Annotated in this window: 59 protein-coding genes and 2 tRNA genes; 38 read left to right on the forward strand and 23 right to left on the reverse strand. The window is 53.0% G+C overall.

All coding sequences use genetic code 11. The features are described from left to right. Nucleotides 1–188: 188 nt before the first annotated feature. Together WC598_RS10160 and WC598_RS10165 are read right to left on the reverse strand one after the other, a co-directional pair. Complete coding sequence (locus WC598_RS10160) at nucleotides 189–380, reverse strand: hypothetical protein (protein ID WP_372961385.1); 192 nt, start codon at nucleotides 378–380, stop codon at nucleotides 189–191. A 789-nt stretch (nucleotides 381–1,169) separates the two neighbouring features. Further along, the gene (locus WC598_RS10165; RefSeq protein WP_372961386.1) at nucleotides 1,170–2,168 is read right to left on the reverse strand and encodes a methyltransferase; all 999 of its coding nucleotides are present in this window, start codon (nucleotides 2,166–2,168) and stop codon (nucleotides 1,170–1,172) included. Nucleotides 2,169–2,322: 154 nt separating this feature from the next. On the opposite strand from WC598_RS10165, the gene WC598_RS10170 reads away from it, so the two are divergent. The 3 genes from WC598_RS10170 to WC598_RS10180 all read left to right on the forward strand — a co-directional run bounded on the left by WC598_RS10170 (nucleotide 2,323) and on the right by WC598_RS10180 (nucleotide 4,875). After that, nucleotides 2,323–2,694 (forward strand): hypothetical protein, encoded by a 372-nt coding sequence (locus WC598_RS10170; RefSeq protein ID WP_372961387.1) that lies wholly within the window; start codon nucleotides 2,323–2,325, stop codon nucleotides 2,692–2,694. Nucleotides 2,695–3,416: 722 nt separating this feature from the next. Next, complete coding sequence (locus WC598_RS10175; RefSeq protein WP_372961388.1) at nucleotides 3,417–3,908, forward strand: hypothetical protein; 492 nt, start codon at nucleotides 3,417–3,419, stop codon at nucleotides 3,906–3,908. Between the two features lie 37 nt (nucleotides 3,909–3,945). Then, nucleotides 3,946–4,875: an IS5 family transposase gene (locus tag WC598_RS10180; protein WP_372961389.1), complete on the forward strand. Its 930-nt coding sequence runs from the start codon at nucleotides 3,946–3,948 to the stop codon at nucleotides 4,873–4,875. Between the two features lie 53 nt (nucleotides 4,876–4,928). Here the strand turns inward: WC598_RS10180 and WC598_RS10185 are convergent, their stop codons facing one another. Then, nucleotides 4,929–5,591, reverse strand: coding sequence for a hypothetical protein (locus WC598_RS10185; protein WP_372961390.1), 663 nt, complete (start codon nucleotides 5,589–5,591; stop codon nucleotides 4,929–4,931). A 54-nt stretch (nucleotides 5,592–5,645) separates the two neighbouring features. Here WC598_RS10185 and WC598_RS10190 point away from each other — a divergent pair, with 54 nt between their 5' ends. After that, nucleotides 5,646–6,230, forward strand: a complete 585-nt coding sequence (locus tag WC598_RS10190) for an HNH endonuclease (protein ID WP_372961391.1) — start codon at nucleotides 5,646–5,648, stop codon at nucleotides 6,228–6,230. A gap of 97 nt (nucleotides 6,231–6,327) precedes the next feature. Here the strand turns inward: WC598_RS10190 and WC598_RS10195 are convergent. Continuing rightward, nucleotides 6,328–6,399: transfer RNA gene (locus tag WC598_RS10195), tRNA-Gly, on the reverse strand. 214 nt (nucleotides 6,400–6,613) lie between these two features. On the opposite strand from WC598_RS10195, the gene WC598_RS10200 reads away from it, so the two are divergent. Continuing rightward, nucleotides 6,614–7,240: a bifunctional precorrin-2 dehydrogenase/sirohydrochlorin ferrochelatase gene (locus WC598_RS10200; RefSeq protein WP_372961392.1), complete on the forward strand. Its 627-nt coding sequence runs from the start codon at nucleotides 6,614–6,616 to the stop codon at nucleotides 7,238–7,240. Beyond that, a complete protein-coding gene (gene hemA / locus WC598_RS10205) occupies nucleotides 7,233–8,516 on the forward strand; it encodes a glutamyl-tRNA reductase (protein WP_372961393.1) in 1,284 nt (427 codons plus the stop codon). The genes WC598_RS10200 and hemA overlap by 8 nt, the downstream gene beginning before the upstream one ends. 230 nt (nucleotides 8,517–8,746) lie before the next feature. Here hemA and WC598_RS10210 read toward each other — a convergent pair whose 3' ends face one another. Both WC598_RS10210 and WC598_RS10215 read right to left on the reverse strand, forming a co-directional pair. Then, the gene (locus WC598_RS10210; RefSeq protein ID WP_372961394.1) at nucleotides 8,747–9,409 is read right to left on the reverse strand and encodes a hypothetical protein; all 663 of its coding nucleotides are present in this window, start codon (nucleotides 9,407–9,409) and stop codon (nucleotides 8,747–8,749) included. 85 nt (nucleotides 9,410–9,494) lie between these two features. Then, nucleotides 9,495–9,731 (reverse strand): DUF2769 domain-containing protein, encoded by a 237-nt coding sequence (locus WC598_RS10215; protein ID WP_372961395.1) that lies wholly within the window; start codon nucleotides 9,729–9,731, stop codon nucleotides 9,495–9,497. A gap of 241 nt (nucleotides 9,732–9,972) precedes the next feature. Between WC598_RS10215 and hemB the strand changes: the two genes are divergently transcribed. The 5 genes from hemB to WC598_RS10240 are packed head-to-tail and all read left to right on the forward strand — an operon-like array spanning nucleotide 9,973 to nucleotide 14,257. Further along, nucleotides 9,973–10,935 carry a porphobilinogen synthase gene (gene hemB, locus WC598_RS10220; protein ID WP_372961396.1) on the forward strand — a complete coding sequence of 321 codons (963 nt, stop codon included), beginning with the start codon at nucleotides 9,973–9,975 and terminating at the stop codon, nucleotides 10,933–10,935. Further along, on the forward strand, nucleotides 10,925–12,175 hold the full coding sequence (locus WC598_RS10225) for a glutamate-1-semialdehyde 2,1-aminomutase (RefSeq protein ID WP_372961397.1): 1,251 nt from the start codon (nucleotides 10,925–10,927) through the stop codon (nucleotides 12,173–12,175). The genes hemB and WC598_RS10225 overlap by 11 nt, the downstream gene beginning before the upstream one ends. Further along, nucleotides 12,166–13,056 carry a hydroxymethylbilane synthase gene (gene hemC / locus WC598_RS10230; RefSeq protein WP_372961398.1) on the forward strand — a complete coding sequence of 297 codons (891 nt, stop codon included), beginning with the start codon at nucleotides 12,166–12,168 and terminating at the stop codon, nucleotides 13,054–13,056. The genes WC598_RS10225 and hemC overlap by 10 nt, the downstream gene beginning before the upstream one ends. Continuing rightward, on the forward strand, nucleotides 13,046–13,804 hold the full coding sequence (cobA, locus tag WC598_RS10235) for a uroporphyrinogen-III C-methyltransferase (RefSeq protein WP_372961399.1): 759 nt from the start codon (nucleotides 13,046–13,048) through the stop codon (nucleotides 13,802–13,804). Before hemC ends, cobA begins: the two co-directional genes overlap by 11 nt. A 6-nt stretch (nucleotides 13,805–13,810) precedes the next feature. After that, on the forward strand, nucleotides 13,811–14,257 hold the full coding sequence (locus tag WC598_RS10240; protein ID WP_372961400.1) for a phosphate-starvation-inducible PsiE family protein: 447 nt from the start codon (nucleotides 13,811–13,813) through the stop codon (nucleotides 14,255–14,257). A gap of 199 nt (nucleotides 14,258–14,456) precedes the next feature. Here the strand turns inward: WC598_RS10240 and WC598_RS10245 are convergent, their stop codons facing one another. The 5 genes from WC598_RS10245 to WC598_RS10265 all read right to left on the reverse strand — a co-directional run bounded on the left by WC598_RS10245 (nucleotide 14,457) and on the right by WC598_RS10265 (nucleotide 21,402). Further along, nucleotides 14,457–15,746 (reverse strand): response regulator, encoded by a 1,290-nt coding sequence (locus WC598_RS10245; protein ID WP_372961401.1) that lies wholly within the window; start codon nucleotides 15,744–15,746, stop codon nucleotides 14,457–14,459. Continuing rightward, nucleotides 15,743–16,873: a hypothetical protein gene (locus tag WC598_RS10250; protein WP_372961402.1), complete on the reverse strand. Its 1,131-nt coding sequence runs from the start codon at nucleotides 16,871–16,873 to the stop codon at nucleotides 15,743–15,745. Before WC598_RS10250 ends, WC598_RS10245 begins: the two co-directional genes overlap by 4 nt. Before the next feature lie 500 nt (nucleotides 16,874–17,373). Beyond that, nucleotides 17,374–18,174, reverse strand: coding sequence for a hypothetical protein (locus WC598_RS10255; protein WP_372961403.1), 801 nt, complete (start codon nucleotides 18,172–18,174; stop codon nucleotides 17,374–17,376). 167 nt (nucleotides 18,175–18,341) lie between these two features. After that, a complete protein-coding gene (locus WC598_RS10260; protein WP_372961404.1) occupies nucleotides 18,342–20,030 on the reverse strand; it encodes a PAS domain S-box protein in 1,689 nt (562 codons plus the stop codon). A gap of 118 nt (nucleotides 20,031–20,148) precedes the next feature. After that, a complete protein-coding gene (locus tag WC598_RS10265) occupies nucleotides 20,149–21,402 on the reverse strand; it encodes an NAD(P)/FAD-dependent oxidoreductase (RefSeq protein WP_372961405.1) in 1,254 nt (417 codons plus the stop codon). Nucleotides 21,403–21,556: 154 nt separating this feature from the next. Here WC598_RS10265 and WC598_RS10270 point away from each other — a divergent pair, with 154 nt between their 5' ends. Beyond that, nucleotides 21,557–22,729 (forward strand): ATP-binding protein, encoded by a 1,173-nt coding sequence (locus tag WC598_RS10270; RefSeq protein ID WP_372961406.1) that lies wholly within the window; start codon nucleotides 21,557–21,559, stop codon nucleotides 22,727–22,729. 186 nt (nucleotides 22,730–22,915) lie between these two features. On the opposite strand, the gene WC598_RS10275 is transcribed toward WC598_RS10270, so the two are convergent. Next, a complete protein-coding gene (locus tag WC598_RS10275) occupies nucleotides 22,916–23,197 on the reverse strand; it encodes a DUF1922 domain-containing protein (RefSeq protein WP_372961407.1) in 282 nt (93 codons plus the stop codon). Between the two features lie 127 nt (nucleotides 23,198–23,324). Between WC598_RS10275 and WC598_RS10280 the strand changes: the two genes are divergently transcribed. After that, entirely contained in the window at nucleotides 23,325–24,095 is a 771-nt protein-coding gene (locus WC598_RS10280; RefSeq protein ID WP_372961408.1) for a coenzyme F420-0:L-glutamate ligase, read from the forward strand. Nucleotides 24,096–24,124: 29 nt separating this feature from the next. Here WC598_RS10280 and WC598_RS10285 read toward each other — a convergent pair whose 3' ends face one another. Continuing rightward, on the reverse strand, nucleotides 24,125–24,295 hold the full coding sequence (locus WC598_RS10285) for a preprotein translocase subunit Sec61beta (RefSeq protein ID WP_372961409.1): 171 nt from the start codon (nucleotides 24,293–24,295) through the stop codon (nucleotides 24,125–24,127). A 45-nt stretch (nucleotides 24,296–24,340) separates the two neighbouring features. On the opposite strand from WC598_RS10285, the gene WC598_RS10290 reads away from it, so the two are divergent. The 7 genes from WC598_RS10290 to WC598_RS10320 all read left to right on the forward strand — a co-directional run bounded on the left by WC598_RS10290 (nucleotide 24,341) and on the right by WC598_RS10320 (nucleotide 31,700). Continuing rightward, nucleotides 24,341–25,390: an amidohydrolase family protein gene (locus WC598_RS10290; RefSeq protein WP_372961410.1), complete on the forward strand. Its 1,050-nt coding sequence runs from the start codon at nucleotides 24,341–24,343 to the stop codon at nucleotides 25,388–25,390. 29 nt (nucleotides 25,391–25,419) lie between these two features. Beyond that, nucleotides 25,420–25,848 carry a universal stress protein gene (locus WC598_RS10295; protein WP_372961411.1) on the forward strand — a complete coding sequence of 143 codons (429 nt, stop codon included), beginning with the start codon at nucleotides 25,420–25,422 and terminating at the stop codon, nucleotides 25,846–25,848. A 23-nt stretch (nucleotides 25,849–25,871) separates the two neighbouring features. Beyond that, nucleotides 25,872–26,702, forward strand: coding sequence for a CBS domain-containing protein (locus WC598_RS10300; RefSeq protein WP_372961412.1), 831 nt, complete (start codon nucleotides 25,872–25,874; stop codon nucleotides 26,700–26,702). A gap of 151 nt (nucleotides 26,703–26,853) precedes the next feature. Next, nucleotides 26,854–27,495: an archaeal proteasome endopeptidase complex subunit beta gene (gene psmB / locus WC598_RS10305; RefSeq protein ID WP_372961413.1), complete on the forward strand. Its 642-nt coding sequence runs from the start codon at nucleotides 26,854–26,856 to the stop codon at nucleotides 27,493–27,495. A 22-nt stretch (nucleotides 27,496–27,517) separates the two neighbouring features. Further along, nucleotides 27,518–29,434, forward strand: coding sequence for a beta-CASP ribonuclease aCPSF1 (locus WC598_RS10310; RefSeq protein WP_372961414.1), 1,917 nt, complete (start codon nucleotides 27,518–27,520; stop codon nucleotides 29,432–29,434). Between the two features lie 10 nt (nucleotides 29,435–29,444). Beyond that, complete coding sequence (locus WC598_RS10315; RefSeq protein WP_372961415.1) at nucleotides 29,445–30,527, forward strand: MFS transporter; 1,083 nt, start codon at nucleotides 29,445–29,447, stop codon at nucleotides 30,525–30,527. A gap of 168 nt (nucleotides 30,528–30,695) precedes the next feature. Then, a complete protein-coding gene (locus WC598_RS10320) occupies nucleotides 30,696–31,700 on the forward strand; it encodes a tetratricopeptide repeat protein (RefSeq protein ID WP_372961416.1) in 1,005 nt (334 codons plus the stop codon). Nucleotides 31,701–31,715: 15 nt separating this feature from the next. Here the strand turns inward: WC598_RS10320 and WC598_RS10325 are convergent, their stop codons facing one another. The 4 genes from WC598_RS10325 to WC598_RS10340 form a co-directional block, all read right to left on the reverse strand. After that, nucleotides 31,716–32,888: a M20/M25/M40 family metallo-hydrolase gene (locus WC598_RS10325; protein ID WP_372961417.1), complete on the reverse strand. Its 1,173-nt coding sequence runs from the start codon at nucleotides 32,886–32,888 to the stop codon at nucleotides 31,716–31,718. A 12-nt stretch (nucleotides 32,889–32,900) separates the two neighbouring features. After that, entirely contained in the window at nucleotides 32,901–33,413 is a 513-nt protein-coding gene (locus WC598_RS10330) for a hypothetical protein (protein WP_372961418.1), read from the reverse strand. Between the two features lie 89 nt (nucleotides 33,414–33,502). Beyond that, nucleotides 33,503–34,381, reverse strand: a complete 879-nt coding sequence (gene moaA, locus WC598_RS10335; RefSeq protein ID WP_372961419.1) for a GTP 3',8-cyclase MoaA — start codon at nucleotides 34,379–34,381, stop codon at nucleotides 33,503–33,505. Between the two features lie 8 nt (nucleotides 34,382–34,389). Continuing rightward, nucleotides 34,390–34,971, reverse strand: a complete 582-nt coding sequence (locus tag WC598_RS10340; RefSeq protein ID WP_372961420.1) for an RlmE family RNA methyltransferase — start codon at nucleotides 34,969–34,971, stop codon at nucleotides 34,390–34,392. Nucleotides 34,972–35,071: 100 nt separating this feature from the next. On the opposite strand from WC598_RS10340, the gene WC598_RS10345 reads away from it, so the two are divergent. Further along, nucleotides 35,072–35,815: a DNA polymerase sliding clamp gene (locus tag WC598_RS10345; protein WP_372961421.1), complete on the forward strand. Its 744-nt coding sequence runs from the start codon at nucleotides 35,072–35,074 to the stop codon at nucleotides 35,813–35,815. Next, nucleotides 35,815–36,912, forward strand: coding sequence for a DNA primase regulatory subunit PriL (priL, locus tag WC598_RS10350; protein WP_372961422.1), 1,098 nt, complete (start codon nucleotides 35,815–35,817; stop codon nucleotides 36,910–36,912). Before WC598_RS10345 ends, priL begins: the two co-directional genes overlap by 1 nt. Here priL and WC598_RS10355 read toward each other — a convergent pair. After that, nucleotides 36,905–37,081, reverse strand: a complete 177-nt coding sequence (locus WC598_RS10355; RefSeq protein ID WP_372961423.1) for a hypothetical protein — start codon at nucleotides 37,079–37,081, stop codon at nucleotides 36,905–36,907. The two genes, priL and WC598_RS10355, sit on opposite strands and share 8 nt — an antisense overlap. 123 nt (nucleotides 37,082–37,204) lie before the next feature. Here WC598_RS10355 and WC598_RS10360 point away from each other — a divergent pair, with 123 nt between their 5' ends. From WC598_RS10360 to WC598_RS10395, 8 genes are all read left to right on the forward strand, one after another. Next, nucleotides 37,205–37,747, forward strand: a complete 543-nt coding sequence (locus WC598_RS10360; protein ID WP_372961424.1) for a thiamine-phosphate synthase family protein — start codon at nucleotides 37,205–37,207, stop codon at nucleotides 37,745–37,747. Between the two features lie 25 nt (nucleotides 37,748–37,772). Beyond that, nucleotides 37,773–37,964, forward strand: coding sequence for a 30S ribosomal protein S17e (locus WC598_RS10365; RefSeq protein WP_372961425.1), 192 nt, complete (start codon nucleotides 37,773–37,775; stop codon nucleotides 37,962–37,964). Between the two features lie 8 nt (nucleotides 37,965–37,972). Then, nucleotides 37,973–38,974, forward strand: coding sequence for a 4-hydroxy-tetrahydrodipicolinate synthase (dapA, locus tag WC598_RS10370; RefSeq protein ID WP_372961426.1), 1,002 nt, complete (start codon nucleotides 37,973–37,975; stop codon nucleotides 38,972–38,974). Between the two features lie 7 nt (nucleotides 38,975–38,981). Then, the gene (gene dapB / locus WC598_RS10375) at nucleotides 38,982–39,749 is read left to right on the forward strand and encodes a 4-hydroxy-tetrahydrodipicolinate reductase (RefSeq protein ID WP_372961427.1); all 768 of its coding nucleotides are present in this window, start codon (nucleotides 38,982–38,984) and stop codon (nucleotides 39,747–39,749) included. Between the two features lie 388 nt (nucleotides 39,750–40,137). Beyond that, complete coding sequence (locus WC598_RS10380) at nucleotides 40,138–40,311, forward strand: 4Fe-4S binding protein (protein ID WP_320162771.1); 174 nt, start codon at nucleotides 40,138–40,140, stop codon at nucleotides 40,309–40,311. 629 nt (nucleotides 40,312–40,940) lie between these two features. After that, nucleotides 40,941–41,960, forward strand: a complete 1,020-nt coding sequence (gene asd, locus WC598_RS10385) for an aspartate-semialdehyde dehydrogenase (protein WP_372961428.1) — start codon at nucleotides 40,941–40,943, stop codon at nucleotides 41,958–41,960. A 12-nt stretch (nucleotides 41,961–41,972) separates the two neighbouring features. Beyond that, nucleotides 41,973–42,254, forward strand: a complete 282-nt coding sequence (gene albA / locus WC598_RS10390; RefSeq protein ID WP_372961429.1) for a DNA-binding protein Alba — start codon at nucleotides 41,973–41,975, stop codon at nucleotides 42,252–42,254. Nucleotides 42,255–42,353: 99 nt separating this feature from the next. Continuing rightward, nucleotides 42,354–42,854, forward strand: a complete 501-nt coding sequence (locus tag WC598_RS10395; protein WP_372961430.1) for a hypothetical protein — start codon at nucleotides 42,354–42,356, stop codon at nucleotides 42,852–42,854. A gap of 622 nt (nucleotides 42,855–43,476) precedes the next feature. Here WC598_RS10395 and WC598_RS10400 read toward each other — a convergent pair. The 4 genes from WC598_RS10400 to WC598_RS10415 form a co-directional block, all read right to left on the reverse strand. Next, entirely contained in the window at nucleotides 43,477–44,610 is a 1,134-nt protein-coding gene (locus WC598_RS10400; protein WP_372961431.1) for a DUF373 family protein, read from the reverse strand. A gap of 129 nt (nucleotides 44,611–44,739) precedes the next feature. Continuing rightward, a complete protein-coding gene (locus tag WC598_RS10405; RefSeq protein ID WP_372961432.1) occupies nucleotides 44,740–45,600 on the reverse strand; it encodes a coiled-coil protein in 861 nt (286 codons plus the stop codon). A gap of 490 nt (nucleotides 45,601–46,090) precedes the next feature. Beyond that, entirely contained in the window at nucleotides 46,091–47,260 is a 1,170-nt protein-coding gene (gene ftsZ, locus WC598_RS10410) for a cell division protein FtsZ (protein WP_372961433.1), read from the reverse strand. 11 nt (nucleotides 47,261–47,271) lie between these two features. Continuing rightward, nucleotides 47,272–47,451 carry a type II toxin-antitoxin system ParD family antitoxin gene (locus tag WC598_RS10415; RefSeq protein ID WP_015285751.1) on the reverse strand — a complete coding sequence of 60 codons (180 nt, stop codon included), beginning with the start codon at nucleotides 47,449–47,451 and terminating at the stop codon, nucleotides 47,272–47,274. A 194-nt stretch (nucleotides 47,452–47,645) separates the two neighbouring features. On the opposite strand from WC598_RS10415, the gene WC598_RS10420 reads away from it, so the two are divergent. The 3 genes from WC598_RS10420 (at nucleotide 47,646) to WC598_RS10430 (ending at nucleotide 50,602) form a co-directional block, all read left to right on the forward strand. Continuing rightward, nucleotides 47,646–48,653: a histidinol-phosphate transaminase gene (locus WC598_RS10420; protein WP_372961434.1), complete on the forward strand. Its 1,008-nt coding sequence runs from the start codon at nucleotides 47,646–47,648 to the stop codon at nucleotides 48,651–48,653. Next, entirely contained in the window at nucleotides 48,641–49,234 is a 594-nt protein-coding gene (locus tag WC598_RS10425) for an NTP transferase domain-containing protein (protein ID WP_372961435.1), read from the forward strand. The genes WC598_RS10420 and WC598_RS10425 overlap by 13 nt, the downstream gene beginning before the upstream one ends. 126 nt (nucleotides 49,235–49,360) lie before the next feature. Next, on the forward strand, nucleotides 49,361–50,602 hold the full coding sequence (locus WC598_RS10430) for a TIGR00300 family protein (protein ID WP_372961477.1): 1,242 nt from the start codon (nucleotides 49,361–49,363) through the stop codon (nucleotides 50,600–50,602). Nucleotides 50,603–50,891: 289 nt separating this feature from the next. Here WC598_RS10430 and WC598_RS10435 read toward each other — a convergent pair whose 3' ends face one another. Next, nucleotides 50,892–51,878 (reverse strand): archaeosine biosynthesis radical SAM protein RaSEA, encoded by a 987-nt coding sequence (locus WC598_RS10435; RefSeq protein WP_372961436.1) that lies wholly within the window; start codon nucleotides 51,876–51,878, stop codon nucleotides 50,892–50,894. A 24-nt stretch (nucleotides 51,879–51,902) separates the two neighbouring features. Between WC598_RS10435 and WC598_RS10440 the strand changes: the two genes are divergently transcribed. The 5 genes from WC598_RS10440 (at nucleotide 51,903) to hypE (ending at nucleotide 54,939) form a co-directional block, all read left to right on the forward strand. Further along, entirely contained in the window at nucleotides 51,903–52,997 is a 1,095-nt protein-coding gene (locus WC598_RS10440) for a hypothetical protein (protein WP_372961437.1), read from the forward strand. Between the two features lie 70 nt (nucleotides 52,998–53,067). Continuing rightward, nucleotides 53,068–53,152 (forward strand) — tRNA-Ser (locus tag WC598_RS10445). 228 nt (nucleotides 53,153–53,380) lie between these two features. After that, nucleotides 53,381–53,605, forward strand: a complete 225-nt coding sequence (locus WC598_RS10450) for a HypC/HybG/HupF family hydrogenase formation chaperone (RefSeq protein WP_320160664.1) — start codon at nucleotides 53,381–53,383, stop codon at nucleotides 53,603–53,605. Further along, nucleotides 53,605–53,943, forward strand: coding sequence for a hydrogenase maturation nickel metallochaperone HypA (locus WC598_RS10455; protein ID WP_372961438.1), 339 nt, complete (start codon nucleotides 53,605–53,607; stop codon nucleotides 53,941–53,943). The genes WC598_RS10450 and WC598_RS10455 overlap by 1 nt, the downstream gene beginning before the upstream one ends. Next, nucleotides 53,944–54,939, forward strand: a complete 996-nt coding sequence (gene hypE, locus WC598_RS10460; RefSeq protein WP_372961439.1) for a hydrogenase expression/formation protein HypE — start codon at nucleotides 53,944–53,946, stop codon at nucleotides 54,937–54,939. It begins immediately after the preceding gene. Nucleotides 54,940–55,702: the final 763 nt, after the last annotated feature.

Consider the following 55,702-nt stretch of genomic DNA (forward strand, 5'->3'; position numbering starts at 1 on the left):
GGAAGGGATTCGGAAAAAACTCAAATTTGTTTCGTTTGTTTCGGTTCTTCGATCACTCGGTTGATCGGAGGTTGAGAGAATTGATGACTATCCAAAATTCATGGAGGAAAATTTAGAGAAGTACTGGGTCCAATGAAGATCCTGCCTGGTGAGATCCCGGTGAAGCGGCTTTGCACCTCCCGGAAAAATTATTGTATCCGGCTCCGGACAACCAGGTACACAACGATGATGATGAGGGAAATTACGAGAATGTATTCGTCATAGAGGAATTGGTTGTGCTGTGCCAGGATCTGTCCCAGGTTGACCAGGCTGATAACCGCAACACCGGACCAGAACCCGAGCCCGAGCTGGCTCCCGTCCAGTTCTCTGGTATATTTCATGAACTCAATCGGAATTTTTTTTTATTTAGCCGTTGCGATGTGAGTGGCACCGGATTGCCGTGGATTTTTTTTTCAAACCGCTTCTTCGTGAGCGATGCTCCCATTCTTCCGGGAGCGATGAATATCTGCAATCCCGACTGATGGGAACCCCCTGCCGCAGAATCCCGGGGTGAACCCCGGATTTATCTCTGATATGTGCGTCTTAGAAACCCCCCAAACCGAGGCCCAAAACAGGGGTTCTTTTCGATATGAGCCTACCACCCCCAGTTTTCACTGAGAACTGCCAACCAAAAGGGTCTGTAACGGTTTTTCAATTGGCACCAAAATACCCGGATTAGTCTGAATCGCTTGTATATTCGTTTTTCTGAAAAAGTGTGCTGAAATGCACGGTTTTTTGCGATGTACCTTTGGGACCGACCCTCCGGAATGGCAATCCGGGCTCGTACAGAGCCCGGATTTGGGGGTGGGGGATGAGGGGTATCCGGGTGGATTGTTACGACGGAGATGTGGGGGAAATACCCCTTTTACGATTGCTTTGGTGCCATCATTCAGCCGGGATCCCGGGTGTGGCCCGGGGCGGTGAATTTTTTCCGGATTATACGGAAAAGATTTCTGGCCGGATTTTTTTAAAAAGAAAGTTTCCGTAATTGATTCCCCATTATTTATCCGGGCTTCTGACTCTGAAACGTGTCCTGGCAAGATGGTGGTGCGTTGACCGATGTCTGGGGTATCTGGACAACGTGTAATATTGGATTCCAACCTTCAATGCAACCGCACCTCATCGTATACTTAAACGGGCTTGTGCGCAGTGATGAGGCTTTCTCCGCCCGGGAGGATGACCCGCTCGATACGGGTGAAGCCGGCTTCCGCAAGCCAGCACCGGTACTCATGTTCGGTGTAAGCCCGGCCCTCATCATAGACGTTGATGAAAACCAGGTTGAATGCCACGGTTGCCGTGGGAGAAAGGCGTGAATCATCAAGGACCTGGCCAACAATCAGGATCGGACTGCCCGGCTTGAGAACCCGGAAGAGGTTCCGGAGGGCCTGCCGTGCCTCGTCCACCGATAAGACCTGGAAGAATGCACGCAGGACCGCCACATCATAGACTCCCGTCAGCGGGCCCTGCACTGCGTTGCCCGTGACTACATCGGCCCGCCCGGCCATGCCCTCTTCTTCAATGAAGCGTTGCGTGACTGGCGCAACGGATGGCATTTCCAGTACCGTGACGTGGAGCTGAGGGCAAACCGCGGAGATAGCGATTGCAAGGCCCCCCGACCCCCCGCCAACATCGAGGAGGTGACGGCAGGTTGAGAAATCCATACGGTTTGCCAGGAAGTGCCCGACAGCCTTGGTTCCCGGATGCAGACCCCGCAGGTACGTCTCCATTGCTTCTGGTGACATTGCGGCGAAATCGAGTTTTGCCTGGGGATGACCGGTGCGGATGGACATGGCGGTCTGCTGGAGTTCCTTATAGCGGGCGGTGTAGAATGCGTGCCGTCCTCCGAGATACGCCGGCTTGCCTTTTACCAGGAAGTGATCCGCTTCGGGTGTGTTGGCGAAGCGCCCCTCGCTTACGGTCAGCAGATCTGCCGCAACCAGGGCATACAGCAGCGGGGTCAGCCTCGCGGGTTCTACGCCAAGTTCCCCCGCAAGCTGCAGGGCGTCCATCGGGCGAGTGCCAAGCGGTGTGAACAGGTCGAGCTGCATGCCCGCGATCATAGCGAATGCAGGATACGCAGCAGAACCAAGTTTCTGAATGGTTTCCGGCTGCAATTCGGTTTTTGTCATGGTGTCCTTCCACTCTCCCTCATAATATCTCACACCCATTCTTACAATCTTATGGTCACGATTGACTATGCATACGGTGAATGAACCAGAACCGGCAACCAACCTATTTTATCCGGGCCGGGTACTTTAATATCAACGCGAATAATGGAGAACCATGACTTCAGAGCCACCAGATTATACAGCCGGAACAATTGCCTTTGAGGAAAAATATCCCCAGATATCCGGTATCTCAATTTCCATCATGGAAACAAAATCCGGCCTCCGGAAAGAATATTGTAAGGCTGGCTATTCCGACATAAAAAAAGTTCCCGCCATCCATCCCTGCAGCAATCCCCGGTGCAAAGAGGGAGGGCTGGATCTTGGCCGGGCTATTGCCGATATGGTTGCCAAAGACCAGTCCAATCACAAGATCAATCTCCGGTCCTGCATAGGCTATACCACGGTCCCGAGGGGCAATTCACCGGGCACCCGGTGTACGAATGATTTTGCCGCCGTCATCAAACTCACCTACCGGGATAGTGTTTAACCGCCGTCATCTGCAAAAAAAAATATCCGGCACAGCTTTTTTTTAAGATTACCGGAACATGCAGATTTCTCATGAACACTCATCAACAAAAATAATTTTCATGGAAGAGCCGGCGTCTCCCGCGAAAGAATTCCCCTCGTCCGGAATGGCCCGGATTTTTTTTACATCCCCCTCATCGCATGCGAAATTCGTTTGCGTGAAGGGCTGCAAAAAAAAACAGCACAGGATCCCGTTTTTTCGTCGCATCCGGCGTCCAAAAGGGCTTTCGGAACCCCTAAAACAGGGGTCCAAAACAGGTGTTCTTTTCGATCTGAGCCTACATCCCCCAATTCTCACTGAGAACCGCCAACCAAAAGGGTCTGTAAGGGTCTTTCCAATTGGCACCAAAATGCCCCGATTGGCACAAATCGCGTGTATAATCGTTTTTCAGAAAAAGTGTGCTGAAATGCACGGTTTTTTGCGATGTACCTTTGGGATCGACCCTCCGGAATGGCAATCCGGGCTCGTATCGGGCCCGGATTGGGGGGTGGGGGATGAGGTACATTTGGGGGGATTGTTACGACGGATGGGGTGGGAAATGTCGTCCTTTTTGATTGCTTCGGTGCTGTTCTCTATCCGGGATTTTTGTGGGGACCGGGGCTGTGAAAATTTTTACGGATTGGCCGGAAAATTTTTTGGCCGGCTCTTTATGAAAAATATTTTTTTCTTTTCCGGAATTATTTTTGAAATTTTTTGTAAAACTTTTCCGGGAATTTTTTCCAGAACGATGCGATGCCTTCGCGAGAAAATATTTCGTCGGGCTCTGCCCCACGCACTTACCTGACTCCGGTGCGAAACGGAAATTTGGTGTTGGGGAGGATCCTTGGACTGATGGGGAACTTCTGTTTAATGCAATGGTCTGGGCAACAAATACCCGTATGTGGGGTACATCCAAAGAATTGACCTTCATTATGAAAAGACCTGAAAAAAATACTGACGTCATCTGGAATACTGTTGATTTGCTTATACCAGGGGTGGAATTTAATGTCTGGTCACTGAAAGATGAATTGACAAAACCTGCTATCAATACTGGTATGTGCATTTACGATCTTGCCCCTGAACAATCAGTAACAAAACACCTCTGGAAAAACAAGTTTAATCGGATTAATCAATGGCGGAGGGAATTGAAATATTTGCTCTGTAGAAATCCTATCCAAAACAGACGGTGCCGATGACCGAAAGATCTAAGGTACAGCGTCTCCTTACTTTGATGTGTCGTCATGTAAGGAGACAACTAAAAGATTAGCGAGACGGAATATCAGGTTTATCCGAGCTGCGATTTCGATCGTGAAAGCAATACGAATTACTCCGTATTCCAGTAAATATTCGAAGAAGATCTATACCCAGTACCAACTTCTTATCCTGATTCTCTTCAAAGACTACCTGAACCAATACTATCGGGATTTCATTGAAGACGTTGAGGACATGGAATCGATCCAAGAGGAATTGGATCTTTCTGTCGTGCCACATTTTACAACGCTTCAGAAATTTTTCTGCCGAATAAAAACCCTGTACCTCCGCTATGCGTTCAGGAAAACTCTGAACCTGTTCTATTGTGATGATAATCCAATCCCAATCACAGCTATCGATTCATCTGGATTCACCAGCGGATATTCGAGTCACTATTACTCAGCCAGAACCGGCAAGATTCGAAAACATTTCCTGAAAACTTCGATCTCGGTTGATACCGAACGACAAGTCATCACCGGATTTGTCGCTTCGAAAAGCCGGGTTCACGATACCCGGCACGCAACCAAATTGCTCCGACAATGTCACAAGATACGACGGTCGGAGTGCTATGTTATGGACCGGGGATACGACTCCGAAGCGATTCATCGTCTGATCCGAGAGGATCTGCACGCTGACTCAATCATTCCAATCCGGTCCTGGAATAACGTGGTTGTTGGAGGAATTTATCGTCAGGAAATGGCTCAACAGTTCGATGTGGTCAGATACAGGAGAAGACAACTTGTTGAAAACAAGTTCTCCGTCCTGAAAAGAAAGTTCTGTGGGGATCTAAAAGCTCGCAGATTCGCAATTCTGATGAAGGAGATCGCAGGGAAAATGATTGTCTGCAACATTCACAGGTTCTTACAATTTCTCGTCATTGAGGTTTTCTACAGAGCAGAAATATTAAAATAAACTAATAATGATTATAAATTATAATGTATTTTTTTAGAACTAGCTAGACTTGGCTAACGTATTCGAATTCTTGAGTTTGGTCCTATACGCTTGTCCTCAAAATAGATTAGATTATCTTCTTTCATCCTCTGAAGCTCTTGAACGGTTCTACCAGCAGAACTTTGAATTGTATCAACTAAATCTGCAGCAGTTGTCTCCTTTTTTTCGCTTAGTATTCGTAAGATATGACCTCTAATAGTCTCTTCCCGAGCTTCGACATGTGCATTTCGTGACACTGAAATAGCCCGATTAATTAGATCACCCATTTCATCACGAAGAGAACCAACATTAGCTTCCGTCACACTTTGTTTTTCTAATAAACGGCGAAGTTCACGATCTATTTCTTCCTTAAACTTCGAGACCTTTTCATCGGCTTTTTTATCTATTTCCACTGTAAGGTCTGTGTCACGGGAATTTTCATCAGGCCACATATGTTTTCGCATATCTGTTACCGTTTCCCGCATCATTGAAAACGTGTCAGAATATAATTTATCAAACAATTTTTCTAAACGTTCAACACTTGAACCAATATCCTTTGATGCTTCGGTTGCATTAGTGGAAAACTCTGAAGACATTCTAAAAAAAACAATTGATAACCAAATTGCAATAATTGCTAGAACAAGTGAAGCAATAGATGCTATTAGTCCAATTATCATAAAGGCACTTGCTTCGTCCATAATAAGTTTTCTCTCCCTTGATATTAAATAGCATGATAAGATAAAATTCATTTAATGCTGGAACCTTATTACAAGAAAATATTGGGGTATTCTCCTGACGCCGATGATAAAGAAATTTTGAAAGACTGGAAGCATAATGTATCTATAACCTGTAAGCCCTGTTGGGAACTCAAATATTGTCCCTACGGCCCATTGGTAGAAAAATTCCCTGCATATCCAGTAACACGATCAGAAATGGAAGGTTGTTTGGATGAAGGATGTAAAAATGTTCTTGACGATATGCCTGAAGATCTACCGCCAAAAATTATTTTAGAGTGCTATTGTACGATTTTTGGTCATATGTGTCCAGTCTTTTTTACTAGGGAACCATTCACCGAAACTCACGATGGTCGAAGAATATCTCGTCATATTCCTCGCGATATTATGTTAAAAGTTGTTCGACGAGATGGTAACATCTGTCAAGAATGTCATGAGCATGTGAAAGATGATGAAATTGAATTTGATCATATTATCCCATTTTCAAAGGGTGGCCCGACTGATGTTCACAATCTTCGATTGGTATGTCGAAAATGCAACCGTAAAAAATCAAATAAAAAACCCACAATCTATACGGAGTTGGGTGAAATTTTTAAAACCTAATGCATTGAGAAGAGATTTGGACTTGAATAATTTTACTCCCCGGCCGGGGCTTAAACTAATCCGTAAAAACGCATCGCCTTGAACCTTCAAGGCAGTATGCGCCGACCGGGACTCGAACCCGGGTTTAGGCGTTGGCAACGCCTAGTGATAACCACTACACTATCGGCGCAGTGTGCTCTACAATGTGAGCATTCAAACGATTTAAGCATATCGAACCGCCGGGCCCCCCATTCGGCAATCCTCCGGGGTGAACCCGGTTTTTTCCCGGTCGTAAGGATGCTCGCACGCAGGAAAGGAATTCCCGTTCGCGGCGTTTTCTCTTTTCCGCATCGCGACAGCAAATGCAACATCTTAATGTAACGCAATCGCCCTAAATAGTACCAATGATCCCTCTCTTCGTGGATTGTTCGGGCCGGCGCGTTCTCATCTTCGGAGGGGGAGATGTGGCAGCACGGAAATGCGCCTACTTTTCCGGAACCGCCGATGTCACGGTCGTGAGCCGGTCGTTCTCCCCGCAGCTCGCGGCCCTGCCCGTTCGCCGCGAGGAACTCGACACCCGCACTCTTTCCGATGAGGCCCTCTCCGCGAAGCTCGACGATGTATTTCTCGTCATCGCGGCGCTCTCGGACCCGGCCGAGAACAACCGCATTGGCGTCATCTGTGCCGAAAAGAAGATCCTCTTCAACAATGCGGATGGCGAGACCGGCGATGTTATCCTCCCGTCCGTTACCCGGGGAGAAAAGTATACGATTGCCATCAGCACCGGGGGCGCGGGCCCGGCCGTGTCCCGTTATCTCCGGGAGCGCATAGAGCACGATTACCCGGCGCTGGATGCCATGATCGGGCTGCAGGAGCAGCTCCGCGAGCGGCTCAAAGAGACGGAACCCGACCAGAAGAAACGGTCCGCCATCCTCCGGGCCGTGCTGGAAGACCGGGCCGTCTGGGACTCCCTGGCAAAGGACCCGGCCCGGGCTGCTGAGGAGTGCATTGCGAGGAATGTCCATGGATGAACCTGTTGTGGTGCCGGTTGCAATTGCCGGCGTCAGCCATCACACCGCGAACGTGACCGCACTCGAAGCCTTCCGCTTCTCAGGCGAGTCCGAATTCCTGGAAGCCGCCCGCGGACAATTCCCGGGCGTTCTCCTTCTCCAGACCTGCAACCGGGTGGAAGTGCTGGTCGAAGGCACCGCAGACGAGCTCCGCACGTTCCTTGCCGGCCAGGGGCGTGAAGGCTTCTTCGTTCACGAAGGAACCGGGGCGCTCCGCCACCTCTTCAGTCTTGCCTCCGGCATAGACTCGATGATTGTCGGGGAAGACCAGATCATCGGGCAGCTGAAAAAAGCGCTCTCGGATGCGCAGGAAGCTGGGACCGCCTCGACCCTGCTCGAACTCTGCATCAACAAGGCCATCCATGTTGGCATCGAAGTGCGCAGGCGGACCTCGATCAACCGGGGCTCGGTCTCGGTCGGGTCCGCAGCAGTGCAGCTCGCGGAAGCCGAGATAGGCAGCCTTGAAGGAAAGCACATCCTTGTTGTCGGGAGCGGCGAGATGGGGCTTCTGGTGGCCCAGGCGCTTGCCGCCAAACGCTTGACTGCGATGTATGTCGCGAACCGGACCTATGGCCGGGCCGTCATCCTCGCGGACAAGATCGGCGGAAAAGCCGTGCGGATGTCCGAGCTCTACCACTACATCACGCTCTCGGACGTTGTGATCTCCTGCACCTCCGCCCCCCACCCGGTCATCCGCCGGCAGGAACTTGCGCACGCCATGAAAGACCGGTGCTGGCCGGTGGAAGGCCATCCCCGCCCGCTCATCCTTGTCGATATAGCCCAGCCCCGGGATGTCGAGGAAGGATCCGAGACCGTTGACGGGATCCACCTCTTCACCATCGACAACCTCCGCTCGGTCAACGAGCAGACCATGAGCACCCGGAAGGCCGAGGCGGAACGGGCCCATGCCTTTGTTGAAGAGGAACTCCTCCTCTTCCTCCGGCACATGAACCGGAAACAGGCCGACGAGGCGTTAGCCGCCCTCCACACCTGGGCCGAAAGTGTCCGTATCCGCGAGCGGGACCGGGCAATGTCCCGGCTCGGGAACGCTGATTCGCGGACCCTTGAGATCCTCGACGACCTGACCCGGGTCCTGTCCCGGAAACTGCTCACCGACGCCACGTTCTCGATCCGCTCCAGCGCCGAGGAAGGCGATCTCGCCGGGGCCGAAGCCCTGCTTTGTGCGCTCACGAAAGGAGAGCGGATCAGGAAAGAGTACGTGCCGCGGAACGAATGAACCGCAGGAACGCACGCCGCCTTTTTTAATGGTCGTGGATATCCGATCCTTTCCCGGAATAATCCCCCTGAACGGGTCTTCACAGGGGGCCCTGAAAATTGTTTATCCGGGACTCTGCACATGCCGTTGGCCACGTAATCCGATCGCACGCACCGGCGCCCCCGGTTTCTGGTCCGGGTATGGGGGCATCAGCCTCCCTCAAAACCGTTGTCCAAAAAATCAAAAAAAGATCAGGGAATCTTCGCATAGGCCTTTTGAGCCAGCGAGGTTACCGTCTCCATGGTCGCATCCGGCCCGGTCACACGGATGATCTCGATGATAGTTCCCTTCGAGAAGATGATCTCGGCAACGTCCGATTTCAGCTCTGCCGAGACATCGTGGTTCTCGGAACCGCCAACGAGCGGGTTGATATTGGTCGGCTTGATGTACAGGCCGGCCGGGGCTTTTCCGGTAAATCCACTTGCCGTAAAGGTGGCAGTTCCCATGGTGATGTTGGAGTATTCCAGATCGGTATCGGCCCGGTCCTGTTTGTCAGCCATTGCGATCACGCCCGGGATGCTTGCCACCGGATAGACTGCAATGGACTGGAGGATCTCGCCCGGGACGCCGTTGGCCCCGGCAGGGCCGGTGTACCGGACCGTGTAACCGCCCTGCCAGCCGAGATCGCGGGCGATATTGCTGATCTCTGCCGGGTTCTTTGCCGACTGGTACGCAAGCGTGAAATTCGGCGGAACATCTGCCGGCATCAGGGCGAGTGCGGAAAGGTTGGTGGTCGATACTGCCGGGGTTGCCGCAGGGGATGTCCCCGGGGAGGTGCCGGTTCCCGTGCAGCCAGCAGCCAGCAGAACGGCACACACCGCAAGGGAGAGAAGAATGGAGGAAAGAACCTTCATATGTATCACTCATGCAATAGCGGTTAAAATGATTTTTGTTTTTCCCCCGGTGTGAAATGTTTGCGGTGAGGCCAGGCTCACCGTATCAACGGCTGTGGGGCCCGGTTCCCGATGAACAGTAATACACTTCCCGCCGGTCTGCCGGCTGTTCGGGGCATGACGGGCACAGGCAGCCTTTCCTGTCGAACATGCAGTCCTTTGTCTTTCCCTTCACGCAGAACAAAATGCTCTCCCCTGCCCGCATGCATTCCGTGTAACTGGGGCACGGCTCGCAGATACAGCCGCTCCCGTTTTTCAACGCAGTCTTTTTCCGGTAAGGCATATGCACTCTCCTCCCGGCTGGCCGGGATCACCAACCAGTGTATCGCATTCCCCGGATAATGAATCCATTCCTCACACCCGGTCCCGCGGAAAATCCCGGCCTTGTGCAATCTGCATCAATGGCTGCCCGATCAGAACCGGTAAAGGCTATCCGGGTACTGTAGAACTAAATACCTCAATTTTCAAAATGTAATTATCCAGACAGCAGGACGTTGTGGTGCATCGTGTTTCCCGAACGACGAATGAGAAGAAGACGGACAAGGAATATCCAGCCCCTTCTGCGGGAGGTAACACTCTCGAAAAATGATCTTATCGCTCCCCTTTTTGTTGACGAGTCCTTAACGGCACCCCGGCCAATCGAGGCCATGCCCGGACAGTTCCGGTATCCTGTCGGCGCCATTGCGGCAGTTGCCCGGGAGCTCTTCCGGCAGGGTATCCGGGCAGTTCTCATCTTTGGTATCCCAAAGGAGAAGGATGCCGGAGGCAGTTCAGCCTATCACCCGGAAGGGATCGTGCAGCAGGCCGTGCGGAGGATCAAGGCGGAAGTTAAGGATATGGTTGTCATCACGGATGTCTGTGCCTGCGAGTACACGGATCACGGGCACTGCGGGATCGTGGGCGAGACACGAAACGGCCCCGACCTCCTCAACGATCCCTCGCTCGAACTGATGAACCGGATCGCGATCAGCCATGCCGGGGCCGGGGCAGATATCGTTGCCCCGTCCTGCATGCTCGACGGCATGGTCGGCTCGATCCGGGCCGCGCTCGATGACGAAGGGTTCGAAGAAGTGCTCATCCTGTCCTACTCAACGAAGTTCGCCTCGGTACTGTACGGCCCGTTCCGGGAAGCCGCGGATTCCGGGTTCTCGTTTGGCGACCGGTCAACGTACCAGATACCCCCCGGCAACAGCCGGGAGGCGATTCTCGAATCCCAGCTGGATGCAGACGAAGGCGCCGATATGCTGATGGTCAAGCCGGCCAGTTTCTATCTCGATATCCTCGCTGAAGTTGCAGCGCTCGGCCTGCCAACGGTTGCCTACCAGGTGAGCGGGGAATATTCGATGATAAAATGTGCAGCAGCAAACGGCTGGCTTAAGGAGAAAGAGACGGCCCTCGAGAGCCTCACCTGCATCAAGCGTGCAGGCGCGGACCTCATCATCACGTATTTCGCTGCAGACGCGGCAAGGTGGCTTGATGAAGCATAACTCCAGCGAGCAGCTGTTTGCGCTTGCAAAGACCCTGATGCCCGGCGGCGTCAGCAGCCCGGTACGGGCTATTAAACCCTATCCGTTTTACACGGCCAGCGCCTACGGCTCCTGCCTTACTACGGTTGAGGGCACCGAGCTCCTTGACTTCTGCATGGCGTACGGCCCCCTGCTTCTCGGCCATGCCGCCCCGCAGATACGGGAGGCGATCGCAAACCAGCTCGAAAACGGCTGGCTGTACGGCACCCCGTCCCCGCTCGAACCGGCATTTGCCGGTATGATCACAGCCGATCATAAGGGTATGGACATGGTCCGGTTTGTGTCAAGCGGCTCGGAAGCAACCATGGCCGCCATCCGGCTCGCCCGGGGGTTCACGAAGAAATCGGATATCGTGAAGATCGAAGGCGGGTTCCACGGCGCTCATGATGCCGTGCTCGTCAAAGCCGGCTCCGGTGCAACCACGACCGGTGTCCCCGACTCCGCGGGTGTGCTCGCGGACCTTGTTGCCCACACCCGGCAGGTTCCCTACAACGATGCCGAAGCGCTCGAAACCCTGCTCTCCACCCATAAGGATGTGGCAGCGCTCATCATCGAACCGATCCTCGGAAATATCGGGCCGGTCCTGCCCGATGAACATTACCTTGAGGATATCCGCGAGATAACAAAAGCCCACGATGTTCTTTTGATCTTCGACGAGGTTATCACGGGCTACCGCCTCGGTATCGGTGGGGCCCAGGTGCGGTTTGGTGTAAAACCGGATCTCACCACGCTCGGCAAGATCATCGGCGGCGGTCTTCCCATCGGGGCCTTTGGCGGCCGGCGGGAGATCCTGGAGCAGGTCTCTCCGCAGGGACCGGTCTACCAGGCCGGCACCTTCTCGGGCAACCCGCTCTCGCTTACGGCGGGTATTGCAACCCTCTCGTGGCTGCATGACCATGCATCCCTCTATGCCTCGCTCGAGGAAAAAACCCGGGCGCTCGAAGAGTCGATCGGCACGAAGGCCGGCGGCTCGTTTGTCCGGATCGGATCAATGTTCAAGTACTTTTTCCGTGCCCGGCCCCCGAAAAATTACCGGGAGGTCAAGGAATGCGATACCGAAGCCTTTGGCCGGTTCTGGAAGAAGATGCTGGAAGCGGGCATCTTCCTCCCCCCCTCCCAGTTTGAGACCAACTTCCTCTCGGCAGCGCACAGCGATAACGACATCACCACACTTTCACAGGCGTACTCACAATGTCGATAACCATCGGAACCCGGGGCAGCAAGCTTGCCCTGGCACAAACAACAACGGTCTGTAAAAAACTCGAAGCGCTTGGCATAGAAACCAGGACCGTTGTCATCAGCACGCAGGGCGACACCACAACACAGGTTCCGCTCCACGCAATCGGCGGCCAGGGCGTTTTTGTCCGGGCCCTTGACGATGCGATCCTTGCCGGGGAGATCGACTGTGCCGTCCACAGCATGAAAGATATCCCGGCCTATCGCCCGAGCGGGCTGTTCACCTCGGCCATCCTCAAGCGGGACTCGCCGGCGGATTACCTGGCGCACAACGGTTCCCTTGGCAGTGTCCGGGTTATCGGTACGTCCAGCACCCGGAGGAAAGCCCAGCTCCTCCGCCATGACCCGGATATTGTGATCAAGGATCTCCGGGGTAACGTGGACACGCGCCTCCGGAAGCTGAATGACCAGGAATATGATGGGATCATGCTTGCGGAAGCCGGTCTCACCAGGCTCGGGCTCCGGGTGCCGGGCGAGCGGTTCCCGGCCGAGAAGTTTGTCCCGTCCCCCAACCAGGGAACCATCGCGGTGGTGAGCCGGGCAGACCCGTCCTTAATGGAAGTGCTGTCAGCGCTCGACCACCCGCAGACCCGGACTGACGTGATGTATGAGCGGGCGGTTATGGAGAAACTCGGCGGCGGCTGTTTTACCCCGCTCGGGATCTACTGCCGGGCCGGCCACCTGATTGCCGAAGTGCTCTCCCTTGACGGCACCAAAACCGAACGGATCGAAGTGGATGTCACATCCATTGAAGAGGCACGGGAGCAGGGACTGCTGCTGCAGGCACGGGCCAGGGAACTTATCGAAGCTGCCTACAAACAACTGGGGATCTCAAATGAAGGGTAAAGTGTATCTGGTAGGATCCGGCCCCGGCGCAGAAGGACTTCTGACGCAGCGGGGACGGGCGGTAATAGACCTGGCGGAAGTGGTGCTTTTCGACCAGCTGCCGGGGGAGGCTATCTTAAAAACGCTTCCGGCCCGGGCCGAGAAGATCGACTGCGGGAAATTCGGCGGAAACCATATTCTCGAACAGGACGAGATCGAGGCTCTCATGGTGGACCGGGCAAAAAAGGGAAAGATCGTTGTCCGGCTCAAGGGCGGCGACCCGTTCCTGTTCGGCAGGGGCGGCGAGGAACTCGAAACGGTCCGGGCTGCCGGTATCCCGGTCGAGATGGTGCCCGGCATCTCCAGTGCGCTTGCGGTCCCGGCGTCGATGGGTATTCCCTTAACCCACCGGAAATATGCCTCGCAGGTCACGATCCTGACCGGTAACGAGGACCCGACCAAGCCCGAGCCGGCGCTTGACTGGAAGCTGCTTGCGCAACTCCGGGGAACGATCGTTATCCTTATGGGTGTTGCCAACCTTGGAAAGATTGCCGGAGTCCTGGTACAGTACGGAAAACCTGCAACAACCCCCGTTGCGATCATCGAGCGCGGCCTGCGGAAGGACCGCCGGATAACAACCGGCACGCTTGCCGATATTGCAGCCGTGGCACAATCCGCCGGAGTAAAACCCCCGGCCGTGATTGTCATTGGCGATGTCGTGAACCTGTACGATGCAGAACTTGCTGACCTGATACCCTTTGAGAGCTGAACCACAATGCTTGAGTACGTTGAAAAATTTGAGAAGACCGTGTATGCCGTGATCATGCTGATGCTCATGATCGTGCTGGTTGCAGGGATGTTCGATCTGGTCTCGCTTCTCTGGAAGTTCCTGTGGGAAGAATCACCCCTCCTCCTGCAGGCCAAGGAGATGATCTCGCTTTTGGGTGCCTTCCTGCTGGTGCTTATCGGTGTCGAGCTGCTCGACACCATCAAGGCCTACTTCCGGGAGAACACGATCCACGTGGAGATCGTTGTCCTGCTTGCCATCATTGCCGTTGCACGGAAAGTCCTCCTGCTCGACCCGCTCGGTCTGTCTCCTTTCGAATACGGATTTGAGATGATCAGTATCGGCGTGATCATCCTGGGACTCTCTGCCGGGTATTACATGATCAAAAAAGCAGGAATTACGATTGGACCTGACGGTATCAAGAGATCGGTGTAAAGGGTTTTACCTGCATATTTTTTTCGTACGTTCGTCTCATTTCTGCAGCGATCGTGTGGGCCTTTTTTTTAACCATTACGTCTTTCCTTCCCGACTCGGTGTCCGGAAGAATTGCGCCATAAAAAAATGCGGCAATCCCATTATTGATTATAAAAAATGGTTTTATTCAGCCCTGCCCAAAGGATGTTTCCGGTCCGGGTCAGAGGGAGAATTCCGGGAGTCCTTTTGACCGGAACGATGAATTGATCTCCTGCCGCAGTTGTTCGGCACGCCTCTCTTTATCCCGTGTTGCGTTGTTTATGTCGTCAACAACCGATCGGGTATCGGGCATGTCCGCGCCTGCCGGTACAGGAGCTTCTCCGGGGCCCTGCAGGATGGTGACAATCTTCCGGTTGACCGTTATACGCCGGGTGAGCTGTGCAAACTCGCAGACTTTCTCTTTTGTCACGCCGGCTTTTTTTGCCAGGTCCAGTGTCTCTTTCAGTTTCTTCTTCCGCTCAAGGAAGTAACCCACTGCCGCATAGAGCTCGGCAGCATCGAACGGTTTCATGATATAATCATCGATACAGAGTTTGTAATGTTTAGCCTCGGCAGCGGTAAGCTTTTTTCCGGTAATCATCAGGACCGGAATTTTTTGTGTGTCGGGATTTGTCTTGATCGTCTCAAGCGTCTGCCATCCGTCCATCGGTTCCATCATCACGTCCAGCAGTATCAAGTCCGGCGTCTTTGTTTTGAGAATGTCCAGGCATTCCTTCCCGCCTTCTGCCGTAACCGCCACATATCCTTTTTGATTCAGGAGCAGGCGGATCATCTCGAGTACGTCCCGGTTATCATCAACGATCAGGATCGTGTTTTGTTCCGGAACTCCAAAATCTGCCCTGCGCCGGCGGGTTGCCTTCAATCCCAGGCCCACAGCCCCGAGAACCGAGAACGCGAGGATCGAGATCAGGATGAGATTTGTGTTATTGTCTGTTACCGCTCTTTCAGCCGGATTCTTCCGGCTAAGGCAGTCCGGATCGTTTGGGTAATCCGTACAGAAGATGCGAACGGTAGGATCGAGATTCGCCGTAACCAGGAGGGCCCCGCTCCGGGCATCGGAAAGCAGGAATTTCTGCATGTCCTGCTGGTAAGGAACCGTAAGAACCAGATCCCCGGGAGCAAGGGTTGCGGTATATCCGGTAAGACGGTCACTTTCCGTTGCACCCGGGATTTCCCCGAGCACGCGGGATGGATGCTGAATCGTAAAAGATCTCAGTTCTTTTCCATCCGGGCCCAGGATTACCCCGTGAAGGTTGCCGGTATTGCTGTTCCAGTCAGGTGCTCTTCCGTACCTGACACCCAGTTCCGATACAACATAACCACCGTTTACATATCCGAGATGGATCTGCAGGATCTTTCCATAATCCGGAACCGGTTCTGCGCCATTCGTTACTGATCCTGAAATTATCGCAAGGCTTGCAAGCAGGCACAGGATACCGATCCATTTCATGATTGTCTCCCCCCGGCCTGGGATAAAATATACTTGATCCGCTCTGTGGAACTTGCCCCGAACGTGCCGGAATATCCGCTGTACATAATATCCGGCGTGAGATCAAATTTCCAGAAGTTCTTTACACACGTGTTGGATGTACGGTATTCACTGCTCTGGATCTGCCGGCATTGCTCCGGATCGCGATACCGGGAGCGTGCATCTGCAATACAGGCCTCCTGGGAGGACCAGACATTCGGATGGGGATCATTCTGGATGTAATAGGTATCGCCGCAATACGTATCAACGAGCCCGTATACTGCATGTCCCGTCTCATGGGTACCCAGAATCGGCAGGTTAGCGGGTGTTTTCATCTGGTTGTGTCCCGGTCCGAACTCGGTACATCCGGTCATCTCGCAGGATGAATCGGCATACACACCGTAATAGGCGGGGTAGAGGATTACAATGACATCGCTGAATGGTATCTCGTTCCAGTAGTTTTCCGGTATCGAGCCGGCACACCCGGAAAACGCATTGGCCGGAGAGGATGGATCATAATAATAGTAGAAATTGAACTTGTCCTGGTAATTCTGCGGAAGAGGATCGGACGGGTCGGTGATCTTATCCAGGTTCAGGTATGTCTGATTGATATTGTCTATTACATCTGTCCTGAACTGTGTCTCATTCAGGATATACGCCGGGGTGGATACCGGTGTATGGGTATTGCAGTCGTAGGAGACCGTTGAAGGGTAATATACTACGTCAATGGCACGGGTGGAAATACCCGACGGGTTCAAGGATACCAGAAATTCTTTCTGCAGGAGGATTTCGACGGTCGATGTCTCGGGGTAAACGAATGGTTTTGTGACCTGGTGGTAACCCGGCACGAATATGCGGACCGTGTGTCTTCCGTCACTGACCTGCGGTATTACGAGCGTCCCGTTACTGTATGCTGAAGACGTGGAACCCACATACGCGCCGTCAAGGTACACCATTGCATCATTGAGCTCGGTTTTGGAATTTTTATCCCTGGTTACGATGATAACAGGATTATCCCCGGCTGCTGCAGAAACCGGACCTACAATAAAGATAACGAGCATAGCGACAAGAATCCAGCCGCTTATTCCGATGACCGCATGTTTTGTCATGAGTCGAATTTTACACGATGGTCTGAGTGATAATGTACTACGGCCTCACAACAGGTTTATTGCCGGGAAAAACCCGGCCGCAGGGATCCCCGAAGGTTACTGCACTGGCAAAGGCGCTGCCGAATCTTTAGACGAACTTCCGTTCGAATCCGTTAACGTCCCAGTTACCTGTTTCTCTATTTCTGATTGTATTCTCTGCCCTTTTGATAAAATTATCTGTCATTTCAGTATGCGACAGGAATTTCAGAAAAGCCTGGTGACCCGGAGCGATCCCGCAGCGGTTCTGCTCGGGATTGTGCCATGGATGAGGGAATGCCGTTCTTCCGGATCGCAGTACCCGGCCCGATGGTTCCGGATGCGGGATCGGAAATCGTCACCGTTTCAGGGCCTGGGAGTACAATGAACAAATGACCCGTGAATCACTCTCCGGTAATCCCCGTTTTAAAAATGCGGGGAGATTGAGGAACCCTGATGAAAAAACGAGGGATGAAAAATGTGGTTTATCCCTGGACCTTGTGGCACCGGTCCATTGCCGATTCCTGTTCATCGAAGTACGTCTCAAGGAAAACCAGCGTTTCCAGGTCAACATCCGCATACGTGTCCGGTCCGAATTCGAACGGGTTGTCCATGTCGTGGATGAGCAGGATTAAGCCGATGAGCATGGTGCAGATGACGGCAAAGATGATCGTGCCTTCAAACAGGAGATCCATTTTGATGAAGAGCAGAAGTACGATCACGCCAACGGTTGCCACTTCCGCAAGTGCATAGGCTGCCGGGATGAAATCGGTCCGGATGATCACTTCGATCCGGTTGCATGTCTTGTCGATGATGCCCAGTTCATTTCTCAGCTTGGCTATCAGTGGCGGCGCAACGTTCAAAAACGCGAGGGCCCGGATATCGTTGTTCAGCACATCCATTGCCTTGTTGACTTCCACGAGATCGAACCGGTTCTCCGAAAGACCGCATCGGATCGTGCGATGCAGGTCCCGCAGGTGCGCCCGGAATACCCGGGTGGGCGCCTCGTCGTTCAGGGGCAGTACCCGGCTGTCATTGTACAGGGCCTTGAGTGCTGCGGCAAGATCTCCTCCCACCTTCTCGCTCTCCTTGAAATCCGTGAAGGTCCCGGTGAAGATGATCGCGATGGTGAAAATTGCGCCGGTAATGAACGCCCCGACAACGGTGGTGATCGGGATCATGTCGAATCCCAGGATATCGATGATGGTCCGTATCACGAGAAGGATGATCATGAAGATCATGGCCTTGAACATGATCCCCCATTTCTTCTTAAATGACAAATTCATAGATAATTGTTAACCGTCCGGCATTTTAGGATCTCCTGTATGTGTACCCGTCCCGTTAAGATCCTCCGGGCTCCCGTCCGCACATCTATCAGGACGTTTTTCATCCGCCCAAATGTACGATAATGCTCATGGGGCGGGGGCGGGAATTCCGGCTCTGCCCGTTTTTTTTAATTCCGCTGCCCGAACCGGTACCCGCCATGGGGAATAACCATCTCAAAACGGGCCCCGGATCCGGGTGTGCCCGTCTCCCGTATGGTGATGCCCGTGATACCAAGGATCGCTCTCACCAGGAATAATTCCAACCCCTTATGGGATCCAAATTCCCGTTCAAAGATCTTTTCTTTGATAGTATCCGGTATACCCACACCATTGTCCTCAAAAAACAGTATAAGGCTTTCACGGTCCTGCTCGTAACCGAGCGTTACCCGGGTTGCGGTTTTTGCATGCCGCAGGACATTCTCCGCAAGCATCTGAAAAACCCGCTCGAGCAGGGAGTCGGCATAGATCTCCAGGTTGTCCAGATGCGTGTTTCGCTCGATTTTAGAAAAATCAATATGCGATATTCCCTGGATGAAAACCAGGTTTACATCCTGCCACTGTGGCCGTTGTGCGCCAAGATCCTGGTAACTCTTCGCGAAGTTCAGGGACCGGGTGATTTTTTTGATCGATTCTTTGGATTTATTGAAGGCGTCTGTTACTTTCTCATTGTCCGAGAATGCTTTTCCAAGAGTGTTGTACCCGTCAAGCGTGAAGACCGCATTCTGGATATCGTTGAAGGTAACTGAGTTCAAAAGGGAGAGCTTGGCAGTAACCCGGTGTAATGCATCGTCTGTCTTTTTTCGTTCGCTGATATCCCGATCAATGACCAGAATGTATCTTTTCGTCCCCAGATCGAATTTACCGGAAGAAACTTCCACGGGAAACTCGGTCCCGTCTTTTTTCAGGTGGGTTAGTTCACCATGCAGCCAGACCCCGTCCAGGATCTGGATGAATCTTTCTGGAGCACGGCTTCTTTCCGCAGGTGAATCGAGATCGGTGATCTTCATCCGCTGCAGTTCCTCGATCGTGAACCCGTGCATATCGGCAGCGGCTTTGTTGGCAGCGATAATTGCTCCCTGCTCTTCTCCATCTGCATCCAGGAGAAAAATGGCATCACCCGCCCGTTCGAACAGGAGGCGGTATTTCTTCTCGCTCTCTTCGATCTTCTGTTCATCGATTGCCCGTCGGTGATCAAAGATAATGATTCCGATAACTGCAAAAATCATGGCAAGAAGTCCGATCACGTAGAGGATGATGTTCAGCCGGTTCAGTTCAGTGCTCACTACCGAACTGTCCATGTCAATGCCGACAATTCCGACAACGTTTCCCGCCCGGTCCCGGATAGGGGCAAATCCCGAGAGTACCGTCCCCCATGTATCGGTAGTAAACTCCTGGTCAGCTGTGGGGGTGATAAATCCCATGAACAGTTCGGGTTCCGCGTCGGGATACGCCTGTCCGATCCCCGGTGAGTCTGAGTCATATCCGTAATCTCCGTCAACAACAAACACCACGGAATCGCCGTTTTTCCGCATGGTGTAGACATAGCGGATATCGGGGGTTGCCTGTTTTATGGACCGGAGCTGATCCCGGATATGGGTAAACTCCGCGGTGCTCTCCTCTCCTTCACGGATACGGGCATAGGAATCCCCGTCAATCTGGGAAGCTGTTGCACTTGCAACCGCGACCAGTTTATCCTGTACTGCCCCTTTGAGGGCGTGTTGTGTTTCTGTTGAAATGGAATAGACTATGATAATCGTGAGGATGAGGAACAGTAAGATAAGGACCGTGGAGATAATCCGGGAGCTCTTTTGTTGCATGGCGGGTGTCACATCACAAATAACCGAGAGTCAGTTGGTATCGTGTAACGGAGTATATTTGACAGGAAAATGGTTTCTCTCATTCTTGTATTTTTTTCCTGCACACATAGGTTTCGTTTCAATTCTCCGGGGGTATGTTTGTTTCTTCCCACCGCTTCCTGATTGCTGTACCCGCCAGGTACCCGGTCGAGAACGCGGCCTGCAGGTTGTATCCCCCGGTATCGCCGTCAATATCCAGAACTTCGCCCGCAAAAAAGAGGCCCGGCACAATCTTCGACTCCATTGTCTTCCCGTTCACGCCATCGAGCGCAACGCCGCCCCGCGTGACCATGGCAACAGAATATTCTCCGAGCGCTGCGACCGTGAGGGAAAACTCCGTACAGTTTGTCACGAGGGCAGATCGAAGGCCTGCCGAGAAGTGGGCGCATTTGAGATCCTCCCCGATGCCGGAGATCTTCAGCAGCTTGCGGTTCAGCCGTTCAGGGATAGGATACTTTGCCAGGATCGTGCTCACCTGCCAGCTGGTGTTCTCCGCTGCCCGCTGTGCAAGGTCGGCTGAAAACTCCTCGCGCCGCATGGGGCTGACAAATGAGAGCCGTATCACGTCACCGGGCCGGATGTTCCGCGAGGCATCGAGGATACCGGGTCCGGACAGGCCGAGGTGGGTGAAGAGAACGTCGCCGGTATGATCACCCGTTTTTTTGTTTTCCCGCCAGACCGTAAAATGCATCTTTTCAAACGAGATGCCGGCAAGGGCCGCAAACGGGAACGGTCGGATGAGGAGCGGGGTTAACGCGGGGCCTGTTTCCGTTACCGGCTGGCCGAGCGCAGCGGCAAACCGGTACCCGTCGCCGGTTGTCCCGCACTTCGGGTAGGATGCGCCACCGGTGGTGATGACAACGGTTGCGGTGTGGTACGTTCCACTCCCGGTCGTGACCGTGAACGCATTGCCCGTACGGGCAATGCCCGTAACCGGCTCGCCGCACCGGATGACAACGCCCTGTTTCCGGCATTCGGCAAGGAGGACCTCCAGCACTTCAGGAGAGCTCCGTGATGCCGGGAAGATCTTGCCGTTCTCTTCCGTCATAACCGAAAGGCCCCGCTCCTGGAAAAAAGCGATGAGGTCCCGGTTGGTGAACGACAGGAGGGCCGGCTTTAAAAATTTTCCGTGATCCCCGTAATGGTTAATAAACTCCCGGATCTCCCCGTTATGCGTGATATTGCACTGGCCGGAACCGGCCAGCAGGAGCTTGGCCCCGGGCTGCGGGTTCTTTTCGAGAACGAGAACCCGGAGACCGGCAGCCGCAGCCTGGATTGCGCAAAAAAGGCCTGCAGGCCCGGCGCCTGCCACCACAATGTCTGATTCCCCCATACATGCCTCCTACAGATTAATGCCGGTGCATTCCAGATGAATCATTCTGTCAGGATCACCGGACCGGTGTTTCCGGTTTTCCGGTATCCGCGCGTTCTCTCTTCACGGGTCATGGCTTTCCGCTATTCTGCCCGGGCAGGCCCACAGGAACCGTATGAAAGCATATATGGTGAATCCGTCCAAGATTGCATATACGATGTCAGACGGTGCTGGCACTCCCGGAATGAAGATACCTGCAAAAGCGGCGTCGCAGGACTACGAGCTGAGATTCCGCACAATGGCAGAGCATGTTACCCTGGGAATGTTTCAGCTTTCAAGAGGTCCCGAGGGGCGTATCCTCTCGACAAATCCGGTTCTGCCAAGGCTGCTCGGGTACGAACGCGCAGAGGAGCTGATTGGGAAACGTACGCGCGACCTCGTGGTTCTTGCCGGCGATTTCGAGGATCTCACGTCAGAGATAATAACAGAGGGATCCGTATCCGGCCGGGAGATCAGCCTGAAACGAAAGGATGGATCGGCAATCTGGGTCTCGATCCAGGCCTGGAAACTCCCGATATCCGGCGACGGGGAATCAGTTATTGAAGGTTTTGCTGCCGATGTCACCGAACACCGGGTCTTTGAGCAGGAGATGCATTACCATGAATCCGAGCTGAACCGGTTTGCCCTTGCCCTTGCCCAGGCCAATAAAAAGCTCAACCTGCTCTCGAGTATCACCCGTCATGATATCCTCAACAAGCTCACCGGTCTTAAAGGATACCTTGAGCTGATGAAAGGGGAAGTTACCAATCCAACGGTCACGGAATATCTCACGGTCCAGGAAGAGATCATAGAAACCCTGGTTGTCCAGATCCAGTTCACCAAGGATTACCAGGATATCGGTATTGAGACGCCCCGGTGGTTTGACGTCAGAGAGACCATCCTCACCTCAGCTGCTGTCCTCCCGCTCTCGTCCGTAACGGTTACGGTCGAGACCGGCAGCCTCTGGATCTATGCCGACCCGCTGCTCGAGAAGGTATTCTATAACCTTATCGAGAACGCCCTCCGGCACGGGGGAAGCCTGACCCGTATCACCTTCAGGGCAGAAATTTCAAATGACTCTGCCTGCATCCTCTGCGAAGATGACGGGTGCGGCGTTCCTGAGCAGTTCAAGGAAGCGATATTTCTCCGCAAACATTTCAGGAACACCGGCTTTGGTCTCTTCCTCTCCCGGGATATTCTGGGCATCACCGGCCTTTCGATCCATGAGACTGGGGAACAGGGTCATGGAGCACGGTTCGAGATTACGGTCCCGAAAGGTTATTTCCGGACCGGGAACGTATCTTTTTAAATTCTGTTGCCTGTCGGACATGCCCCTTCCCCGGTATCTTTCCCGATCACAGGCCGGGACCCTCGCATCACGGGGGATCACGTTTCTCTGCGGAACCGTTGTTGTGACCCTGCACTCCCGTGGGCATGATTCGTACAGGGTGTATTTTTTTACCAACCCACCGGTTCCCCGGTCAAAAAAATCCTGTTAGTGGTGGTGACTTTTTGTCCGCCTGCGAAGCGCCTCGGTGTAGTGGTGGCGCAGTTCGGCTGCCTCTTCCGGGGAGAAATCCGGTTTTTTGGTTGCGTGGAGATGCTTTTCCATCTCTTTTACAATATGTTCTGCCTCGTGGAAGTCCTCAACATCGAGATATGCGGGAGACTTATTCACTTCATTGGCATGGCCGCACTGCGGGCAGAGTTTCCAGCGCTGGAAACGATCCACGTACGAGAACTTCCTGCATCCCGGGCACCGGATGATGAGGTACATGGTAATCACGTCATGCGTGTTATCCTCTTAAAAATATATCGCTTTCCGGTAAAAAGGGCCGCCGTTTATTCCCGCGGGAGCAATCCGAAACCCCTATATCGTCAGTTCTTCTCATAGAGATGTGATTATGGAACCGATTTTGGTCATGGAACAGATTCAGGTCATGGGTGTCCGGGGACTTCCCCTCATCCACGCTGGTGACAATATCGCGGCACTGGTCTGTGAAAAAATGTCGTTGCAGGAGGGAGATATCCTCTGTGTAGCCTCGACCATTTATTCTAAAGCCAAAGGTTATACCAAGAAGCTTTCCGCCATTACCGCAACAGAGCGGGCCGAGCGGCTCGGGAAGCTGAATGGCGAGGATCCCCGCTTTGTCCAGGCCGTGCTGGATGCTTCGGATGATATTATCATGGAGCATCCGTTCATCCTCTCGGAACTCGCATTCGGGCATATCGGCGTTCGGGCCGGTGTTGACCAGTCCAACATCGAAGACGGGATGGTCATCTTCCTCCCCCCCGATCCAATGAAATCCGCAGCAGAGCTCCGGGACGAGATAAAAAAGGTCAGCGGGAATGATGTCGGCGTTATCATCACCGACACCTGCGGCCGGTCCTTCCGGCGCGGCCAGACCGGTAATGCTATCGGGTGGAGCGGGTTTCCCGCGATCCGGGATTTCCGGGGCGATACCGATCTCTTCGGGCACGTGCTCAAGATAACTGAAGAAGCGGTTGTGGACGAGATCGCCGGGTTCTCCAATTTTGTTATGGGGGAGAGCAACAATGGGATTCCGGCGGTCATATTCCGAAACTGCGGAAGATGGTCGGGCCATGACAACCTGTACTTCAGCAAAGACGAGGATATCACAAAGCGGGTCCTGAAAAAGACCGCTTTTGAATAACCTGTTTTTTAAGAATTGGATAAAAAAAATTATACGGTGGTCGCGAAGATGATGTCCAGGATGTAGATGATGATCCCGATTGCTGCCGCGACTACCATGACCGCTACCGGGCTGATATGAACAGCCCGCCGGTCCTCGCTCTCGTAATAGTTGACGAGACCTGCTGAGGAGAGTAATCTTCCACCTTGCTTCTTTGCCATACAAATATATTTCGTTTCCCGGCATATAAAAAAGAGTTACCTTCTATGAAAAGCACCGAGCAGATCCTTTCCGGCCAGGCCCTTCTTGGAGAAGATCTTCTGTTTTCACCGGCTGACATTCACATCCGGGACGGAATTATCATAGCGATTGAAGAGAATCCCCGCGCCCCTCCGGTAATCCTCTGCCCGGCACTCTTCAATGCCCACACGCATCTTGGCGATACGATTGCCATGGATTGTGGAGTAACGGGAGACCTCATCTCGCTCGTCACCCCCCCGGACGGCCTGAAGCACCGGCTTCTTGCAGCAGCGTCACGCGAGGATCTTGTTGCCGGCATGCGGGAGAGCCTTGAGGGTATGGCCCGGTCCGGTACTGCCGGGTGCGCTGACTTCCGGGAAGGGGGCCGCGAGGGTGTCCTTGCCCTGCGGGACGCAGCCCGGGGCCTGCCGGTGACCCCGCTCGTCTTCGGGCGGGAAGGTGGCGAGCTGATTGCCGGGGGTCTTGGGATCAGCAGCACCCGGGATTGTGCGGACGCTGAACGGCAGGTGGGAGAGGCCCGGAAATCCGGAAAGATGGTGGCGTTCCATGCCGGCGAACGGGATTCGGAGGATGTAGACTCCGCCCTTGCCTTTGACCCCGATCTTATCATTCACGCAACGCATGCAACGAAAAAACAGCTCCGGTTCTGTGCCGAGAACGGGATCCCGATAGCGGTCTGTCCCCGGTCCAACTGGATTTTGGGTGTAACTAATACCTCCCGCCATCCTCCGATCAGGCTGATGCAGGATTGCGGCTGCCGGATCCTGCTCGGCACCGACAACGTGATGTTCGTGCCTCCCGATCTCTTCTCCGAGATGGCATTTGTGTCCGCCATATACGGGCTCGAACCCCGGGAGATTCTCCACTCCGCAGTTGACGGGTCTTTCCTCACCGGAAGCCCGTATTTTATCCGGAAGGGCGCACCTGCAAACCTGTTTGCGATCTCCTTTTCTGCATCCGCCCTGCGATTCTCGCGCGATCCGCTTGCCACGCTGGTGAAACGGGCGAATTTTGCCGATATCGGCAATAATGTTTTTAATTTACAACTCAAATAAAAAAGGCATGTTTGTTTTGGGTGATGACCATGTTTAAAACAATCCTTGTCGCAATAGATGGTTCGGAGGCCAGCCGGTGTGCATTTGACAAAGCGGTCGATATCGCAAAGGCAGGAAATGCAACGCTCCATGCTGCCTATGTTGTTGAAACCGGTTTGTTCTCATCCCTTCCTGCTGATAATACTGTCGAGATCATGTACAATGTTCTCCAGAAGGAGGGCGAAGCAGTTCTCGGGAAGGTAAAAGTTACCGCCGCAGCAAAAGGCGTTGCTTTTACCGCACATGCTCTGTCAGGCCATGCAGGAAGCGAAGTCATCACCCTCGCAGATAAGATCAAGGCGGACCTGATCGTTGTCGGCTCCCATGGAAAGAGCCAGACAGACCGTCTCCTGATTGGCAGCGTAAGCACGTTTGTTGTAACCCACAGCACGGTCTCTACCCTGGTGGTGAGATCATAACAGACCAGATTGTCAAAGACTACATGACGTCGGATGTAGTCCACGTTGATATCCCGGGAAACCGCGATGATGTCTTAAAAATTCTCAAACGCACGGGAATCTCCGGTGTTCCGGTAATCAAGAACAAGAAGATTGTCGGGATCATCACGCGAAAGGATCTGCTCAGGAAGCCCGAAGAGACCCAGCTCGGCCTTCTCATGACCTCGAAACCGGTTGTAATCGGGCCGGACATGGAACTCAAAGAAGCAGCCCGGATGCTCGTATCCCAGAGGATCCGCAGACTGCCGGTGGTTGAGGATGGGGTGCTGGTAGGTCTCCTGTCGGTAGCAGACGTCATCTCCGGCCTTGCCCAGCTCAAGAACCGCGAAGAGATCAAGGACAAGTACACGAGCAACACGTTTGCCCTCTGGGAAGAGACTCCCCTTCCGGTTGTCGGCAGGGTCATGGAGATCTCCGGCGTTGATGCAATTCCTATTCTCGATGCTGAGAACAAACTTCAGGGCATCATCTCGGAACGTGACCTGATCCGGAATTCCAGCATTGAGGATTCTGTAGGTGTATCCGATTTCTCCAACGGGACTGATGATGATGAATGGACCTGGGAGAGCATTCGCGATAACCACACCATCAGTTTTGGGATCTCCCGCGTGCAGCTTCCCAACCGGCCCGTAAAACTGGCCATGGTCAGGAACGTTGTGGCAGTCCCGCAGAATGCCGAAGTGAGCGAGTGTGCTCTCAAGATGAAACGCTCGCGTGTAGACCAGCTCCCGGTTGTGAATGGCGACAAGAAACTCGTTGCCATGCTCTTTGACCGCGACCTGATCCGGGCAATGTGCAACGACAGATCTGAATAAAAAGCGCCGGTGCCCCCTGAACGCCGGGGCGGAAAAAACCCGTCCCTGCGTCAATGCACCATTGGAAACCTTTAAATTTCCATCTATCATCTAATATTTCAGGCGCTTTTAAGAAAATTTTTTAGCGTTCATTTATTTTTAGGGTGTTACTATGCCTGAACAGGTACAGGAGTCCATGAAGGGGACGACAACCATCGGTATCGTTTTTGCCGGTGGTGTGATCCTAGCAACCGAGAAGCGGGCGACCATGGGCTACATGATCGCAAGCAAGAAAGCGAAAAAAGTATACCAGGTGGCAGACCGGATCGGCATGACCACTGCCGGCGGGGTCGGCGATGCACAGCAGCTCGCACGCATCCTCACGGTCGAGTGCAACTTATACCAGATCCGAAGGTCCCGCCCGATCACGGTCGGTGCCACGGCAACGCTCCTCTCCAATTATCTCAACCAGAACCGGTACTTCCCGTACTACGTCCAGCTCCTTGTTGGCGGCGTTGACGAGAAAGGTCCGGGCGTCTATTCGGTTGATGCAATGGGTGGTGCTACTAAGGAGGAGGAAGTTGTTGCAACCGGCTCCGGCTCCCCAATGGCATACGGTGTACTGGAGGACCGGTTCCGGCCCAATATGAGCGAGGACGAGGCGATCGAGATTGCCGTCCGCGGGCTTAAATCGGCAATGAAACGCGACGCCGGATCCGGTGAAGGAATCCACATTGTTGTAATCACAAAAGACAAGTATGAAGTCCAGAGCGAGGATATTGTGAAGAAATATCTCGCAAAGACCTCTTCATAAACTTTTTTAGGACGATTATTTCATGCAAATCGAAGAGCGGCTCAAAGAGCTAAAAGACAAGATCAACGAGAAAGTGCCCCATGGCATTACGGTGACGCAGGTAGAATTCGAAGGCCCCGAACTCGTCATTTATACTGACGACCCGAAACGGTTTGCAGACGAGGCTGACCTGATCAAGATCCTTGCCCGCGACCTGCGCAAGAGGATCGTAGTGCGGCCGACGATCCTTGAAGATCCCGAGAAGGCTTACAACGATATCAAGGCCGTTGTCCCGGAGACTGCCGGCATAACGGACATCTTTTTTGATGCTGATACCGGCGAAGTCTTAATCGAAGCAGAAAAGCCCGGTGTTGTTATCGGCAAGAACGGAACCACCCTCCGGGATATCACCCGCCATATCGGCTGGACCCCGAAAGTTGTCCGGACTCCGCCGATTGAGAGCAGCACGGTCAAGCAGGTACGGCAGTATCTCCGATCTGTCAATGAGGAACGAAAACAGTTCCTGCGGACAATCGGCCGCCGTATCCACCGCGATATTCCCGGGCGGGAAGAAGGCAAGGATGCCGTGAAGCGGGACCAGTGGCTCCGGGTCACCATGCTCGGCTGCTGCCGGGAAGTGGGCCGGGCAGCCTTCCTTCTCTCGACGCCAAACAGCAAAGTGCTCATTGACTGCGGGGAAAAACCGGATAACCAGAACGGCACCCCGTACCTGTATGTCCCGGAGATCCACCCCCTCTCCCAGCTCGATGCGGTTGTTCTCACCCACGCCCACCTTGACCACTGCGCCCTCGTTCCCCTCCTGTACAAATATGGCTATGAAGGCCCGGTCTACTCTACCCCCCCGACCCGCGACCTCTCGGCCATGCTCCAGCTGGACTACCTCGATGTGATCAACAAGGAAGACCGGAAGATCCCCTATTCCTCGCAGGATGTCAAGACCTATATCCGGCACTCCATCACCCTCAACTACGGCAGCGTCACGGACATAGCCCCCGATATCAAGCTCACGTTCCACAACGCCGGTCACATCCTTGGCTCGGCAATCGCCCATTTCCACATCGGTGACGGGATGTACAATATCGCGTTCACCGGTGACTTCAATTACAGCAAGAGCCGGCTCTTCAACCCGGCGGTCAACCAGTTTCCGCGCCTTGAAACGCTCTTCATGGAGAGCACGTACGGCGGGTCCAATGATTTCCAGCAGCCCCGGGCCGATGCCGAAGCCCGGCTCTACGAGACCGTTAACAATGTCATCCAGCGCGGCGGGAAAGTCATCATCCCGGCCTTTTCCGTTGGCCGGTCCCAGGAAGTCATGCTCGCCCTCGAAGAAGGTATGCGTCTTGAGAAGATCCCGAAAGTCAAGATCTACCTTGACGGTATGATCCGCGAGGCTACGGCCATTCACACAACGTACCCGGAGTACCTGAACACGGAACTCCGCAACCAGATCTTCCGCGAAGGCATGAACCCGTTCCTTGCCGAATGCTTCCAGCAGGTGGACTCGTCCGACCTGCGCGAGAAAGTGATGAACGGCGACCCGTGCGTCATCATCTCCACGAGCGGGATGCTCAACGGCGGCCCGGTCATGGAATATCTCCTGAATCTTGCCCAGGACGAGAAGAACGCGCTTGTCTTTGTCGGGTACCAGGCCGACGGCACGTACGGCCGGCGCATCCAGAAAGGCTGGCGCGAGGTGCCGATGGGCCGGAAGGGAACGATCACCATCAACCTCGAGATTGTCACGGTCGATGGTTTCTCCGGCCACTCCGACCGGCGGCAGCTGATGAACTACATCGGCCAGATCCAGCCCCGGCCCGAGAAGATCTTCTGTATCCACGGGGACGAGAACAACACTATCGATCTCGCCAGTTCCATCTACAAGCGGTACCACATCGAGACCCATTCGCCCATGAATCTCGAGACCTATCGTATGGTCTGACCTGATTGCAATGCGTACCCCCTTCATCCTTTTTTTCGGCATCTTTGTTGTCATGGCCCTCTCGAACGCGGTTGTGCCCGTACTTCCGGCATACGCGGATTCGTCTTCGGTCCAGGGGGCAATCTATTCCGCATACTTCCTCGGGGCCCTTGTCAGTACCCTTCCCGGGGGAATCCTCTCTGACCGCTTCGGCCGGATGACGATGATGAAGGCCGGCCTTGCAATGACGGTCATAAGCGGCATTCTCCTCACCTTTGCTCTTTTGCCCGGTCCCGTGCTCGTTCTCCGTCTGGCTGAAGGTATCGGCGCCGGGTTCTTTGTTGCTGCAGCAATGTCCTGCGTGAATTCCCGTCCCGACCACGCAAGGATGAGCGGGTATTTCATGGCCCTCTTGAATGCCGGCCTTGTTCTCGGTCTTGTCTGTTCCGGCTGGCTTTCCACGGCAATGGCATATCCCCAGGCCGGCGTCCTTGCGTTTACGTGTCTTGCAATTATCCCGGCACTCGTCAGTCTCTCCCTCCGGGATCGCGGGGAACGCGTTGCAAAAACATTTGATTATGCGTTTTTCCGCACGCTCCTCCGTGAGTACCGGTGGCTCTGGCTCTCCTCGGTCATCCTTGTCGGAATCACCGGTGTTGCGAGTTCGCTGTACCCGAAATTTTCCGGTCTCCCGGCCGATATCCTTGGGATCTGGATTGGCGGGATGAGTGTAGCGACCATTATTGCCGTCCTCCTGATCACCCGGTTTTCGCTGCCGCCGATAGCAACGATCCGTTGTTCGGCAGTTCTTATGGCCCTCGGTGCCATCCTCTCGTTCTATACGCCGCTTGGCCTCATGCTGCTTGGAGCGGTAGCGGGAATTGTGATGATCGCCCAGATGGCGTTCCTTGCCGGTATCAAAGGACACCAGGGTCTTGTCATGGGTGTCTTTTCGACAACGAGCTACCTGGGAATGGCCCTTCTCCCGGTACTTGCCGGTGTTGTTGCCGATGAAGCCGGGTTTTTCGCTGCGTTTTGTGCCGCAGCTGCCTGCGGGCTGGTTGTTCTTGTGACAATTGGCCGATGCACGTCCTGCACGAAATTATGCCGGTAATTTTCTTTTTGCGGGATCCCTTCAGTCTGCACTTCTCCCGCATATTCAGTCCGTCAAAATGGGTGTCCGGATCATGAATCTGGGGCGCGTGGTGGCGGGAAAAAACCGTCCGATCCAGTGAAAAACAATACATTCATCAGCGATCAAAGGAAAGTTCGTCATGAGATTATGCGATTGAATGTACTATTCCTGTGTCTTATCCTCGCGCTTGTCGCGGTGCCTGTAGTCTCGGCAGAGGATTCCGGAGATTGGATCCTCAAGGGCCAGAATGCGATAACGGTTGGAAATTATGACCTGGCACTCACGTATTTCAATAATGCTCTTGAGCTTGACAAGAGTTCCGCAATTGCATTGTCCGGAAAAGCAGTTGCACTCAACAACCTGGGGCAGTACGATGCAGCTCTTGCAGCCGCAGACCAGTCGCTTGCCATTCGTTCATCCGGTGCCGATGCGCTGAATGCCCGGGCATTTGCCCTCTATCATCTGGCACGATATGCTGAAGCCGTGGTTGCTTATGACAAACTCTTCGTGGTTCAGGGCAACCGTGCAGAAGCGTACTGCGCTCAGGGTTCTTCGTACATGTACCTGAATTTATCGGATATGGCCGCAGTGTCGTATACCAAATGCACGGCTCTCGACTCTGCCAACTTCGATGCCTGGAACAGCCTGGGTGTTGCGTACCTGTCCCAGAAAAAATACACAGAGGCCCTGGATGCATTCGATCACGCAACTGCAATCACGGTGAAAAGTGCCGAGGTCTGGAACAACAAGGGACTTGCCCTGGCAGGTCTTGGGAGACCAATGGATGCCACTGACTGTTTCAACAAGGCACTCGGGATCTCTCCTTCATTTGCTGATGCCCAGAAGAACAGGGCTGATATGTACGGGAAAACCCAGATGTACAATATTTCCGGGGGAACGCCAACGCCGACAATACCTCCCTGGAAACTCGCGACCTCTGCAAAAACGGTATCTCCCACCGCGACCTCCCCAGGAACCACATTGACGATTGCAACGGCAGCACCCGTTGAAACAATCAATCCTGAAATCCCTGCAACGAGTGTCCCGGTTCCCCGGAAGACAACCTATTCCCCGCTTTCTCCCGTCACCGCTCTTTGTGCCGTGATTGGTGTCAGTTTCCTTGTATTTCTCTCAAGGAAAATTCAAAAATAAAAAAAATATTCTCTTTTAGTTTTCCGCGTACCTTTTCAGGATTCCCTGGTAAATGAGCGATGCTTTTTCCAGGGCGTCAACCGTAACGCGTTCGTCTACTGCATGAAGGAGCGAGATCTCCCCGGGACCATATTCGATCACCCGGAATCCTTTAAGGCGGAGATGCCGTGCATCGCTTGCCGCCCACTGGACAATGGGGAAGGTCTTCCCCCCGTACACTTTGGCGATCTCGCTGCAGGTTATTGAAACAAGCGGACAGGACGGATCCGTGAACGACGGTTCGTTTGTCTCCGCGGAAACGACCGTTCCCCGGGGTGCATGTTCGCGTATGCGGCTTAAGAGTTTTGTAATATCGCATCCCCACGGGATCCTCATCTCGAGTTCAAGGTCGCAGTGCTGTGCTACGACATTGGATTTTTCCCCGCCATGTATAATCCCGGGATTAAACGTCAGCCGTTTGAGTATATCCCGGACCCCTTCGATATGAAACTCCTGGCTTAACACCCCGCTTGAAGCTTCAATGATCTCCTGGAGGTTTTCGTCAACCGGGTAACTGGCAGCGCTCTCCGTTTTCATGTACCCGATTAAGTCCATTGCCTCGACAATGGCACTGACCCCTACCGCCGGATAGAGGGAGCCGTGACCCGGGGTTCCGGAGAACCTCACGTCGAGCCGGGAGAGCCCTTTCTGGCCGATTGTCGGGTGACGTGTCGGGGTCGGCTCTGCTATCAGGCAGTCGCAGGGATGCAGTGCTTTCTTTGAAAGAAGATACCGTGTCCCCTGCTTCCCGCCCGTCTCTTCATCGCAGACGAATGCCAGTGAGGCCGGCAGTTCCATGCCCTGGTTCACCCGTGCCTCACAGGCAGCAAGGATCGCGGCACAGCCGCCTTTCATATCGGTTGCCCCGCGTCCCCAGACAAACCCCCCCTCTATATGGCCGGAAAACGGCGGGTGGGTCCAGGTCTCGTCCCGAGCCGGGACCACATCAACATGTCCCATGAGAAGAAGGCTGGTGGATGGATCTTCTGCAATGAGATTATGTTCATCTTTCGAGGCTTCAAAAACCTGCGAGCGGATTCCAATCCCCTCCAGGAATACCCGGATGTACTCGATGACCTCCGCAGTTGCTCCCGGCGGGTTCTCGCTGTTTATCGCGACAAGATCGGAACAGATCCGGTTAACCTGCATTCCCGCTGCACCTCATTCTGCCCTGATCTGTGAACAATACTCCCTAAAAAGGCCCGAGAGGGATGCGTCGTCATACAGGCTCTTTAAGAATTCGGGTTCGAAGAACTCGTCGATAACCGGAAAGAAGAACTCCGCGGGAAGCGGGCGCTTGCTGTCGGGATCGAGAACGATCCGGAAACTCCGGTAGCTTGCGGGGTCTTCGCTGTCGTAGATCATCTGCCAGAGGGACGGGAGACGAAGGAACCGGTCCGGCTTCTCTTTTCTGAGCCAGTTTACAAACCCGGGGAATTTCGGCCGGTCACCTTTCTTCTCCTCATCAATTCTCCAGCGCAGGTACTCTGCGCCCATAATATTTTTCGGGGATTCGTAGTGGTAGGCGTAGATGCTGGCGGTATAATCTATGTGGGCAAGAGAGTCGATGAAGTAGAAGTAAAGAACTTTGTTGAAGGACCCGGTATCGTGGAGCATTAAGGATTTCCCGTACAGGTGCTCGAGGACCGGGAGGTATTCGTTATCGTCTTCCATATCCCTTTAGTTCGCTTGGGCATTGTAAATACGTTGCCGTTTAGGGATACCGGACATTCAGATCAGTGGCGGCTGAAAGAAAAAAGGGGCTATTTGTAAAATGGTTCCCGCAGGGAGACTGCGTATCTGAACAGCTCTTCCAGCTCCTCGCCGCTCTTCCCACGGATATCGACATGGTTGTCTGTCCGGAGCAGGCAGGGCTTGAGTTTTCCGTCCGAGGTGACGCGGAGCCGGTTACAGAACGTACAGAACTCCGAGTTATGGCGCGGGCGGACCACCTCGACCTCAGCCCCGTCCAGACAGTATTTTTTCCGGTGGTGCATCCGCCTTGTTATGATCTGCTTTGAGCGCGAAGCAAGCGATGATTCCAGACCGTCAAGCTTGGTGTGGTGCTCGCAGCTGTTGAAGTCCATGAGTTCGATGAGCTGCAGGACAAGATTGCGGTTGCCCCGGATATAGGCAAGGAAATCATCGATCTCGTGGTCGTTGATCCCTTCGAGAACCACCATGTTGATCTTGATAGGAGTGAGACCGGCTTCGATACCCGCTTTCATGCCTTCAAGAACCTTGTCGAGCTTGTCAAAGCCGGTGATCTTTTTGTAGGTTTCGGGATTGATGCTGTCAATGCTCACGTTCACCCGCTTCATGCCTGCCGCCTTCAAGTCCTGGGCATACTTTGCAAGAAATATCCCGTTCGTGGTCATGGAGGACTCCATGCCCGGGGGCACGGAGCGGACAATGTCGATGATATCATTTCTGAGCAGGGGTTCCCCGCCGGTAAATTTTACGCTCCGGATGCCGAACTTTGCTGCAACCCTCAGGATCTCCGCTACCTGCTCCTTTGAAAGTTCTGCATCGGGGTGGTCTTCTCCCTCGCGGTGACAGTAGATGCACGATAAATTGCATCGCGGTGTTAAGCTGATGCGGATGTTGCTCACCGGGCGGTTGTAGGCGTCTTTGAGAACCATGGTCTGGATCAATCCGAGAAATTTTTTGCAACAACGTAAAGCTCGGTACTTCCCTTACGGGTCGATTTGGTGTTGCAGGTCTTTACCGAGTAGAAATGTTTCTTGACCTCGCTGTAAAATTCCGGGAAATCCGTGCCCTGGAAGGATTTGATTGCAAAATTGCCGCCGGGTTTGAGCACTTTTACGGCAAAGTCGAGTGCCATCTCGTTGAGTTCGATGATCCGCGCCTGGTCGTAACTGTGGTGCCCGGAGAGTTTGGGGGCCGCATCGCAGACAACGACATTGACGATCCCGAGCGTTGATTTGGCCAGTTCCTGGACTTCGGGGTCCGTTAAGTCGCCCTGGATTGTTTCCACACCCTCAAGATCGGCTATCTGGTTGAGATCAATCCCGAGAACGCGGGCCTGGGTCATGGTCCGGAGAATCTGCAGCCAGCTGCCGGGTGCTGCCCCGAGATCGATGACATTGTCATCGGGACGGATGATGGAAAACTTGGTCTGGATCTCGATCAGTTTGTATGCGGCCCGCGAACGGTACCCCTCATGTTTTGCCCGCATGTATGTTTTATCGTAACCCCATTGTGAACCCATGACCGATCGATCTCCCTCTTGATTCCGGGTTGTAAACCCAAAACGCTATAATTAAAGTATGACGATATACTAGATAAGAGAGTTTGTTAAGGGGTACGCGATGTTAAAGGCAACTATTGATGCAGACATTTTCAGGGAAGCTATCGATGCGATCTCGGCTCTCATCCCCGAGTGCCGGCTGCATACGGATGAATCGGGATTCTCCACGCGGGCTGTTGACACGGCAAACGTGGCGATGATCAACCTCACGCTCAAGAAAGAGGCATTCGATTCATTCAAGGCAACTCCGAGCCAGCTGGGTATCGACATAACCAAGATGAAGAACATTTTCGGCATGGCCGGAAAAGGCGACCTCATCAGCCTTGAACTTGGCGACAATGCCCAGAAGATGTCGGTCTCGGTGCATGGCTACCACTACTCCATCACGCTCCTTGATACAAATACCATCAGGAAAGATCCCAATCCCCCGACTATCAGCCTGCCGGGCAAGATTGTTATCAGGGGCGATGACCTCAATAACGCAATGAAGGCCGCCGCGGTCATCTCGGACAAGATTGCACTCGGGATCAATCCCAAGGATGAGACGTTCTATCTTGTTGCGGAAGGCGACACCGATCACATCCGGCGCGAATTCTCAAAAGACGAACTCATCTCGATTGCCCCGGCTGAAGCCCGCTCCCTCTTCTCGCTCGATTATCTCAAGGATATGGGAAAGGTCATGAGCAAGGCCGACCAGGTCGAGATCTTCCTTGGTATCGACCACCCGGTCCGGTTCTCGTTCGATATTGCCGGCGGGAACGGCCACGTCGAGTACCTCCTTGCCCCGCGGATAGAGGCTGACTGATGGATTTTGCTCCATCCGCAAAGGAACTATCCCATTTTCCGTTTTTAAAAAAAGCCCAGGATCATATCAAGAACCGGTTCTCATCTCTTAATGCCCTGCTCAAGGACCGGCACGGGGATGCGCTCATTGAATCTGCTGTGACCCGTATCCAGGATGCGCTCACGCCAAAAAAAAAAGCAGATTACGAAATATCCGTGTCAGCTGAAGATGAGATCGCCTCGTATGCGCTTGCGCGGATCATCGCGTCCTGCATAAACGACCGCCAGCTGCTCGACCGGCTGACCCGGTATGAATCCGAGCGGGCGTATCATTTTCTTGTCAGTGAGGAGGAATGGAACCAGAATTACCGGCAGGGTGACAGCGACTATTCCCTCCTTTTTGCAGGAATGTCGGAGGAACTTGGCATCCATGTCTCCTCTGACCGGATGGCGCTTGCCGATTACGTTGAACTGGTATCCCCCATGCACGATGACCGGTACCATCTTATCAACCGCCAGGTAGAGCGCGGATTTGTCCGGGTAAAAAAGGAGGAACGCTATGAGCTTCTCCGGGAACGGATACGGGTTCTCATGCGCCGGGATCTCCCGCATAAAGTGCCCACGGCCCTCTGCGAGCAGCTTGCGCCGAAAGCTGCCCGGATCAAAAAAGCCTACCAGGAGCAGATGCTCCAGCAGTTCGGGTCGATCGAGGAGAGCGCATTTCCTCCGTGCATGCAGGCCCTGATCACAGCCCTGACATCCGGCACCAACTTAACTCATGCCGGGCGGTTCGCCCTCACCGCGTTCCTGCATACCATCGGGCTGGACGTGCCGGGGATAGCTGCTCTCTACGGGCGGTCGCCGGACTTCGATATCGAGCGGACCATGTACCAGGTGGAACATATCACCGGCCGGGGCGGTTCCGGGACGGAATATACAACGCCGGCATGCGCGGCCATGCGGACCACCGGCATCTGTGTCCATGCGGACAAACTGTGCGAGCGGGTCAACCATCCGCTGAGTTACTACAAGGCAAAAAAAAGAGACGTTTTCCGGACGAATAAAAAATCCGGTGCAGAAAATACGGGTGACGGAAAAAAACCCTCCCCGCCTACGTGATCTTTTCGTTGACGAGATATCCTGCCCCGGACAGGAACAGGATAAACACAATTATTGCCGCCAGGTACGCAAATGCTGCCGCCATCACCATGGGCAGAACCGCTAGTAGTACGATTAAGATTAAAAATGCGATCAAGCCGATGACCACATCAAGAAGTCGTGCATCCATTCAGAGAATTTTTGCTCCCGGAAGATATAGGCTTATCGACGAAATCCTTTTTCTCATACGGGCCCAAGTATCTTGTCAGAAGCCAGGAGACCCGGTTATTCCCGGGATTCCGGACGTGATCGTGTGAACAACCCTGCGCAGGAACGGAATGATGTTCTTGAAACCCTGGTGGGTGCAAAGAGCCTTCTTGAAAAAAATCTGCATGCGGATCTCGTTCCCGCGGAGGGAGTATCGTTTGGCTATGCAATGCGGGGAGCAAGGGATGCCGGGGGAGTTGCGGCAGCAGGGGAACGGATCCGCCCTTCCGCCGAAGGTGCTCCGGTTAAGGGTACCTGTGCGTTTGGTTGCGACGAAGAAATTGCCCGGGTTATCCTCACCGCAATGAAATTCGATCCCCGCGTGCGCAGTGCCGCCATACTCCGGCTCTCGCCCCGGGCAAAGACCGTATTGTGCGATGACCTGTTTCTTGAATCTGCGAGCTGCGCGAACTCCGCACAACCGGGTACGGGTACCATGGACTGGGGGATTGCATCCTGCTGCAAGCGGGGCATCCCCGACGTAATTTTTTACCGTGACGGCGATACTGCCCTTGCGCGGATCCTCATTTTTGGCGAGGATCCGGCCGACGTTGTAAACAATATCATTATGTGCTCAAACCGCATTTAACATATAGAATTCTTGAGGATCTTTCATGGGAATCAAGCCGTCATATATCAAAAGCCTTGGAACCGAACTGGTGAACAAACAGCGCGAGAACTTCTCGAACAATTTTGAGGAGAACAAGCAGCAGCTTGGCAAGTCCGCAATTATCGGAAGCAAGCGTGTACGGAATCGCGTCGCCGGATACATTACAAGAAAAATAAATACCAAAAGACGCTCATAACCCTATTCATGTTTGAAGGTGTCCTTCCAGCAATCATTACCCCTTTTAAAAGAAACTCTGCAATGAGCCTGGATGTCCAGGGTCTCAGTCGCAACATCGAGTTTCTTCTTTCCTGTGGCATTCACGGGATTGTGCCCTGCGGTTCGACCGGAGAGTCCGCGACTCTCACGTTCGAGGAACATGAGAAGGTTGTTGCCCTTACCGTCGATAAGGTCAACGGCAAGATCCCGGTCCTTGCCGGGACCGGTTCCAACAACACTGCTGAAGCGGTGCGGCTGACAAAGGCGGCGAAGGACATCGGTGCGGACGGGGCGCTCGTCATCAGTCCGTACTACAACAAGCCCAACCGGTCCGGTCTCATCAAGCACTATACGAAACTTGCTGATCTCGACATACCCGTGGTCATCTACAATGTCCCGGGCAGGACCGGCCAGAATCTTGAGCCGGATCTCATTGCCGAGCTTGCCGCCCACCCGAACATTGTCGGTGTCAAGGAAGCAAGTGGCAACATCGGCCAGATCTCGCGGATCATCGAGGAGACTCAGGACGAGGATTTCGTAGTCATCTCCGGTGATGACAACATCACCCTCCCCATCATGGCCCTGGGGGGGGCCGGTGTCATCTCGGTTGCAGCAAACGTGGATCCACGGGGCATGATCGCCATGTACGACGCAATAAAGGCTGGCGATTATCAGAAGGCGCTTGTCCTGAATTTCGCTCTGTCACCCCTCTTCCGCTCGATGTTCATCGACACGAACCCGATCCCGGTGAAGAGAGCTGTTGAACTTATCGGCCTTGCGGGCGGTCCGGTCCGGCTCCCGCTGGATGAGCTCGATGCAAAGAGGACAGAGCAGCTTACGAAGATCCTTGCAAACCTGCCCAAAGCCGGGTCAAAGGTACGCCCGGCAGCGGCTGCAAAAAGGCCGGCCGCAAAGAAAAAAATGCCGGTAAAACCCGCCTCAAAGAAACCCGTGTCAGGGAAACCTGCGGTAAAACGGAATACTCGGTGATCCTGCAATGATCAAAGTTGTAGTCTGTGGTGCATCCGGCCGTATGGGCCAGACGCTTGGCCGGATGGTAAAAGAATCGCCGGATCTTGAACTCGTTGGAGGTATCAACCTCCGGCGCAGCTCTTTTTTTGGCGTAGATATTGTCGAAACAAAGGATGCAGAAGATCTCCTGAAGAGTACCAAGGCTGATGTCTTAATCGATTTCACGATTGCCAGCGCGGCAGTGGAGAATGTGAAGATGGCCGCTCGCAACAATGTTGCACTGGTTGTCGGGACCACCGGTTTTACCGCCGAGCAGCGGGCCGTAATGGAGAAGGCTATCAACGGGCATGTTCCTGCCGTCATTTCCAGTAATTACTCTGTTGGTGTCAACATCTTCTGGCAGCTGCTGCGGGAAGCAGGAAAACTCCTGAAGGACTACGATATCGAAGTGATCGAAGCCCATCACCGCAACAAGAAAGACGCGCCGAGCGGCACGGCCAAGACCATCCTTCAGATCCTGGACGAAAGTGCCGGCTGCCGCGAGAAGATGTACGGCCGCGAGGGCATGACCGAGCGGAAGAACGAGATTGGCGTCCATGTGATCCGGGGCGGCGATATTGTGGGTGACCACAAAGTCATGTTCTCGCAGAACTATGAGACCATCGAACTCTCCCACCGGGCATACGACCGGTCGGTTTTTGCCACGGGCGCACTGCATGCCGTCCGCTGGGTAGTGGGGAAGAAACCTGGCATTTACGGCATGGATGATGTCCTGAACCTGAATAAAAAATAATCCTTTTTTTCTCTGAGAGTATTATTCCACGCAATCAGGTTTCCCCACCAACACCTCCACTCCACTGTTGTGACGGGGTGTATTGCGATGATGCCGTAGTATCACTTCATAAAAATTCCGGGTTTTTGTACTGGTAAGCATCATCAGCTCCCCCGCGTCCGTACCCGCGGGACCGGCGCAATGGAATGATCCGATACACAATATGCGTTTTTACCGGATCCTTCTGCGAAATTTTTTTTAATTTCTTTGGGTTTTTATTTGCCGGTTCACGCCGTATCTTCATAAGAACGATCCTGCATATTGTCCATTTGTCCAAAAAAACGCCGGCAGGCCCATATAGAAACCTATTTTTTGTCTTTTGTGAAACATATACGATGGAGGAAACAAGTTGGTAGCAATTGTTGACACCAATAAATGTACCGGATGTGAAACCTGCGTGAGCGAATGCCCGGCATCTGCAATCGCCATGGAGAACGAAAAGGCAAAAGTTGACAAGGATATGTGCGTGGACTGCCAGACCTGTGTCGATGTCTGCCCGGCAGAAGCTATCCACATGGAATAAGTGTTCCGGATATTTCTCCCCGTGCTTTGTTTTTTTGTTCTTTCTGCCGCGGGAAGCTTTTTTCTGTATTGATTCCGGTTTTGTATACATCCATTCTCACAGACTGCTCATAATCCGGGTTCCAGTACTTCGCTAATTTCAGAATGGATCAATACCCCCAAATTTTCCTGCACATTCCGAATCTGGATTATGGCCCATGTTGGCCTCCGGGGGCCCAATCAGGTACCAGATGATACAAAGGTCAACCAAAAAACCCTCCTTTCAGAACACCGCCAAAGGGAAAAAAATAATGCACCGCAATTTGACCGGTTTTGGATTTTTGCCACAAATTACGGGAATAATTTCCGCGGTGGACAACATTGTCCCATTTTTGTGTTCGCTACCGGGCCCTGATGGGGAAATAAGCCCGTTTCTATCCCGGATTGAGGCACGAGAATGTATGTCTGATGGCAGGGCGCTTTTATCCCATACGGTGTGGGATAATTAAAGAAGTACTGGGTTCCGGGATTTTATCGTTTCCTGCATATAATTCCAAAAAACAACGTTTTTATCCACGCAGGTGAAATGGGATTTTACAACCCGTCGTAACAACAAAACGGGGAATACCCACTATACAGGAACTGTCACCTATGATCAATGTTGGAGTGCTCGGTGCAACGGGCGCGGTTGGTCAGCGATTTGTTGAACGCTTAGCGGATCATCCCTGGTTCAACCTCACGACCGTAGCCGCGTCCGAACGCAGTGCGGGAAAGCCGTATGGAAAGATTGTGAAATGGCGCCTTGAAACGCCGTTTCCGGAAAATATTGGAAAGATCAAAGTTGTTCCCACATCGCCAAAATCGATGAAAGATGTCGATCTTGTCTTCTCTGCGCTTCCCGCAGAGATCGCAACCGATGTTGAACGTGAGTTTGCCGATGCAGGCATAGCTGTCTGCAGCAATGCGAGTTCGTACCGGATGCTGCCGGACATCCCGCTTGTGGTTCCGGAAGTAAACCCGGAACACCTGGGTCTCATTGATGTCCAGAAAGATGCCGGGCGCGATGGTTTCATTGTGACGAACCCGAACTGCTCGACCATCATGATGGTCACTGCCCTTGCCCCCCTCCGTTCATTCAAATTCACGGATGTCCGGGTTGCAACCATGCAGGCAATCTCGGGAGCCGGTTTTGAAGGCGTGCCTGCAATGGCGATCTATGACAACGTCATTCCTTACATTGGCAAGGAAGAGGAGAAGATGGAGACCGAGACGCTCAAGATCATGGGGACCCTCAAAGGCAAGAAAGTCGCAAACGCCCCGTTCAGGGTGAGCGCCAGCTGCCACCGTGTCCCGGTTATTGACGGTCATACCATGGCAGTCTGGATCGATATCAAGGAACCGGTCGAGAAACTTGAGAAAGCCTACCGGGATTACAAGCCTCCGATCAAGGGACTCCCGACCCAGCCAAAGGAATCGATCCATTTCTTCGAAGATGAAAGCGACCGCCCCCAGCCCCGTCTCGACCGGATGCGTGGCGATGGAATGACTGTATCGGTGGGACGCCTCCGCGAAGGAATACGGTTTGTGGCAATGGGCCACAACACGATCCGTGGTGCTGCGGGTGCAAGCGTACTGAATGCCGAACTGATTGTCAAAAAGAAGTACCTCTGATCGGGTGTAAGAATGCCTCAGACAAAAGAGAACACAGTATTCGTCGGCAATAAGCCGGTAATGAACTACGTACTTGCCGTGGTAACTCAGTTTAACAATGGAGCAGAAGAAGTGGCAATCAAGGCCCGGGGCAAAGCGATCTCCCGGGCAGTAGATACCTCAGAAATCGCCCTCAACCGGTTTCTTGAAGGGATCTCGAAGAAAGAGATTGTAACGTCAACCGAAGTTATTGATACCGATTCAGGTAAGACCAACGTCTCATCCATCGAGATCATCCTTGCAAAGATAAAATAATTTTTTTTATTCCGGATCCCCTGCAGTCTACGACGTCAGTCATGGCAGTCTGCAGTTTACCCAAAACAATTTAAGCGGAATTCGCGCAACTATAATGTTATGCGAGTCCGTGCTGTTGCGCTGGTTATTCTCCTTCTGGCCTGTGCTGTAGTTCCGGCTCTTGCGGCCAATGAGGAGCGCTACGGGTACATCACCGTGGAAGATGTAACGGTCCAGCTTGATAACGGGACTGCGGTCATCAATGTCAATTATTCGGTGGATGAAAACACCCGGTTTATCTTTTTCCTGTTCGGGAAACAGGATCTCAAGAATAAACTTCTCAAGATCCTGAACTATGATGACGCCCGGATGCGGTCGATCAACCTGTCACGAGCAGAATTTGTCGTCGATGAAGCTGCAGTTTCGTACGGGGACGGGATTTACTGGTACCCCTCTCATGACTTCAACGTTGCAATTCCCACTCTGGTTGTAAAATCTCCCCAGTCTACGAAAAATTTCACCATGGCTAAAAAGTTCCCCGCCGGCATGGGATATTTTGCTATGGATGTTCAGCCCGGCCCTGATACCGGAAATAATCCACAACGCGCCCCACCCGGGTAATTTTTCATACTTTTCGTTTCTCCCTGCATGTTTTTGGGCTCTTTTTAGGATTCCGTTAAAACGTGAATTTCCTTGCGGTTTCAACCGTCTGGGTGAGTCAACACGGCTGCAATAAAAAAATCTGGTAATTATTTGCTTTTTTACCTGTCCGCTGGAATGCACATGAACGGTCGTTCCTGCGGAGCTTGAAAATCTTCTCACTGAACACAGCCCGGCATCGGGATCGCTGCGGGGTGTCTGGCTGTTGGGATTGGTGGCGTTCATCAAACCGGGGGCAGGTGGTAACAACCCTCATCATCATTTCCCTGCAATGCAGTGATTTTTGTAAATTCGGATTGTACATTGAATACCCGTTGGTTTTTGAGGAATGATCAATGGAAAAATGGGACCTTTTTTTTTATTTTCCGTTGCTTATTACTTGCGGAATACGTCAGAATATTTCAAAATATTCATTTTAAGATTGAAAACCCGTTTCGGCCTTGTTCCTGTGGTCATAAATGTTACAACAATTGATGACCCGGGGTTTTCGCAATTTTTCATATTCCTGTGAGCCGTTCGTTGCGTTCCAGGATTGGATGTCAGGGTGCCCCTGAAAAAAGATGATTGCCGGAAAATGGCCTGTTTACATTACTTCAATGATTTCCTGTTTGCGCATTTCGGTTATCTTCCTGTTCACGAAGAGCTGGATAAGAACACCGGAAATAGCTGAAACGATCCCGCCGAGTGTTGAGTACAATATGTATTTTGATGCCACGTCACCGGTAAGGGGGAAATCAGGAACCGCGCTTACGGACAGGATGTAGAGGCTTGCACCATACAGGATCAGTCCTATTGCAGTGACGAAGAACGGAAAGACGATTACCTTACCAAGGTTCTCCCGTTCGTTGCTGTAGATGTCGATAATGATCCCAATGGATACAACGAGCCCGGCAACAATCAGCCATTCCACAGCCCCATGGAGAAATGTCATCAGGTACAGGACAAGACCAAGGCTGCTGTCCGTTGAATAGTATTTCAGGACATTGATAAACCCGGCTGTAAACCCGATGATAATGAGCAGGATGGTTGTCGTGTAGGTGACGAACGAGAACCTGCCCCGGGAAAGGGAGAGCCGGAGAGCATCCATGATCCCGTGGAAGAGTTCATCGAACCCGAACCCTTTGTAGAGGAGGTAGCAGCCGATAACGCCAACGACAACGATAGTTGCAGCTCCCGGCCAGCCGGCCAGGTACGCCGCCGCGTAGAGCAGCATGGCAAGACCAATGGGGATAAATACCATTCTGGAAATTTTTGGATCATCGAGGAGTTTCTTAAGGATGTAATACGTGCCTTCAAGATTGGGCATCTGGTTGACGATGACCCGCCGGATGCTTGAGACCGGTATTTTGGACTGGATGATCGGGATGACATACTCATCCTCGGCCCCATCCGTCACAAGGATGCAGTTGGTTGCTTTTGTTTCGTTAACAACCTGTTCGAGTGATGCGGCGATCTTGCGATCCCCCTCAATCATGTGCAGGTGGTTACCGGCAATCACTGCGATTGCAGTGTCCTCACCTTTTGCAGTCAGTTCATCATATATCTTGACTGCAGAGAAGATGGCGTTGACATCGGAATCCTCGGGATCTGCGAGTGCCAGCGTATTTGCCGCGCTCAGGCAGGCCGCACGACCGATACACGGACTTTCGACTTTCGCCTTCCATCCGATATCGTCGTCCCTGTCAACACTGAGGACTAACGTCCGTCCATCTACCATTATAATAAAATCGCGGTAAATCTATTAAACCGTTACTCCTGCCCGCGTAAATCCGCGTTCGCGGCGATTTATTTGATTTCCTGAAGATAACGGTGCGTTCTGGTTTTTTTGTTAAAAAAAGGATAAAAATCAGATGAGTTTTGAGCGCTGGAGGAGTAAGATATCATCGGTTGTGAGTTTCTCTCCTGCCCTGAAGTTCTTGAAGAGGCTCTCGGCTTCTTTCCTTACTGCCTTCTGCTCCTTTGTTACTTTCACCTTTTTGGTCTTCTTGCGCAGGCCGGAGATGACCTTGTCATAATCGCGGAGTTCTTTCTGGCAGGCAATGAACGCCTTGTGCTCGGCGTCTGCCGATTCCTGTGCCTCGACAAAACTCTTGTGGGCGGCGTCTGCCGCTTCGCGGGACTTGTCCGCTTTGCGGTAGGACTCTACCATGAGGTCGTGGTGTTTCTGGGCCAGCTCAGCAACTTCCGTTACTTTTGCATGGAGATCGGAAGCTTCTTTCCGAAAATCCCGGGCTTCCGTTATCTTGGTCCGCATCTCCTTATTCTGTTCAAGCTCGGCTTCCTGCTCGCGGACCTGCCCCTTCATCTGCTTGATCTTCTCGATGAGCTCGCGTTCCTTATCGGTAGTGAAGACCTCGGTCTGCTGGCGGTACTCCATGAACTCGATCTGCTTCTGGATCTCCTTGATCCCGCGGTTTTTCAGGGTGCCGTGTTCCTTCTTAAAGGATTCGATGTCTTCAAAGAGAACATTTGCCTTCTCGTTGAACTCGTTTCTCTGGGCTTTGAGATCAAGGACTTCCTGGTTGGACTTGTCCCGGAGATCCTTGTTCTTCTGCGCATCTTCCACGAACTCTCGGGTCTGGTTGTTTAAGGTATTGCGCTCGCGGGCGAACTTGCTTGCATTGGCATTGAGCTCGTTGCGGCGGTTTTTGTGTTCTTCAGACTCGGCAAGAGTTTTTTTTCTTTTTTCCATCAGGTCATTCAACATGCGATACCACTCCTCATCAGATGCTCCTTTGCCGGAAATGCGAGATTATTGTTTGAGTTTTTATCCGACCAGCGGGACGAATTTTCCATTGGTCCCGGTTGGTCTCTCATTTGATAACTCTGCATGCAGGATGCAGGGTGAAAAACATCAGAAAAGGTACGTAGCGCAGAATTCAGATAAGACTCCGAATCGAAGTCTTTGTTCAACACTCTGTTCATGATGTTCAGCTCCCGATACCGGGGTGTCGCCGTTTTCAAAGCTTCACCCCCATCCTCCCAGCCAAGGATTGGTCGAATGTACTATATTTTAAAGGCGTGAGGAATTATTAAGTGTTTCGGCGGTTTTCCGGGGTTGAATGGGATTATGCGGTCTGGGAACGGGAACCGGCTTCGGGAAAAAACTTTCAAAAAGGATGTTGTGCGTTGGTTTTCCAACGGCTTCCTGGTTAATGAATGACTCTATGGAACATGTGAAATTTTGTGCGTGGTTTTCAGCCGACCCATTCAAGGACGCCGCCGCCACTTGGCTGATCCCTTCCGCCGCTGCTTCTCCGGCTCTGGGGCATCTCAACCGCCTTGGGGTTTGAGCGCTTCTCGTCCATATTGCTGATCATGGTTTTGTATGACTGGCGGGATCCCAGGATCTGGGCACTCTTGACACCGGTCATGATGGCGAGGACACGGATCTTCCCTTCCATGTCGCTTCTTACGCGGGCACCCCAGATGACATCTGCATGGGGGTCGAGCTCGTACGTGAGCGAGGTTGCGACTTCTTCTGCATCCTGGAGGGTGAGGTCGGTACCGCCCGTGATGTGGATCAGGCTGCCGGTTGCGCCGCGGTAGTCGATATCGAGCATCGGGTTGCTTAAGCATTCGCGGACAACGCTTTCTGCCTTGTTCTGCTGCTTGCTCTCTCCGACAAGCATGACTGCAACGCCGCCTTTGGACATGATGGCCCGGACATCAGCATAGTCGATGTTGATGAGCGAGGGCTCGGTGATGGTTTCGGAAATGCCCTTGACGGTCTCACCGATGAGCTGGTCCATGACCGAGAATGCCTGGCCGAGCGGGAGGTTCGGGACAAAGTTCTTGAGCCGGTTGTTATCGAGAACGATAACTGAGTCTGCGGCAGCTGCGAATGCTTCAAGACCTTCTTCTGCACGGATCAGACGGGCCTTCTCTACCTGGAACGGGTAGCTGACCATCCCGACTACGATTGCGCCCTGCTCCTTGGCAATGGATGCGACAACCGGTGCGGAACCGGTACCGGTACCTCCTCCCATACCTGCCGTGATAAAGACAAGATCTGCAGATTCAAGAACTGCCTCAAGTGTCGGGCGGGCCATCTCGGCTGCACGTTTACCGACATCGGGGTAACCTCCTGCGCCGAGACCCTTTGTTAAGGACTTGCCGATAAGGATGCGTTTGTCGGCCTGAATCATGTCCAGGTGCTGCTTGTCGGTGTTGATTGCAATGGTCTCTGCGCCGGAAACTCCCATGTGGTGAATCCGGTTTACCGTGTTGTTCCCTGCACCTCCGCAACCAATGATGACGATCCGTGGCTGGCCGCAAAAGTCATCGTCCATTGCGTTACTACCGCCGTTCTTGACCTCTTTCTCAAGTTCGGCATTTTTTAATGCGTCGTTAATGATGCTTTGCATGTTAAACCCTCTCAAACCTTAAATGAAACCTGGTCGCTTTCCTTCAGGACACGACTGGCACGTTTTTCAACGAGTTCACGCACTGCAGCCCGGACCGCTTCTGAGACATTGGGATACTCTCCCGAGTCCACCATCTGCTGGAGCAGGTTAATCTGCTGTTCTGGTAACCGGAGCGTGATTCGTTGCATCATTGTATCTCACATTTCTGACATATGTCTGGCATTTGTCGTTCATATGTCAGACAAAGAGAACCTTTGTGTCTGACTAACCAGATGAATGAAACTAACACATGTATGTATTTATAACTTTTGCTTTGGTCGTGCACGGGGGTTCAAAACGAATTTAAGAGCAGTAAGCCAAGTATTCTGCAAAAGAGCGGAATATTATGGCTGTTGACTTTCCAAAACGGGTTGTTCATGGAGGTACGGGAAAGCGACAGCAGGAAAAAACAAGAAAAAAGGTACTGGATTTCAGCGCGAGTGTCAACCCGTTTCCTCCAAAGTTCTCCTGGCATTGCGATCCCGATCTCCTTGCCTCCTACCCGGATGATTCTTACTATGAGCTTAAGGATCGGATCGGACTGATCTTCCATCGCAATCCGGAAGAGATCTGTGTTGGCAACGGATCTGTTGAGCTCATACGGGTGTTCTGTGCCGTTGAGCTGGGGCGCCTCGGTTCCAGAAAAACATTCTCCATTGAGCCTCCCACTTTCGGTGAGTACGAGTTGTCCGCAAGCCTTGCCGGGGGGAAACGGAGTATGGATCCGGAAACTGCCGATATCCGGTTTCTCTGCAACCCCAACAATCCCACCGGTTCGCTGCTCGCAAAGGATGCCGTGCTTGCCCGTCTCGATGTTGCAAAGAAATGCGGCAGCATCCTTTTCTGCGATGAAGCGTTTATCGAATTGTCCCACCCGGAAGCGAGCATTGCCGATATTTCTGATCCCCATCTTTTTGTCCTGCGATCTCTGACAAAATGCTTTTCCGTGCCGGGAATCCGGTTCGGGTACGGGTTTGGCGATCCCGGGCTTGTTGAGCGGATAGAGACCGCCCGCTCACCCTGGACCGTGAACTCCTATGCTGAAGCCTATGCACTTGAAGCGCTCCTCCACATGGATGATTTGGCCGATTCACGGAAACGTATTGAGCAGGAGCGCAGCTGGCTGGAACAGGAACTGGCGGCACTGGGGCTCGTAAGCTACCCGTCTTCAGTAAATTACCTCCTCGTTGATTGCAAAAAGGACGTATCAACGCTCTGCGGGGAGTTATCCGGGCGGGACGTTCTTGTCCGGAACTGCACATCGTTTGGCCTGCCAACCTGTATCCGGGTCGCGGTCCGGACCCGGGATGAGAACCGTGCCCTATCCGAGGCGCTGGCTGCATGTATGCACTGATTATGGCCGGCGGAGCCGGAACCCGTCTCAACCTTGGCGAGAAACCCCTCATCAATATCTGCGGTCAGCCCATGATCGCATATGTCATCGATGCGTTCCATAATGCGGGCTGCACGGTTATCGTAGCCGCGTCCCCCAAAACCCCCATGACCATAAACTGGTGCCGGGCCCGGGATATTCCCTGGTACAAAACCCCGGGTGCAGGTTATGTGGAGGATATGGTCGCGATCGTGCAGGAACTCGAAGTACACGATCCCCTCTTTGTCAGCGTTTCCGATATTCCCTGCATAACAAAAGAGATCATTCAACGGATCCGCAATTCGTACGCGGAGAACCGCAAAGATGCATTGTCTGTCTGGATTCCTGCCGAGCGAGTGACGTCCTGTCGCGGCGGTATGCCCTATCGTAAAACCATCGCCGGGACTGAAGCGTGCCCTGCCGGTGTGAATATTCTTCGCGGGGACCGGATCCAAAAGGAACAGGATGAGTTTTCCCTGTTGTTCGATGAACCCCGGCTGGCCCTGAATGTCAATACCCGGGAAGATCTTGCCCGGGCCGGGTTATTCCTGGAACATTCCTGACTCCTTTTGTTCCCATTGAACCGGCTCCAATCGGTTTCATTTTGTGACACTCGTTCCAAAATACGGGTAATTCTGACGTTTTTTAGACAATGCATATAAATGTTGATCACAAATATCTACAATACTATGGGCGAAGCGCAGGAGATAGAGCTGAGAGGTCATATCATCGACTCAGGAATCATGACCCAGCTCTTCGACCGGGTTATGGATATGGGCGGGAATTTCGAGATCCTTTCCTTTGAAATCGGCAAGAAAAAGACCGACCCGAGTTATACCCGCCTGCGGATCAATGCCTCTTCAAAAGAGAAGCTTCGCTCTATCCTCTCCGAAGTCCACCGTCTCGGCGCCCGCCCTGTTGAAGTGAAGGATGTCCATCTTGAGGCAGCTGAAGCCGACCGCGTTGTTCCCAAGGGGTTTTACACCACATCCAACCATCCCACCCAGGTTAAGTTTGGGGGGGAATGGATTGATGTCGCGGCAATCGAGATGGATTTTCTCGTTGTTGTTGATCCTGCAAAGAAAACCGCAACTGCCAAGGCCCTCGGGAAAATACAGAAAGGCGATATGGTTGTAGTCGGGGAACAGGGCGTGAGTGTGATCTATCCCGAACGGCCCCGGGAACAGAGTACGTTTGAGTTCATGCACGGGACGGTATCTTCCGAGCGCCCGAGCGAGACCCTGATTGCCAACATTGCAAAAGAGATTCTCGGGATCCGGAAATATGGGGGAAAAATAGCTGTTGTCGGCGGGCCGGCGATCATCCATACCGGGGCCGACAAGGCTCTTGCCTCTATGATACACGATGGTTACATCGATGTCCTCTTTGCCGGTAATGCTCTTGCAACCCATGACATTGAATATAACCTCTATGGCACTTCTCTCGGAATGGATATTTCAACCGGTAACCCGGTGATGGGCGGGCATAAGCACCACCTCTATGCCATCAGTGAGATTATGCGGGCCGGCTCTATCAAAAATGCCGTTGATACGGGAGTTATTACTGACGGCATCATGTACGAATGTGTCAAAAACAATGTTCCCTTCGTTCTTGCCGGATCCATCCGGGATGACGGGCCGCTGCCGGATGTTATCCAGGATGTCATGCAGGCACAGGATGCAATGCGGAAACATATCGAAGGGTGCAGCATGGTGCTGATGATTGCAACGCTTCTTCACTCCATCGCTGTCGGAAACTGCCTGCCGTCAAGTGTAAAGACGGTCTGCGTTGACATCAACCCTGCCCACCTTACGAAGCTGATGGACCGGGGAACCACCCAGGCAATCGGGATTGTGTCCGATGCCGGCACGTTCCTTCCACTGCTGGCACAGCAGCTCAGGATCCAGAGCCACTCGGAATCCGGGAATTAAACCCCTTTTTTTCTGCGGGACCTCTCCCGTGATTCCTGTTTCAGTGCCCTTTTTTGCTGTTGTCCGGTGGCGATGTACCTGCGTGCGGGTGTATTTCTGCCTCGATGAGAAAAACGACCCTGTTAAAACGCATAGGAATAAGGGTTCGTGGTCCGGGTTTGAACCGGATTGATTCGTGTCTGTTTCTCCAGAGCCCTTGCTTTACAAGGCATCTCCTGAAAAATAATGAGATCATTTTTGGTTATTTCAAAAAAAGTGAAGAGAAACGAACGGGTAAAAATTCCCGTGTTCACCGCGTCAGTGGCATGCAGTACGGTTTCTCATTTTCAAGAACATATTCCCATTCGTTTTTACAGGTGCATTCTGTTTCTAAAAGAGCATTAATCAGCTCGCGATCGGCATTGAGGGAATAATCCCGGATCCCCTTCACAAGCTCGTAATCGCATTTCCCGCAGTTGTGCGGCCCGCGTTTCTGGCCACCCCCAAGGGGATCGCAGGTCATATGTACCGGGGAAGCCTGGAGGTGGGTAAGGATGCTCCAGAGATAGGGCGGGCGGTATGCTCCCCGTTTCCAGTAGAATTCGAGTTCGGTCTTCCGCTGGACCGTGCAGGGGTTCATGGAGATGATCTCGGCATGTTCTGCGGCGTCACGAATGGATTGTTTCATATCGTCAAACGCTTCTTTCTCTGTCAGGAAAAGCGGTTTGTGCAGGAGATAGGCCTTCACCCCGGCACCGGCTGTATGGGCAATCCGTGCCGCGTCCTTGAAATCCGCAAACGTGAACCCTTTACGGATGCATTTTTCCCGGATTTCATCATTGCTCGTCTCAAGACCCACGGCACAGTAGAGCGGCATCTTCCAGCTGCCGTCATCGATGGTTTCGATGAACGGGCGGAGGGTTTCTTCACGGATGAATTCCGGCCGGGTCTCTGCAATGACGAGCTTGCCACAAAACGCCCCGGCAATGTCGGCAAGAAATGCCGGTGGCACTTCCGCGGGGTCAAAAAAACTTCCCGATGTGAATATCTTGATCATCCGGAAATCCGCGACATTGTATTCAGCAAGAACCCAGGCAAGCTGGGCCCGGAGGTGCCCGAGCAGGGCTTCTCCGGACTGTTCCCCATACCGCTCGTTGCGGTAACTGCACATCCGGCATTTCGACCAGGTGCAGCCAGCGGTTTTAAAAATAACTGTAAGGCAATCGAGCAATTCCTGTCCGTGCCGCTCGGATCCTTTCCACGAGGCCAGGGGTTTTTCCAAAAATTCAGAAATCATTAACATCCTAATAGTTGATCTTGTATGATGAAAAAGTTCGTCCTGATCCTGATGGGCCTTTTCTTTCTCATTGCCGGCGTATCGGCCTACCAGGTCAGCATTGATGCCCCGGAAACGCTGGCGGTGGGAAAACCCCTCATTGTGACAGGAACGACTACGTTTGGCATTGGGATGCCTATCGATGTGGTCCTTTATTATCAGCTGACTGCAAGCTCGGAGATCCAGCGGAAGATCGTCTATGTCCAGGAGGACAAGTCTTTCCGGGCAGTCTTTGATACAACCCGCCTCAAAAAAGGGATGTATAAAGTTGAGGTTCCGGGAAGCGGTCTTGGCAATTCGATAACCATGCGCCTTGTCCAGCTGGTTGACCGTTCGGATGAAATTTTTATCTCATCCCCTAAAACACAATACTACACCGGAAAACTCTACCTTGCCGGAACCATCAAGGACGATCTGAACTCCGGTATCCAGATCGAAGTTGTTGGATCGGACAATTCTGTGGTTTTTGGTCCTTCCTATGTGAAAACCAATTATGCCGGGGATTTTGCGGTTGATGTTCCGATTCGCGGCCCCGGTGATTATGAGATAAGTTTCACGGACGCAAAAGGATACCTTGGATCACGAACGATTACTGTGCTCGGAGAGCGCCCGTCTGTTTTGGCAACCGTTGGTGAAATCCCTACTCCCATTGCAGCACTGGCATCTGCACATGCCAAGGCGTCACGGGACCATCCGGCATACTTTGTGGTCAGGACCGGGTCAGGGCCGGTGACCCTGTATACGTCGTCATCGATCGACTGGGTTATTGAGTACATTGACGAGAACGGGATCCTCTTTCAGGTCAACGACCAGGGAGAGTTCAATCCTGAAATGGCCGAGCTTACCGGAAAGAACACAACCCTCTATATGAAAATTTATCCCTATAAATCCGGGATAAGCGGGGATATGTTCCTGTTTGGCGAGAATGTCCAGTCCGTTGCTGTCAGCCCGAATGTTCCCGGTCCCTTTGCCGCAACCGAAACCCCGCAGTCCTCTTCAACGCAGAAATCCTCTCCTGCGGGCATATACGCGGTTATTGCAGCCTGCCTTGCGATGATCGCGGTGAGCCGGTTGCGTTAACAGGGCCCCTCTTTTTTTCGCCCGCAATAAGAAGCCTTTTTTATATCCCAGAGCCAACATATGGAGCACTGCCGGGGTAGTCTAGTCCGGGAAGGCGGTAGCCTTGAAAGCTACTGGTGCCCTGCACCTCAAGAGTTCAAATCTCTTCCCCGGCGTAAGGTTCGGAGGTTCTGCGTGCCTCCCTGTTTTTTGGATTATTTTTCAGGATTACCGGTTGTGCATGATGGCCGGATTTCGGGTACGATTGCGGTGTCTATCCTCAATAACGGGCCTGGTGAATGGGAAGTCCATGTCATCCTTTGCCCTCGCGCTTCGGACCCATATCACTGTTTTTATGTGGTTGAACCGCCCAAGTTACTGGATAGATATTCAGAGGATCTTCGATGTGTGTTGCAGTTCCCGCAGAAGTGCTTGAAATCCGAGATGGCAATATCGGACTGGTGGATTATGGCGATCTCAAGCAGGAAGTCCGTCTTGATCTCGTTGACGTGAAAGTCGGAGAATATGTTCTTGTCCATGTCGGGTTTGCAATCCAGCGCCTCTCCCGCGAGGAAGGACTTGAGACCCTCGAGATCTTCAAGCAGGTGTACGCGGCGCTGGAGGAATAATGCACGAATACTCCATTGCGTATGACCTGTATGCAACTTCCCGCAAGGCCGCGATCGACAACAATGCCCGGCGCGTAAAAAAGGTCAGCGTTGAGATGGGGAAGATGGCGATGGTGAACCCGGAGCAAGTGACGTTCCTGTTCGATACCATCAAGGAAGACGATCCCTTGTTCAAAACGACCGTGCTCGAATGCCATGAGGTAGCACCCCAGTCAAAATGCATCTGCGGGTATACCGGCGATGAAATTTTTGTCTGCCCGAAATGCGGGGCACTACCGGAACTCGTCAAAGGCCGGGAAATTGTTGTCACGAATGTTGAGATTGAGGTGGAGGATTAGATGAAAGTCAACATGATGCATGGCGCCGGTGGCGAAGTGATGGGGGAACTGTTGCAGACCTTAACAAAATTCCGTCACAACAATGCCGGCGGGATCGGACTCGAGGCTATGGATGACGGTGCGGTAATCCCGTTCAATGGCGCAAATCTCGTCTTCACCACAGACTCACACGTTGTCCGGCCAATCTTTTTCCCGGGCGGGGATATCGGCAGGATCGCGGTCTCGGGAACCATCAATGATCTCGCCATGATGGGAGCCTCTCCCATTGCGCTTTCCTGCGGCATGATCATTGAGGAGGGGTTCGAGATCGAGGACCTGGCCCGGATCGTTGCCTCCATGGACGAAGCCCTTGGGGAATGCGGCGCAAACCTTGTTACCGGCGACACGAAAGTCATGGAACGCGGGGCTCTTGACGGCATTGCGATCAATACTGCCGGTATCGGTGTGGCGAAGACGGTTGTCCGCGACAACGGTCTTGTCCCCGGGGATGTCATCATCGTCTCCGGCACCCTTGGTGATCACGGGCTTGCCATTATGGCCCACCGGGAAGGGTTCGATCTTGGTGAGCAAATCAAGTCCGATGTAGCCCCGCTCTGGAAGATGATGGAGAAGGTCCTCGATGCAGGGACCATCCATGCCATGAAGGATCCCACCCGCGGCGGGTTTGCCAATGCCATCAACGAGATGGCGAGGAAAAGCGGCGTCTCTGTACGTGTGCGGGAAGATGCGATTCCGGTTCGCAAGAATGTCCGGAGTGCGGCGTCAATGCTCGGCATCGATCCGCTCGAAGTGGCAAATGAAGGAAAAGTGGTCATGGGTGTTCCGGCATCCGATGCGGAAGCGATTCTTGCGGCCCTCCGCTCCCATCCGTACGGAAAGGAAGCAACGATCATCGGAAAGGTTGTCGCGGGCTCCCACGTGATCATGGAGACAACAATTGGTGGCGAGCGGTTCATTGAACCTCCGATGGGCGACCCGGTGCCCCGGGTCTGCTGAACAGATCCGGTCATTCCCGGATATTGCACACCGGCGTGTCCGGTTTGAGTGAAAAAATCCCCTCTCTTTTCTCCTTTGCGATGAACGCCGGCAAATCCTGCGGGGCTCCCCACCCACTGATTTATGGGAAAAAAACTTGTTTTTTATCGGAGTGACCCTGATATGGGTCTGCTCTCACCTATTTTGTATCACATCCCTGACGATTGAATGTTAAAAAAAATTATACCACATGGAGATCAGCCACCAGAGGAAACATAACAGGATGGTCATACCGATGAGACTGATAATTATCAGCCCCCATCTCGGGTGAAGAGGCTTACCGCACCTCATGCAGGTTTTTTTATTTATCTGGTTTTCCATGTTGGCCCTGCAATGAGGACAGACCTGCTTGATCTCCATGTAACCCCTTGGGTCAATCGCGGCTAACCGTTTCGTCTCACATTTGTTACAGAACGATGAGGCGTCATGAGTGATTTTAGCGCCACAGGATTGACAATATTTTACCATCACATATCATTTTCCTCCTCTCCTTTAAATGGATGCGACGGCTATTTTTTGAAGGTTCACGAAATAAGACCGTCTGACCGGTTTTCTTGATCAGCAGAAATTTTTTATTCCGTTCCTCCAGAAGAACCTTCCTCCCGCAGGGAAACAAACCGGTTGTTAAAAAAACTAGAGTAATGTACTATTCCAGCCCCTTAATTCAGGAAGGATTTACGGAGTGAAAAAAGGTAAAAAATGCATGCCTAAAATTTAATGCAAA

The sequence above is a fragment of the Methanoregula sp. genome (assembly GCF_041645475.1).
Lineage (GTDB): Archaea > Halobacteriota > Methanomicrobia > Methanomicrobiales > Methanospirillaceae > Methanoregula.

Bases quoted from the DNA above. Each gene is read 5' to 3' on its own strand.
- WC598_RS10340 (WP_372961420.1), bottom strand. From the start codon at position 34,971: ATGGGTTCACAATGGGGTTACGATAAAACATACATGCGGGCAAAACAT.
- ftsZ (WP_372961433.1), bottom strand. From the start codon at position 47,260: ATGCAAAGCATCATTAACGACGCATTAAAAAATGCCGAACTTGAGAAA.
- WC598_RS10330 (WP_372961418.1), bottom strand. From the start codon at position 33,413: ATGGAAGACGATAACGAATACCTCCCGGTCCTCGAGCACCTGTACGGG.
- WC598_RS10450 (WP_320160664.1), top strand. From the start codon at position 53,381: ATGTGTGTTGCAGTTCCCGCAGAAGTGCTTGAAATCCGAGATGGCAAT.
- WC598_RS10310 (WP_372961414.1), top strand. From the start codon at position 27,518: ATGCAAATCGAAGAGCGGCTCAAAGAGCTAAAAGACAAGATCAACGAG.
- WC598_RS10255 (WP_372961403.1), bottom strand. From the start codon at position 18,174: ATGAATTTGTCATTTAAGAAGAAATGGGGGATCATGTTCAAGGCCATG.
- WC598_RS10250 (WP_372961402.1), bottom strand. From the start codon at position 16,873: ATGACAAAACATGCGGTCATCGGAATAAGCGGCTGGATTCTTGTCGCT.
- WC598_RS10300 (WP_372961412.1), top strand. From the start codon at position 25,872: ATGACGTCGGATGTAGTCCACGTTGATATCCCGGGAAACCGCGATGAT.
- hemB (WP_372961396.1), top strand. From the start codon at position 9,973: ATGAGAAGAAGACGGACAAGGAATATCCAGCCCCTTCTGCGGGAGGTA.
- psmB (WP_372961413.1), top strand. From the start codon at position 26,854: ATGCCTGAACAGGTACAGGAGTCCATGAAGGGGACGACAACCATCGGT.
- WC598_RS10245 (WP_372961401.1), bottom strand. From the start codon at position 15,746: ATGAAATGGATCGGTATCCTGTGCCTGCTTGCAAGCCTTGCGATAATT.
- WC598_RS10285 (WP_372961409.1), bottom strand. From the start codon at position 24,295: ATGGCAAAGAAGCAAGGTGGAAGATTACTCTCCTCAGCAGGTCTCGTC.
- cobA (WP_372961399.1), top strand. From the start codon at position 13,046: ATGAAGGGTAAAGTGTATCTGGTAGGATCCGGCCCCGGCGCAGAAGGA.
- WC598_RS10260 (WP_372961404.1), bottom strand. From the start codon at position 20,030: ATGCAACAAAAGAGCTCCCGGATTATCTCCACGGTCCTTATCTTACTG.
- WC598_RS10430 (WP_372961477.1), top strand. From the start codon at position 49,361: ATGGGCGAAGCGCAGGAGATAGAGCTGAGAGGTCATATCATCGACTCA.
- WC598_RS10320 (WP_372961416.1), top strand. From the start codon at position 30,696: ATGCGATTGAATGTACTATTCCTGTGTCTTATCCTCGCGCTTGTCGCG.
- WC598_RS10225 (WP_372961397.1), top strand. From the start codon at position 10,925: ATGAAGCATAACTCCAGCGAGCAGCTGTTTGCGCTTGCAAAGACCCTG.
- WC598_RS10415 (WP_015285751.1), bottom strand. From the start codon at position 47,451: ATGATGCAACGAATCACGCTCCGGTTACCAGAACAGCAGATTAACCTG.
- WC598_RS10345 (WP_372961421.1), top strand. From the start codon at position 35,072: ATGTTAAAGGCAACTATTGATGCAGACATTTTCAGGGAAGCTATCGAT.
- WC598_RS10420 (WP_372961434.1), top strand. From the start codon at position 47,646: ATGGCTGTTGACTTTCCAAAACGGGTTGTTCATGGAGGTACGGGAAAG.
- WC598_RS10190 (WP_372961391.1), top strand. From the start codon at position 5,646: ATGCTGGAACCTTATTACAAGAAAATATTGGGGTATTCTCCTGACGCC.
- WC598_RS10265 (WP_372961405.1), bottom strand. From the start codon at position 21,402: ATGGGGGAATCAGACATTGTGGTGGCAGGCGCCGGGCCTGCAGGCCTT.
- WC598_RS10355 (WP_372961423.1), bottom strand. From the start codon at position 37,081: ATGGATGCACGACTTCTTGATGTGGTCATCGGCTTGATCGCATTTTTA.
- dapA (WP_372961426.1), top strand. From the start codon at position 37,973: ATGTTTGAAGGTGTCCTTCCAGCAATCATTACCCCTTTTAAAAGAAAC.
- WC598_RS10240 (WP_372961400.1), top strand. From the start codon at position 13,811: ATGCTTGAGTACGTTGAAAAATTTGAGAAGACCGTGTATGCCGTGATC.
- WC598_RS10455 (WP_372961438.1), top strand. From the start codon at position 53,605: ATGCACGAATACTCCATTGCGTATGACCTGTATGCAACTTCCCGCAAG.
- WC598_RS10400 (WP_372961431.1), bottom strand. From the start codon at position 44,610: ATGGTAGATGGACGGACGTTAGTCCTCAGTGTTGACAGGGACGACGAT.
- dapB (WP_372961427.1), top strand. From the start codon at position 38,982: ATGATCAAAGTTGTAGTCTGTGGTGCATCCGGCCGTATGGGCCAGACG.
- WC598_RS10185 (WP_372961390.1), bottom strand. From the start codon at position 5,591: ATGGACGAAGCAAGTGCCTTTATGATAATTGGACTAATAGCATCTATT.
- albA (WP_372961429.1), top strand. From the start codon at position 41,973: ATGCCTCAGACAAAAGAGAACACAGTATTCGTCGGCAATAAGCCGGTA.
- WC598_RS10215 (WP_372961395.1), bottom strand. From the start codon at position 9,731: ATGCCTTACCGGAAAAAGACTGCGTTGAAAAACGGGAGCGGCTGTATC.
- WC598_RS10315 (WP_372961415.1), top strand. From the start codon at position 29,445: ATGCGTACCCCCTTCATCCTTTTTTTCGGCATCTTTGTTGTCATGGCC.
- hemA (WP_372961393.1), top strand. From the start codon at position 7,233: ATGGATGAACCTGTTGTGGTGCCGGTTGCAATTGCCGGCGTCAGCCAT.
- WC598_RS10200 (WP_372961392.1), top strand. From the start codon at position 6,614: ATGATCCCTCTCTTCGTGGATTGTTCGGGCCGGCGCGTTCTCATCTTC.
- WC598_RS10170 (WP_372961387.1), top strand. From the start codon at position 2,323: ATGACTTCAGAGCCACCAGATTATACAGCCGGAACAATTGCCTTTGAG.
- hemC (WP_372961398.1), top strand. From the start codon at position 12,166: ATGTCGATAACCATCGGAACCCGGGGCAGCAAGCTTGCCCTGGCACAA.
- WC598_RS10325 (WP_372961417.1), bottom strand. From the start codon at position 32,888: ATGCAGGTTAACCGGATCTGTTCCGATCTTGTCGCGATAAACAGCGAG.
- WC598_RS10210 (WP_372961394.1), bottom strand. From the start codon at position 9,409: ATGAAGGTTCTTTCCTCCATTCTTCTCTCCCTTGCGGTGTGTGCCGTT.
- WC598_RS10280 (WP_372961408.1), top strand. From the start codon at position 23,325: ATGGAACCGATTTTGGTCATGGAACAGATTCAGGTCATGGGTGTCCGG.
- WC598_RS10395 (WP_372961430.1), top strand. From the start codon at position 42,354: ATGCGAGTCCGTGCTGTTGCGCTGGTTATTCTCCTTCTGGCCTGTGCT.
- WC598_RS10425 (WP_372961435.1), top strand. From the start codon at position 48,641: ATGTATGCACTGATTATGGCCGGCGGAGCCGGAACCCGTCTCAACCTT.
- WC598_RS10270 (WP_372961406.1), top strand. From the start codon at position 21,557: ATGAAAGCATATATGGTGAATCCGTCCAAGATTGCATATACGATGTCA.
- WC598_RS10290 (WP_372961410.1), top strand. From the start codon at position 24,341: ATGAAAAGCACCGAGCAGATCCTTTCCGGCCAGGCCCTTCTTGGAGAA.
- WC598_RS10275 (WP_372961407.1), bottom strand. From the start codon at position 23,197: ATGTACCTCATCATCCGGTGCCCGGGATGCAGGAAGTTCTCGTACGTG.
- hypE (WP_372961439.1), top strand. From the start codon at position 53,944: ATGAAAGTCAACATGATGCATGGCGCCGGTGGCGAAGTGATGGGGGAA.
- moaA (WP_372961419.1), bottom strand. From the start codon at position 34,381: ATGGTTCTCAAAGACGCCTACAACCGCCCGGTGAGCAACATCCGCATC.
- asd (WP_372961428.1), top strand. From the start codon at position 40,941: ATGATCAATGTTGGAGTGCTCGGTGCAACGGGCGCGGTTGGTCAGCGA.
- WC598_RS10365 (WP_372961425.1), top strand. From the start codon at position 37,773: ATGGGAATCAAGCCGTCATATATCAAAAGCCTTGGAACCGAACTGGTG.
- WC598_RS10435 (WP_372961436.1), bottom strand. From the start codon at position 51,878: ATGATTTCTGAATTTTTGGAAAAACCCCTGGCCTCGTGGAAAGGATCC.
- priL (WP_372961422.1), top strand. From the start codon at position 35,815: ATGGATTTTGCTCCATCCGCAAAGGAACTATCCCATTTTCCGTTTTTA.
- WC598_RS10165 (WP_372961386.1), bottom strand. From the start codon at position 2,168: ATGACAAAAACCGAATTGCAGCCGGAAACCATTCAGAAACTTGGTTCT.
- WC598_RS10440 (WP_372961437.1), top strand. From the start codon at position 51,903: ATGATGAAAAAGTTCGTCCTGATCCTGATGGGCCTTTTCTTTCTCATT.
- WC598_RS10405 (WP_372961432.1), bottom strand. From the start codon at position 45,600: ATGTTGAATGACCTGATGGAAAAAAGAAAAAAAACTCTTGCCGAGTCT.
- WC598_RS10295 (WP_372961411.1), top strand. From the start codon at position 25,420: ATGTTTAAAACAATCCTTGTCGCAATAGATGGTTCGGAGGCCAGCCGG.
- WC598_RS10160 (WP_372961385.1), bottom strand. From the start codon at position 380: ATGAAATATACCAGAGAACTGGACGGGAGCCAGCTCGGGCTCGGGTTC.